This window comes from Nitratidesulfovibrio sp. D1, from assembly GCF_051133415.1.
Classification (GTDB): Bacteria; Desulfobacterota; Desulfovibrionia; order Desulfovibrionales; family Desulfovibrionaceae; genus Cupidesulfovibrio.
In genome coordinates this window covers 169,729-226,447 of the sequence record NZ_JBPGNZ010000006.1, presented here as the reverse complement: position 1 = coordinate 226,447, position 56,719 = coordinate 169,729, and the positions used below count along the sequence as shown (strand labels likewise).

48 protein-coding genes (1 of these 48 cut by a window edge) are annotated in these 56,719 nt (G+C 69.1%); 29 read left to right on the top strand and 19 right to left on the bottom strand.

From position 1 onward, the window contains the following. Window positions 1-155: 155 nt before the first annotated feature. From ACR4XJ_RS13960 to ACR4XJ_RS13905, 12 genes are all read left to right on the top strand, one after another. Window positions 156-962 carry a class I SAM-dependent methyltransferase gene (locus ACR4XJ_RS13960; RefSeq protein WP_434755768.1) on the top strand — a complete coding sequence of 269 codons (807 nt, stop codon included), beginning with the start codon at window positions 156-158 and terminating at the stop codon, window positions 960-962. A gap of 80 nt (window positions 963-1,042) precedes the next feature. Continuing rightward, the gene (locus ACR4XJ_RS13955) at window positions 1,043-1,486 is read left to right on the top strand and encodes a PadR family transcriptional regulator (protein ID WP_434755767.1); all 444 of its coding nucleotides are present in this window, start codon (window positions 1,043-1,045) and stop codon (window positions 1,484-1,486) included. Next, window positions 1,476-2,570: a radical SAM protein gene (locus ACR4XJ_RS13950; protein ID WP_434755766.1), complete on the top strand. Its 1,095-nt coding sequence runs from the start codon at window positions 1,476-1,478 to the stop codon at window positions 2,568-2,570. The genes ACR4XJ_RS13955 and ACR4XJ_RS13950 overlap by 11 nt, the downstream gene beginning before the upstream one ends. A gap of 47 nt (window positions 2,571-2,617) precedes the next feature. Continuing rightward, on the top strand, window positions 2,618-3,655 hold the full coding sequence (locus ACR4XJ_RS13945; protein WP_434755765.1) for an ABC transporter substrate-binding protein: 1,038 nt from the start codon (window positions 2,618-2,620) through the stop codon (window positions 3,653-3,655). 19 nt (window positions 3,656-3,674) lie between these two features. Continuing rightward, window positions 3,675-4,478, top strand: coding sequence for an ABC transporter permease (locus ACR4XJ_RS13940; protein ID WP_434755764.1), 804 nt, complete (start codon window positions 3,675-3,677; stop codon window positions 4,476-4,478). Next, the gene (locus ACR4XJ_RS13935) at window positions 4,475-5,278 is read left to right on the top strand and encodes an ABC transporter ATP-binding protein (protein WP_434755763.1); all 804 of its coding nucleotides are present in this window, start codon (window positions 4,475-4,477) and stop codon (window positions 5,276-5,278) included. Before ACR4XJ_RS13940 ends, ACR4XJ_RS13935 begins: the two co-directional genes overlap by 4 nt. A 150-nt stretch (window positions 5,279-5,428) precedes the next feature. Continuing rightward, window positions 5,429-6,712, top strand: coding sequence for a histidine--tRNA ligase (gene hisS, locus ACR4XJ_RS13930; RefSeq protein ID WP_434755762.1), 1,284 nt, complete (start codon window positions 5,429-5,431; stop codon window positions 6,710-6,712). 89 nt (window positions 6,713-6,801) lie between these two features. Beyond that, the gene (aspS, locus tag ACR4XJ_RS13925) at window positions 6,802-8,652 is read left to right on the top strand and encodes an aspartate--tRNA ligase (RefSeq protein ID WP_434755761.1); all 1,851 of its coding nucleotides are present in this window, start codon (window positions 6,802-6,804) and stop codon (window positions 8,650-8,652) included. Between the two features lie 150 nt (window positions 8,653-8,802). Further along, window positions 8,803-9,354, top strand: coding sequence for a peptide deformylase (gene def / locus ACR4XJ_RS13920; RefSeq protein WP_434755760.1), 552 nt, complete (start codon window positions 8,803-8,805; stop codon window positions 9,352-9,354). 37 nt (window positions 9,355-9,391) lie between these two features. Further along, on the top strand, window positions 9,392-10,423 hold the full coding sequence (gene fmt, locus ACR4XJ_RS13915; protein WP_434755777.1) for a methionyl-tRNA formyltransferase: 1,032 nt from the start codon (window positions 9,392-9,394) through the stop codon (window positions 10,421-10,423). A gap of 111 nt (window positions 10,424-10,534) precedes the next feature. Next, complete coding sequence (locus ACR4XJ_RS13910; protein WP_434755759.1) at window positions 10,535-11,476, top strand: DUF116 domain-containing protein; 942 nt, start codon at window positions 10,535-10,537, stop codon at window positions 11,474-11,476. Continuing rightward, on the top strand, window positions 11,473-12,954 hold the full coding sequence (locus ACR4XJ_RS13905; protein ID WP_434755758.1) for a transcription antitermination factor NusB: 1,482 nt from the start codon (window positions 11,473-11,475) through the stop codon (window positions 12,952-12,954). Before ACR4XJ_RS13910 ends, ACR4XJ_RS13905 begins: the two co-directional genes overlap by 4 nt. A gap of 61 nt (window positions 12,955-13,015) precedes the next feature. On the opposite strand, the gene ACR4XJ_RS13900 is transcribed toward ACR4XJ_RS13905, so the two are convergent. From ACR4XJ_RS13900 to ACR4XJ_RS13890, 3 genes are all read right to left on the bottom strand, one after another. After that, the gene (locus tag ACR4XJ_RS13900) at window positions 13,016-13,414 is read right to left on the bottom strand and encodes a DnaJ family domain-containing protein (protein ID WP_434755757.1); all 399 of its coding nucleotides are present in this window, start codon (window positions 13,412-13,414) and stop codon (window positions 13,016-13,018) included. Window positions 13,415-13,773: 359 nt separating this feature from the next. Further along, window positions 13,774-14,799, bottom strand: coding sequence for a bifunctional heptose 7-phosphate kinase/heptose 1-phosphate adenyltransferase (locus tag ACR4XJ_RS13895; protein WP_434755756.1), 1,026 nt, complete (start codon window positions 14,797-14,799; stop codon window positions 13,774-13,776). 31 nt (window positions 14,800-14,830) lie between these two features. Further along, the gene (locus tag ACR4XJ_RS13890) at window positions 14,831-15,763 is read right to left on the bottom strand and encodes a ParB/RepB/Spo0J family partition protein (protein WP_434755755.1); all 933 of its coding nucleotides are present in this window, start codon (window positions 15,761-15,763) and stop codon (window positions 14,831-14,833) included. Between the two features lie 91 nt (window positions 15,764-15,854). Between ACR4XJ_RS13890 and ACR4XJ_RS13885 the strand changes: the two genes are divergently transcribed. Next, the gene (locus ACR4XJ_RS13885; protein WP_434755754.1) at window positions 15,855-16,265 is read left to right on the top strand and encodes a hypothetical protein; all 411 of its coding nucleotides are present in this window, start codon (window positions 15,855-15,857) and stop codon (window positions 16,263-16,265) included. A gap of 43 nt (window positions 16,266-16,308) precedes the next feature. Here the strand turns inward: ACR4XJ_RS13885 and ACR4XJ_RS13880 are convergent, their stop codons facing one another. From ACR4XJ_RS13880 to ACR4XJ_RS13855, 6 genes are all read right to left on the bottom strand, one after another. Continuing rightward, window positions 16,309-17,097, bottom strand: coding sequence for a ParA family protein (locus ACR4XJ_RS13880; protein WP_333505627.1), 789 nt, complete (start codon window positions 17,095-17,097; stop codon window positions 16,309-16,311). A gap of 554 nt (window positions 17,098-17,651) precedes the next feature. Next, window positions 17,652-18,659, bottom strand: a complete 1,008-nt coding sequence (locus tag ACR4XJ_RS13875) for an NAD-dependent epimerase (RefSeq protein ID WP_434755753.1) — start codon at window positions 18,657-18,659, stop codon at window positions 17,652-17,654. A 180-nt stretch (window positions 18,660-18,839) separates the two neighbouring features. After that, on the bottom strand, window positions 18,840-19,601 hold the full coding sequence (locus tag ACR4XJ_RS13870) for a slipin family protein (RefSeq protein WP_434755752.1): 762 nt from the start codon (window positions 19,599-19,601) through the stop codon (window positions 18,840-18,842). A gap of 171 nt (window positions 19,602-19,772) precedes the next feature. After that, window positions 19,773-20,720, bottom strand: coding sequence for a hypothetical protein (locus ACR4XJ_RS13865; protein WP_434755751.1), 948 nt, complete (start codon window positions 20,718-20,720; stop codon window positions 19,773-19,775). Further along, entirely contained in the window at window positions 20,702-21,964 is a 1,263-nt protein-coding gene (coaBC, locus tag ACR4XJ_RS13860; protein WP_434755750.1) for a bifunctional phosphopantothenoylcysteine decarboxylase/phosphopantothenate--cysteine ligase CoaBC, read from the bottom strand. Before coaBC ends, ACR4XJ_RS13865 begins: the two co-directional genes overlap by 19 nt. A gap of 80 nt (window positions 21,965-22,044) precedes the next feature. Further along, on the bottom strand, window positions 22,045-22,605 hold the full coding sequence (locus ACR4XJ_RS13855) for a hypothetical protein (protein ID WP_434755749.1): 561 nt from the start codon (window positions 22,603-22,605) through the stop codon (window positions 22,045-22,047). A gap of 228 nt (window positions 22,606-22,833) precedes the next feature. Between ACR4XJ_RS13855 and queA the strand changes: the two genes are divergently transcribed. The 7 genes from queA (at window position 22,834) to ACR4XJ_RS13820 (ending at window position 29,063) form a co-directional block, all read left to right on the top strand. Further along, on the top strand, window positions 22,834-24,018 hold the full coding sequence (queA, locus tag ACR4XJ_RS13850) for a tRNA preQ1(34) S-adenosylmethionine ribosyltransferase-isomerase QueA (protein WP_434755776.1): 1,185 nt from the start codon (window positions 22,834-22,836) through the stop codon (window positions 24,016-24,018). A 194-nt stretch (window positions 24,019-24,212) separates the two neighbouring features. After that, complete coding sequence (locus ACR4XJ_RS13845) at window positions 24,213-24,452, top strand: 4Fe-4S binding protein (RefSeq protein ID WP_434755748.1); 240 nt, start codon at window positions 24,213-24,215, stop codon at window positions 24,450-24,452. A gap of 4 nt (window positions 24,453-24,456) precedes the next feature. Continuing rightward, complete coding sequence (locus ACR4XJ_RS13840) at window positions 24,457-25,551, top strand: 3-methyl-2-oxobutanoate dehydrogenase subunit VorB (RefSeq protein WP_434755747.1); 1,095 nt, start codon at window positions 24,457-24,459, stop codon at window positions 25,549-25,551. A gap of 41 nt (window positions 25,552-25,592) precedes the next feature. Next, complete coding sequence (locus ACR4XJ_RS13835; RefSeq protein WP_434755775.1) at window positions 25,593-26,342, top strand: thiamine pyrophosphate-dependent enzyme; 750 nt, start codon at window positions 25,593-25,595, stop codon at window positions 26,340-26,342. Then, the gene (locus ACR4XJ_RS13830) at window positions 26,342-26,884 is read left to right on the top strand and encodes a 2-oxoacid:acceptor oxidoreductase family protein (protein ID WP_434755746.1); all 543 of its coding nucleotides are present in this window, start codon (window positions 26,342-26,344) and stop codon (window positions 26,882-26,884) included. Before ACR4XJ_RS13835 ends, ACR4XJ_RS13830 begins: the two co-directional genes overlap by 1 nt. 388 nt (window positions 26,885-27,272) lie before the next feature. Continuing rightward, a complete protein-coding gene (locus ACR4XJ_RS13825) occupies window positions 27,273-27,563 on the top strand; it encodes a hypothetical protein (protein WP_434755745.1) in 291 nt (96 codons plus the stop codon). Between the two features lie 270 nt (window positions 27,564-27,833). Further along, on the top strand, window positions 27,834-29,063 hold the full coding sequence (locus ACR4XJ_RS13820) for a diguanylate cyclase (protein WP_434755744.1): 1,230 nt from the start codon (window positions 27,834-27,836) through the stop codon (window positions 29,061-29,063). 141 nt (window positions 29,064-29,204) lie between these two features. Here ACR4XJ_RS13820 and ACR4XJ_RS13815 read toward each other — a convergent pair whose 3' ends face one another. The 3 genes from ACR4XJ_RS13815 to ACR4XJ_RS13805 all read right to left on the bottom strand — a co-directional run bounded on the left by ACR4XJ_RS13815 (window position 29,205) and on the right by ACR4XJ_RS13805 (window position 31,683). Then, the gene (locus ACR4XJ_RS13815) at window positions 29,205-29,912 is read right to left on the bottom strand and encodes an ABC transporter ATP-binding protein (protein ID WP_434755743.1); all 708 of its coding nucleotides are present in this window, start codon (window positions 29,910-29,912) and stop codon (window positions 29,205-29,207) included. A gap of 28 nt (window positions 29,913-29,940) precedes the next feature. Continuing rightward, window positions 29,941-31,134 carry an ABC transporter permease gene (locus ACR4XJ_RS13810; protein ID WP_434755742.1) on the bottom strand — a complete coding sequence of 398 codons (1,194 nt, stop codon included), beginning with the start codon at window positions 31,132-31,134 and terminating at the stop codon, window positions 29,941-29,943. 63 nt (window positions 31,135-31,197) lie between these two features. Further along, window positions 31,198-31,683, bottom strand: a complete 486-nt coding sequence (locus ACR4XJ_RS13805; RefSeq protein WP_434755741.1) for a DUF2318 domain-containing protein — start codon at window positions 31,681-31,683, stop codon at window positions 31,198-31,200. A 236-nt stretch (window positions 31,684-31,919) separates the two neighbouring features. On the opposite strand from ACR4XJ_RS13805, the gene ybaK reads away from it, so the two are divergent. Next, window positions 31,920-32,384, top strand: a complete 465-nt coding sequence (gene ybaK, locus ACR4XJ_RS13800) for a Cys-tRNA(Pro) deacylase (RefSeq protein ID WP_434755740.1) — start codon at window positions 31,920-31,922, stop codon at window positions 32,382-32,384. A gap of 412 nt (window positions 32,385-32,796) precedes the next feature. Here the strand turns inward: ybaK and ACR4XJ_RS13795 are convergent, their stop codons facing one another. From ACR4XJ_RS13795 to ACR4XJ_RS13785, 3 genes are all read right to left on the bottom strand, one after another. Beyond that, on the bottom strand, window positions 32,797-35,193 hold the full coding sequence (locus tag ACR4XJ_RS13795) for a heavy metal translocating P-type ATPase (RefSeq protein WP_434755739.1): 2,397 nt from the start codon (window positions 35,191-35,193) through the stop codon (window positions 32,797-32,799). Window positions 35,194-35,529: 336 nt separating this feature from the next. Continuing rightward, entirely contained in the window at window positions 35,530-36,852 is a 1,323-nt protein-coding gene (locus tag ACR4XJ_RS13790; RefSeq protein WP_434755738.1) for a hypothetical protein, read from the bottom strand. A 185-nt stretch (window positions 36,853-37,037) separates the two neighbouring features. After that, entirely contained in the window at window positions 37,038-37,934 is an 897-nt protein-coding gene (locus tag ACR4XJ_RS13785; protein WP_434755737.1) for a M48 family metallopeptidase, read from the bottom strand. A 226-nt stretch (window positions 37,935-38,160) separates the two neighbouring features. Between ACR4XJ_RS13785 and topA the strand changes: the two genes are divergently transcribed. The 4 genes from topA to ACR4XJ_RS13765 all read left to right on the top strand — a co-directional run bounded on the left by topA (window position 38,161) and on the right by ACR4XJ_RS13765 (window position 44,096). After that, complete coding sequence (topA, locus tag ACR4XJ_RS13780; protein WP_434755736.1) at window positions 38,161-40,440, top strand: type I DNA topoisomerase; 2,280 nt, start codon at window positions 38,161-38,163, stop codon at window positions 40,438-40,440. 421 nt (window positions 40,441-40,861) lie between these two features. Next, window positions 40,862-42,391, top strand: coding sequence for a pesticin C-terminus-like muramidase (locus ACR4XJ_RS13775; protein WP_434755735.1), 1,530 nt, complete (start codon window positions 40,862-40,864; stop codon window positions 42,389-42,391). Between the two features lie 74 nt (window positions 42,392-42,465). Next, a complete protein-coding gene (locus ACR4XJ_RS13770; RefSeq protein WP_434755734.1) occupies window positions 42,466-43,242 on the top strand; it encodes a hypothetical protein in 777 nt (258 codons plus the stop codon). Further along, window positions 43,239-44,096: a hypothetical protein gene (locus tag ACR4XJ_RS13765; RefSeq protein WP_434755733.1), complete on the top strand. Its 858-nt coding sequence runs from the start codon at window positions 43,239-43,241 to the stop codon at window positions 44,094-44,096. The genes ACR4XJ_RS13770 and ACR4XJ_RS13765 overlap by 4 nt, the downstream gene beginning before the upstream one ends. A 129-nt stretch (window positions 44,097-44,225) precedes the next feature. Here the strand turns inward: ACR4XJ_RS13765 and ACR4XJ_RS13760 are convergent, their stop codons facing one another. After that, the gene (locus tag ACR4XJ_RS13760; protein WP_434755732.1) at window positions 44,226-45,422 is read right to left on the bottom strand and encodes a hypothetical protein; all 1,197 of its coding nucleotides are present in this window, start codon (window positions 45,420-45,422) and stop codon (window positions 44,226-44,228) included. Window positions 45,423-45,511: 89 nt separating this feature from the next. Then, window positions 45,512-46,612, bottom strand: a complete 1,101-nt coding sequence (locus ACR4XJ_RS13755; RefSeq protein ID WP_434755731.1) for a glycosyltransferase — start codon at window positions 46,610-46,612, stop codon at window positions 45,512-45,514. A gap of 537 nt (window positions 46,613-47,149) precedes the next feature. Here ACR4XJ_RS13755 and fumC point away from each other — a divergent pair. Together fumC and ACR4XJ_RS13745 are read left to right on the top strand one after the other, a co-directional pair. Further along, the gene (gene fumC / locus ACR4XJ_RS13750; protein ID WP_434755730.1) at window positions 47,150-48,670 is read left to right on the top strand and encodes a class II fumarate hydratase; all 1,521 of its coding nucleotides are present in this window, start codon (window positions 47,150-47,152) and stop codon (window positions 48,668-48,670) included. 415 nt (window positions 48,671-49,085) lie between these two features. Continuing rightward, window positions 49,086-49,637, top strand: coding sequence for an acetate uptake transporter (locus ACR4XJ_RS13745; protein WP_434755729.1), 552 nt, complete (start codon window positions 49,086-49,088; stop codon window positions 49,635-49,637). A 918-nt stretch (window positions 49,638-50,555) separates the two neighbouring features. On the opposite strand, the gene ACR4XJ_RS13740 is transcribed toward ACR4XJ_RS13745, so the two are convergent. Next, window positions 50,556-52,382, bottom strand: coding sequence for an FAD-dependent oxidoreductase (locus ACR4XJ_RS13740; RefSeq protein WP_434755728.1), 1,827 nt, complete (start codon window positions 52,380-52,382; stop codon window positions 50,556-50,558). 241 nt (window positions 52,383-52,623) lie between these two features. Between ACR4XJ_RS13740 and ACR4XJ_RS13735 the strand changes: the two genes are divergently transcribed. Continuing rightward, window positions 52,624-53,130 (top strand): peptidylprolyl isomerase, encoded by a 507-nt coding sequence (locus ACR4XJ_RS13735; protein ID WP_434755727.1) that lies wholly within the window; start codon window positions 52,624-52,626, stop codon window positions 53,128-53,130. A gap of 422 nt (window positions 53,131-53,552) precedes the next feature. On the opposite strand, the gene ACR4XJ_RS13730 is transcribed toward ACR4XJ_RS13735, so the two are convergent. Continuing rightward, window positions 53,553-54,878 carry a peptidoglycan DD-metalloendopeptidase family protein gene (locus tag ACR4XJ_RS13730; protein ID WP_434755726.1) on the bottom strand — a complete coding sequence of 442 codons (1,326 nt, stop codon included), beginning with the start codon at window positions 54,876-54,878 and terminating at the stop codon, window positions 53,553-53,555. Between the two features lie 779 nt (window positions 54,879-55,657). On the opposite strand from ACR4XJ_RS13730, the gene ACR4XJ_RS13725 reads away from it, so the two are divergent. Then, window positions 55,658-56,719, top strand: partial view of a DnaA ATPase domain-containing protein gene (locus tag ACR4XJ_RS13725; RefSeq protein ID WP_333505595.1) — the 5' portion only. The gene runs 273 nt beyond the window's last position; only the first 1,062 of its 1,335 coding nucleotides appear in the window; the start codon lies at window positions 55,658-55,660; its stop codon lies off the right edge, out of view.

The following is a 56,719-nucleotide window of genomic DNA, read 5'->3' as shown; positions in this document are numbered from 1 at the left end:
GCGGGGGGAGAAACTTTTTCCAAAAAGTTTCTCCCCCCGCCCCCGGTTCCTTCTTCCTCCCCACCGCCGCCCCCGGAACACTCCGCCCTTTTCCCGGACGGGCTCTTGGCGTATGCTGCGTGCAAACTCTGACGGCCGACGGCGCGGGGCGAAGCATGACGGAACGGTGGGATGCGGACACGGTTCGGCGCTACATCCAGTGGCTGGAGACGCCCAAGGGGGCGTTTGCCGTGCGGCACGAGCAGCGGCTGCTGCACCATCTGGTGTCGGGCTGGCCCCGGCGCGGGCACACCCTGCTGGAGGTGGGCTGCGGCCCTGGGGTGTTCCTGGAATCGTTCTGGGGGGCGGGGTTCGACGTCACGGGGCTGGACAGCAGCGAGGCCATGCTGGAGGCCGCGCGTGAGCGCATGAACTGCCGGGCGGACTTTCACCTGGGCGTGGCCGACCACCTGCCCTTCGACGACGACGCCTTCGACTACGTGGCCCTGCTGACCAGCCTGGAATTCATGCCCGACCCGGCGGCGGCCCTGGCCGAGGCGTTCCGGGTGGCCTCGCGCGGGGTGCTGGTGGGCTTCCTGAACCGGCTCTCGCCCTACTATCCCACCCACGGCCTGCCGGTGCCGGGCCTGCGCGGCTCCCTGCTGCGGCAGGCGCGCTGGTTCAGCGTGCCGTCCATGTACGGACTGGTGCGCCGCACGGGGGTGGCCTGCTCCATCACCATGCGCTCGGTGCTGCACGGCCCGGCCTGCACCTGGCGCGAATCGCGGCTGTTCGAAGCCCTGAACGGCTGGATCAGCCTGTCGCCGTTCGGGGCGTACGTGGCCATGCGCATGGACTTCGGCCGCCGCATGCCGGTCACCCCGCTGATGCTGCGCACGGGCAAGGCCGCCGTCTCGCGCATCACCCCCGGCCGCCAGACCGCCACGGACGGGTACTCCTGCCGCCAGAAGCACGCGGACTGATCCGGTCCGGTTCCACCCGCCGCATTGACAGTGGCGCGGCATTCCTCCATGGTGGGCACACTATATGAGGAGGTCTGCTAGTGGACTTCATCGATTGTCCCTGTACGGGCAAGACCCTGTCCAAGCTGGTGCGGCCCGCCATGCTGACCCTGCTGGCGCGCGAGCCCTTGCACGGCTACGAACTGCGCAAGCGCTGCGAAGGTCTGGCGCTCTTCCATGGCCAGCCGCCGGACGCGGCAGGGCTGTACCGCGCCCTGCGCGAGATGGAGGACGAGGGGCTCGTGCTGGGCGCGTGGGACACTCCCGGACGCGGACCGGCCAAGCGCAGGTACGCCATCACCCTCACCGGGCAGGCCTGCCTTTCCCGCTGGAAGGCCACCCTGACCGCCTATCGGGACGCCATCGCGCAACTGCTGGACATGGCCGGAACGGCGCGGGACCCGTCGGCGTTCACGCCTGAAGCCGGGCCATTCCGCACGGCGCCGGAACGACCCGCCATCCCGGAGCCGCACCGTGAACCCTGATGTGCGCCATGACGTGAGCCGCGACGCGCCACGCCGTCCGGACCGGCACCGCCCGCCTGCCACGCACCGCGCCCGCGCAAACCGTCGCGGCGCTTCCCTGCCGTCCCCCGCCGGAACACGCCGCGAGAATATCTCCGCCATCCTGCGCCGCACCGCGCACGGCCACTGCACGTTCGACGACGCCGTGCGCCTGCTTTCCCTGCCCCCGGACAGTCCGGATGCCCTGCGCCTGCGCCGCGCCGCCCACCGGGCGGGGTTGCGCTGGACCGGCGGCCGGGGCCACATCTGGTTCGCCATCGGCATGGACGGCGCGCCCTGCCCCAGAAGCTGCGCCTTCTGCTCGTTCGGCGAACGGTGGGGACTGGCCGGAACGCCGTGGCGGCTGGCCGGGGACGAGGCCGTGGCCGCCATCCGCGCCCACGACGTGCCCGGCGTGGGCTACATCGTGCTGCGCACCACCGACCTGTTCCCCCTGGACGACCTGGCGGAAATCGCCCGCCGGGTCATGCCGCTGCGCCATGCCCGGCTGGTGGCCAACGTTGGTGATTTCCGGGAGGACACGGCCCGGCGGCTGCACGGCGCGGGCTTTCGCATGATCTACCACGCCCTGCGCCTGCGCGAAGGCATGGACACCGGCATCGCCCCGGCCGTGCGCCTGCGCACCATGCACGCGGCCATGGCGGGCGGGCTCGCGCTGGCGGCGCTGGCCGACCCGGCGGGGCCGGAACACGATGCCCGCGAAATCGCCCGGGCGTTGTTCCTGCACAAGTGCGCCGGGGCGGACGTGCTGGGGGCCATGGCCCGCGTGCCCGTGCCCGGCACGCCCAAGCACGGGCTGGGAGCCGTCACGCCGGAACGCCACGCCCAACTCACCGCCGTGGCCCGGCTGGTGGCGGAGCCGCGCGTCCCGGCCATCTGCGCCCACCCGCCCCACGCGCTGCTGGCCGAATCCGGCGCCAACGTGCTGGTGGTGGAGCACGGGGCCATCCCCCGCGACACGCAGCGGGCGCACGCGGCATGGCGTTCCTTTTCCCTCGACGACGCGGCGGCCATGCTCCGCGCCGCCGGGTACCGCGTCGGATGACCCCCACGACGGCATACGCCGGAACGACCACCACAGGAGGACAGCACATGACGCCACACGCAACGGCACGCCGCCCCATCATGTGGCGGGGCATGCACAACGGCATGGCCCTGCGGGCGGTGCTGCTTCTGGCCGGAGCGCTCCTGTTCGGGCTGCTGGCCGCCCCCCTTGCCGTCCGCGCGGAAGGCGACGGCCCGGCGCGGGTGGGCACGTGGAAGACCGCGCAGACCATCCAGCCCTTCCTGTACGCCGGTCTTGCGGCAGAACGGCTGCCCCCACGCGGGGTGGAGGTGCTGTCCTTCACCAACCCCGGCGACCAGAAGGCCGCCCTGCTGGCGGGCAGCCTGGACATGACCGGCACCACGCTGGCCCTGGCCATCCAGGCCGCCGCGCGGGGCGAACCGGTGCGGCTGGTGGCCGCCCTGTGCGAGAAGTGCTCGGCGCTCGTGGTCCGCAAGGGCGGGGGCGTCACCTCCGTGGCCGGGCTGCGGGGCGGACGCGTGGGCTACGTGCCCGGCACCATGCACGAAATCCTGCTGCGCGAGGCCCTGACCCGCGCCGGGCTGGTCCCCGGCAGGGACGTGACCCTGATGCGCGTCGATTTCTTCGACATGGGCATCGCCCTCGCCAAGGGCGACATCGACGCCTTCCTGTCCGGCGAACCGCTGCCCACGCAGGCCGTGTTGCAGGGCTACGGCGAAATCCTGGCCTACCCGTACTTCGACGACGCCATCGGCCCCATCAACGCGGGGCTCATCGTCCGGACGGACACGGCGGAGCAGCGGCCCGACCTGGTGACCGCGCTGGTGGCGGCCCATGCCCGCGCCACCGAACGGCTGCGGGCGGACAAGAACCTGTGGCTGACGGAGGCCGCCACGCGCTTCGGCACCGACAGGGCCGTGCTGGACGCCGCCGCGCCGAACATGGAACTGGCCTGGGACATGGACGACGCCTTTGTCCGCAGGCTGGCCGTACTGGGCGCGCGGATGAAGGAACTGGGCATGATCGACAGGGAGCCGGACTATGCCGCGCTGGTGGACCGGCGGTTCGTGGACGCCGTGCGCGCCGGGCTGGCCCGGCCCTAGCGCCACGGGAGGACGCACCGTGCCCGCACAGCGACATGCCGCCCATGCGGCGGCCTTCCGGGTGTTGCCCCTGCTCGTGCCGTCCGCAATGCTGTTGCTGTGGTGGTCGGCGTCGGCCACGGGCATGGTCGCCGCCTATCTGCTGCCCTCGCCCGGCGATGTGCTGGCCGCGCTGCACGGCTACGTGCTGGGTCCCGCCGACGGCAGCCCCTACAGAGGAAGATTCGCGGGGGACGTGACCGCCAGCCTGTTCCGGGTGGGCTGCGGCTTCGCGCTGGCCGTGGCCGCCGGGCTGCCCCTGGGCGTGGCCTCGGGCCGCCTGCCCCTGCTGCGGCGCGCCGTGGCCCCGGCCATCGACGGACTGCGCGCGGTGCCGGGAATCTGCTGGCTGCCCCTGGTGCTGGTATGGTTCGGCATCGGCCTGCGCGCCACGGTGTTCCTGGTGGCGCTGGCCGCGTTCTTTCCCGTCTACCTCAACACGGCGGCGGGCACGGCGGGCGTGCCGCCCGTGCTGGTGCGCGCCGGGGCCATGCTGGGGCTTTCCCCGGCGGGCATCTTCCTGCGGGTGGTCATGCCAGCGGCCATGCCGCACATCCGCACCGGGTTGCGGCTGGGGCTGGGGCTGGGCTTCGCCTATCTGGTGCTGGGCGAACTGACGGGCGTGCCCGACGGCGTCGGGGCCATGGTCATGGACGCCCGGCTGGCGGGCCGGGTGGACATGATCATGGCGGGCATCCTCATCCTTTCCGCGCTGGGCGTGCTGTGCGACGCGCTGCTGGCGCAGGTTCTGCGGCTTGCCTTCAAAAGCGCGCGCCTGCCGTGACGTCCCCCCTGTTCATGGCGGAAGGCGTCGCCAAGTCCTTCCCCGACGAGCGCGGCGCACCCCGCGCCGTGCTTTCCGGCGTCGGCCTGTCGCTGCGCCGGGGCGAAGTGCTGGCCCTGCTGGGTCCCAGCGGATGCGGCAAGAGCACGTTGCTGAACATCCTTGCCGGGTTCGTGCCGCCCGACGCGGGGCGGGTGCTGCTGGAGGGCAGGCCATGCGCCGCGCCCGGCCCTGAACGGGCCGTGGTGTTCCAGGAGGACGCCCTGTTTCCGTGGCTGACCGCGCGGGAAAACGTCGAACTCGGGCTGCGCGCCGCGGGAACGGGCGCGGCCGAAGCCCGCCGGACCGCCGACGGCATGCTGGACATGGTGGGCCTTGCGGGGTGCGGGGGGCAACTGCCCGCCGCGCTTTCCGGCGGCATGCGCCAGCGGGTGGCGCTGGTCCGCGCGCTGGCGGTGCGGCCCAAGGTGCTGCTGATGGACGAACCCTTCGCCGCGCTGGACGCCATGACCCGCGACCAGATGCACGACGTGTTGGTGGACTTGCACGCGGCCACCGGCGTCACCATCGTCTTCGTCACCCACGACGTGGCCGAGGCCGCGTTTCTCGCCGACACCGTGGCGGTGATGGGCCGGCCCGGAAACGCGGGGGACACGGGCGGCGGTGACGCCCCCGTCCACCGGGGCGGCGCGGGCATCGTGGCCCGCGTGCATCCGCCGTCCCCGCGCGTGCGGGGGCCGGAAGCGCGCCGCAGCGAAACCTGCGACGCCCTGCGGGACATCCTGCGCCGGCATGCCTGACGGACGCCCCGCGCCTTCCCTCGCGCGTGATATTCTACGATTTTGACAATACCCGCCCATTGGACTATCCATGGCTGTTTCCGCACCGGCGGGGCGCGGCGTGAAGTCCGCACGCCCCCTGCCGCGCACGCCTGCATCCGGAAGCGAGCCATGAGCACCAACAATTCCGACAAGACCGCCGCCCCCAAGATCACGGGCGACAAGGTGAGCACCATCAAGGGGTTCGCCGATATGTTCAGCCCTGACAGCGACGTGTTCACCTTCATGGAGAACACCGCGCGCGAGGTGTTCAGCCGCTACGGCTACACCGAACTGCGCACCCCGCTGCTGGAGCGCACCGAACTGTTCTGCCGTTCCATCGGCACCGAGACCGACGTGGTGCAGAAGGAAATGTACACCTTCCCGGACCGCAAGGGCCGCTCGCTGACCCTGCGCCCCGAGGCCACGGCGGGCGTCATGCGCGCCTTCATCGAAGCGGGCCGCCACGCCCAGGAGCCGGTGTCCAAGCTGTTCACCACCGGCCCCATGTTCCGCTACGAGCGCCCGCAAAAGGGCCGCATGCGCCAGTTCCACCAGATCAACTGCGAATGCCTTGGCCCGCAGGAGCCGCAGGCCGACGCCGAACTGGTGCTGATGCTCATGACCTTTCTGCGCGAACTGGGGCTGACCGACCTTTCGTTGCAGGTGAACTCGCTGGGCTGCCGTGAATGCCGCCCGGTGTACCGGGCCGCGCTGCGCGACTTTCTGGATTCCATCGACCGCGAATCCCTGTGCGAGGACTGCCGCCGCCGCATCGACACCAACCCGCTGCGGGTGCTGGACTGCAAGGTGCCCACCTGCCGCGAGCTGACCGCCGACGCGCCGCGCATCATCGACCACAACTGCCCGGAATGCCGCACCCACTTCGATACGGTGCTCCGCGTGTTCGACGCCGCGCGCCTGGACTACGTGCTCACCCCGCGCCTGGTGCGCGGGCTGGACTACTACAACCGCACCACCTTCGAGGTGGTGTCCGGCTCCATCGGCGCGCAGTCGTCGGTGGCGGGCGGCGGGCGGTATGACGGCCTTGTCGCCCAACTGGGCGGCCCGGACGTGCCCGGCGTGGGCTTTGCCTGCGGCATGGAGCGCCTTGCGCTGATGATGCCCGCGCTGGAGAAGAAGCGGCCCGACTTCTACATCGCCGTGCTGGACCCGGCGGCTGCGGACGCGGCCATGCTGCTGGCCCAGGAACTGCGCGCGGCGGGCAAGGCGGGCGAGGTGTCCTTTGCGGCGCGCGGCATCAAGGGCCAGATGCGCCAGGCCGGGCGCACCGGCGCGCGCGTGGCCCTGCTGCTGGGCGGCGACGAACTGGCCGCTGGCACCGTGGTCGTCAAGGACATGGACAGCGGCGAGCAGCGCAGCGTGCCGCAGGGTGAGGCCGTGGCTGCCGTGTAGCCACCGGCCGACGGCGCCCCCGATACCCTTTCCGCCCTTTTTGCCCTTTCCGACTTGTCATCCTCGGGAAACATCCAAAGGAACCGTTCATGAGCGACCAGAAACTTGACGTCCAACAGGAACACCAGCAGTACATCGAACCCCTGGGCGACTGGGTGCGCAGCCACGACTGCGCCTCCCTCACCGCCGCCGACACCGGGGCCGACGTCTGCCTGATGGGCTGGGTGCAGTACCGCCGCGACCACGGCGGCCTCATTTTCGTGGACCTGCGCGACCGCCAGGGCCTTACCCAGATCGTGTTCAGTCCCGACGTCAATCCCGCGGCGCACGAGCGCGCGCACATCATCCGCTCGGAATACGTGCTGGCCATTCGCGGCACGGTGCGTCCCCGGCCCGAGGGCATGACCAACCCCGGCATGAAGACCGGCGAGATCGAGGTGTACGTTTCCGAGTGGAAGCTGCTGAACACCTCCAAAACGCCCGCCTTCGTCATCGAGGACCGCACCGAGGCCAGCGAAAACCTGCGCCTGCAGTACCGCTACCTGGACCTGCGCCGCCCGCGCATGGCCAACAACTTCATCGTGCGCCACAAGGCCGCGCAGGCCACCCGCCGCTACCTGGACGAGTTGGGCTTTCTCGAAATCGAGACGCCCTACCTCACCAAGTCCACGCCGGAAGGGGCGCGCGACTTCCTGGTGCCCAGCCGCCTGAACCAGGGCCAGTTCTACGCCCTGCCGCAGTCGCCGCAGCTGTTCAAACAGCTGCTGATGATGTCGGGCATGGAGCGCTACTACCAGATCGTGCGCTGCTTCCGCGACGAGGACATGCGCGCCGACCGCCAGTTGGAGTTCACCCAGATCGACATCGAGATGAGCTTCGTGGACGAGGAGCAGGTGATGGCCATGGCCGAGGGCCTCATGGCCCGCGTGTTCCGCGACGCGCTGGGGCGCGAGGTCGCCACCCCCTTCCCGCGCATGAGCTATGACGACGCCATGGCCCGCTACGGCGTGGACAAGCCGGACACCCGCTTCGGCCTGGAACTGCTGGACGTCACGCACATCGTGCGCGGCTCCAACTTCAAGCTGTTCGCCACGGCGGAACTGGTCAAGGCCATGCGCGTGCCCGGCGGCGAAACCATGACCCGCAAGGAGATCGACGAATTCACCGAGTTCGTGAAGATCTACGGCGCGCAGGGCCTGGCCTGGATCAAGATCCGCCCCGACGAATGGCAGTCGCCCATCGCCAAGTTCCTGTCCGACGCGGAACGCGCCGGGCTGAAGGACGCCCTGGGCCTTGAAACGGGCGACATCGTGTTCTTCCAGGCGGGCGCGCCGGGCATGGTCAACGCGGCGTTGGGCAACCTGCGCGTGCGCCTTGGCGAGCACCTCGGCCTCATCGACGAGAACGCCTTCAACTTCCTGTGGGTGACCGACTTCCCGTTGTTCGAATACGACGAGGAAGAAAAGCGCTACGTGGCCTGCCACCACCCGTTCACCTCGCCCAGGGACGGCCACATGGACGTCATGGTCGAGAACCCGGCGGCGGCCCGCGCCCGCGCCTACGACATGGTGCTGAACGGCTACGAGTTGGGCGGCGGGTCCATCCGCAACCACACGGCGGAAAAACAGCGCCGCATGTTCGCGGCTCTCGGCTTCTCGCCGGAAGAGGCCGAGGCGCAGTTCGGGTTCCTGATCCAGGCGCTGGAAATGGGCGCGCCGCCGCACGGCGGCATCGCCTTCGGCATGGACCGTCTGGCCATGCTGCTGACCGGGTCGTCGTCCATCCGCGACGTCATCGCCTTCCCCAAGACGCAGAAGGCCACCTGCCTGCTCACCCAGGCCCCGGACACCGTCTCCGCCCGCCAGTTGCGCGACCTGGGCCTGCGCCTGCGCGAAACGGGCAAGGACGCCACGCCCACCAAGGACACTCCGCAGGACTAGGCCCCACACATCGACTGCTCCGCACGGGGGAGGAAGGCCGCGCGCCTTCCTCCCCCGTCGCTTCGCCCCCTGTTTCCCGCCCTTTCCTTGCCCGCGCGGCGTGCTTACCGTAGGGTGACCGTAGCAACCGCCCACATCACAGGACCGCACATGATCCGAGAAGTGCTGCAATATCCCGATCCGCGCCTTGCCGTCGAATGCGAGGACATCACCGAGATCACCGACGAAATCCGCCAGCTTGCCGCGGACATGGCCGAGACCATGTACCGGCAGGACGGCATCGGCCTTGCCGCGCCCCAGGTGGGCGAGCACTGCCGCCTCATCGTGGTGGACGTGTCCGGCCCGGAAAAGCGCGAGGCGCTCATGACCTTCGTGAACCCCCGGCTGGAACTGACCGGCGAGAAGATCGAGTCGGAGGAAGGCTGCCTGTCCGTGCCCGGCGGCTACCGCGCCACGGTCACCCGCAGCGACACGGTGCGCCTGACCGCGCGCGACCTGGACGGCAACGAGGTGTGCATGGACGCCGACGGCCTGCTGGCCGTGTGCCTGCAACACGAGGTGGACCACCTGAAGGGCACCCTGTTCATCGACCACATCAGCAGGCTGAAGCGCACCCTGTACGATTCGCGGGTGAAGAAGATGCAGAAGCGCTCGCCCCAGCCCATGCCCACGGCGGCCAGATCGCAGGCCGGGGGGCGCTGACATGAGCGGGGAAGACGCCATGCACGGCCATGCGGAGATGCCGCGCCCGCCCCTGCGCGTGGTGTTCATGGGCACGCCGGGCTTTGCCGCCGTGATCCTGCGCCACCTGCTGGAGTGGGACGGCTGCGAGGTGGTGGCCGCGTACACCCAGCCGGACCGCCCCTGCGGGCGCGGCCAGCAGTGCCGCCCGCCCGAGGTGAAGCTGCTGGCGCTGGAACACGGCGTGCCGGTGTACCAGCCCCTGAATTTCAAGACCGAAGAAGCCGTTGCGGAATTGCGGTCGCTGCGGCCCGACGTGCTGGTGGTGGCCGCCTACGGGCTGATATTGCCGCAGTCGGTGCTGGACATTCCCCGCCTTGGCCCCGTCAACGTGCACGCTTCGCTCCTGCCGCGCCTGCGCGGGGCCGCGCCCATCCAGCGGGCCGTCATGGCCGGGGATGCCGTGACCGGGGTGACCATCATGCGCATGGAGGCCAGCCTGGATACCGGCCCCATGCTGCTGCAGAAGGCCATGGGCATCGGCATCGACGACACCGCCGGAGACCTGCACGACCAGTTGGCCGAGCTTGGCGGCAGGCTGCTCGTCGAGGCGCTGGGCAAGCTGGCGGCGGGCACGGCCGTGACCATTCCGCAGGACCACGAGCGGGCCACCTACGCGGCCAAGCTGACCAAGGCCGACGGGCTCATCGACTGGAACCGCCCGGCCGCGCAGGTGCACGCGCACATTCGCGGGGTGACCCCGTGGCCCGGCGCGTACTGCACCATCCTGCGGGAAGGCCAGAAGGACCTGCGCGTCTCCCTCGGCCCCGGCCGCATCGGCCCGGCGCTGTCCGGTGACGGGGCTGCCCCGGATTGCGTGGACCACGCGGCCGCGGCACCCGGCGCCCCCGGTACCCCTGGCACCATAGTCGGGCTGGTGGACGAACGACTGGCCATCGCCTGCGCCGACCGGCTGTACCTGGTGGACTCCATCCGCCCGGCGGACCGCAAGCCCATGGACGCCCGCGCCTTTCTGTGCGGGTACCTGAACGCCTGCGAATGCGACGGCGGCCTGGCCGTGTGCGAATAGCACGGACGGAAGGCGGACCCTCTGGCCCCCCCCGGCTCCCCCTGGCTCCCCCTGTCGCTTTGACCGGCGGCCCTCCCCAACCCTTTCCGCCATTCCGCAAGCACCGAACCCATGTCCATGCCCATCCGCAAGAACCCGGATTCCCTCCCGCGAGAGGACTACCACGGCGCCCGCAAGCGGCTGTTCATCGGGCTCGTCAGCCTGACGTCCGCCGCCCTGTGCCTGGTGCTGCTGGTGGGGTGGATCATCCCGTACATCGGGCTGGGCAACATCCACCCGCTGGTGCCGGACATCACCGGCGCGCTGCTGGTGGCGTGCATCGCGCTCATCGTGTGGGCGACGCTGGGGCTGGTGCTGCACATCTACACCGGGCGGCCGTGGTTCGGCTCGCAGCGGGTGCGCGGCGTGGCGGTGAAGCTGTTCCTGCCGCTCATGGAACTGCTGGGGCGGTTGCTCGGCATCTCGCGCGAAGAGGTGCGCCACTCGTTCATCAAGGTCAACAACGAACTGGTGCGCGGCGAAACGGGCGGCTTCGCCCCGTCCGACGTGCTGATCCTGCTGCCCCACTGCCTGCAATCCAGCAGTTGCGCGGTGCGCCTGACCTATGGCGTGGACCACTGCAAGCGCTGCGGCCAGTGCCCCATCGAACGGCTGCTGGCCCTGCGGGACCGCTATGGCGTGAAGCTGGCCATCGCCACGGGCGGCACCATCGCCCGGCGCATCGTGGTCAAGGAGCGGCCCCGGCTGATCATCGCCGTGGCCTGCGAGCGCGACCTCGCCAGCGGCATCCAGGACACCCACCCCATTCCGGTGTACGGCGTGCTCAACGAGCGGCCCAACGGCCCCTGCCTGGACACCCTGGTCAGCCTGACCAACGTGGAAAAGGCCCTGCGGCACTTCCTGAACGTGCTGCCGCCCGATAGCGAAGACGAGCCTGCCGCCACGCCCGGTGCGGTGGCGGGGGCGGTCTTCGGGCCGCGTGACGGCAAGGATGCGGCGGCATCGGCTTCTGCCCCTGCCGCATCGCCCGCCACCCCTTCGGAACCGCAATGAGCGCCCGCCGCCCCGATCAACCCGGACGGAAGAGCGCCCACCTGCCCCCCGCCCGCGCGGCCGCCCTTGCCGCATTGGACAAGGTGCTGCGCAAGGGGCAGGAAGTGCAGGCCGCCCTGGACGGGGTGCTTGCGGAGGCCACCGGCCCTGCGGAGGCACACACACCCGCAACAAGGGGTGACGCAGCCTCGTCCGCAAGCGCCGCTCACGTACAAAAGCCCCTCCCCGCCACGCCTGACGGCACCGCATTGCGGCATGGCCGAATTTCGCGCCAGGACGCCGCCCTGGCCACGGAACTCGTCTACGGGTACCTGCGGACGGAAATCCGCATTTCGTGGCTCTTGCGGCGCTTCCTGAAGGCACCGGAAAAGCTCCCGCCGGAAGCGTTGTTGACCCTTGGCGTGGCCGCGCACGAAATCCTGCATCTGGACCGCATCCCCGACTACGCGGCGGTGGACTGGGCCGTCACCCACATCCGCCTGCGCTTCGGTCCCGGCCTCGGCAAGCTGGCCAACGCCGTGCTGCGCAACGTGGCCCGGTTGGGCGGCGGCACCCGCAACGCGGACCTGTACCGCGCCGACCTGCCGGACCAACGCGATTTCCTCGGGGTGTACCATGCCGCGCCGCGCTGGCTGGTGGACCTGTGGTGCGATGCGTACGGCATGGACCGCGCCGCTGCCCTGCTGGCGGCCAGTGCGCAGGCTCCGGCTCCGGCGGTGCGCGTCAACGCCACGCGGCCTGAATGGGAAGCGTTGCGCGGCCGCCTGGTTGCGGAGCATGGCGGCGCGCGCTGCGGCCATGCCGGGGTGGTCTTTCCCCCCGGCGGCTTTCCGGCCGAGGTGGCCGCGCTGGAGCGCGAAGGCTTGCTGTCGCGCCAGGGCGCGGCATCGCAGGAAGTGCTGGACGCGCTGCGCCCGGACACCTGGGAAGGCCCGGTGTGGGACGCCTGCTGCGGGCGGGGCGGCAAGGCGCTGGCCCTGCTGGAACGCGGGGTGGACGTGCGCCTGTGCAGCGATCCCAATGCGGCCCGTCTGCGCGGCCTACGCACGGATGCCGAACGGCTGGGGCTGGCCGTGCCCGCGCTGGCCCGCGCCTCGGCCACACAGCCGCCCTGCGCGACGTATGCGCCGGGCGCGTTCCGCACCATTCTCATCGATGCGCCCTGTTCCGGGCTGGGCACCCTGTCGCGGCGTCCGGACATCAAGCTGCGCCGTACCCCGGCCGATCTCGACACCCTGGCGGCGTTGCAGGCGCGCATCCTCGACGCCGCCGTGGCCGCGCTGCCGCCCGGCGGACGCGTCGCCTACATCACCTGCACCCTGAACCCCACGGAGAACGAGGCGCAGATCGACCGGCTGCTGGCCGGGACGTCCGACACCGGAACATCCGCCCTGCTCACCGTGGAGACACAGCACGTCACCCCGGTTGATCCCCCGGCCCGTGAGTTCTTTTTTGGGGTGCTGTTGCGCAAGGGCTAGCCTGCTGTCAGGACCGGCCTCGTTGCCGTTTGCCCCGCACCACTGCCGGACGCCGCCGCCCCTAGCCTTCCCCGCCGTTTTCCCCTCGGCCCGCTACGCGCATGCGGCTGACCATGCTCTGGTAATACGCCTCGTATTCCTCGAAGTTCAGCGGCCGGTTCCGGCTGGCCCCCACCTTGCGCAGCAGCAGATTCAGTTTCTGCATCTGGCGGTACTTCTCGCGCTCGTCCGCGCAGTTTTCCAGCAGGTCCATCACCGTCTGGATCTCGCGGGCCGTGTCCAGTTGCGGCGGCAGGTACCCCGCGTTGCGCAGCACCTTGTAGGCCATGCGCAGGTCTTCGGGCACCATGGAGTCGTCTTCCAGTTCCAGCGGGCGGCCCGCGCCCGGCAGGTTGTCGAACGCGCCCTCTTCCTGCGCTTCGGCGATGCGCCGCTCGGCGATGAGCGTCATGGCGTCCATGGGGCCTCCCGCAAGGGGGCCGGGGCGCGTTGCGCGCGCCCCGGAAAAGCGTGAAATGCCGGCCGGCCGGGCAGCGCCCGATTCGGCCCGATTCGGCCCGATTCGGCATGACCCGGCACGGGCCGCGCCTGTCCGCCACATACGCCCATGCCGCGCGCCCGGCAATGCCCGGCATGGCAGGCGCGACGGCCGCCGGGTCTGCCCCACGCATGTGGTTGCCGCCGCCGAAACAATGCCGAATCGTATTACGTTTCCATCGGCGTTTACGATTCGTGTTTCACGTGAAATCGCATTCCGTCCCTGAAAAACGAACAAGGCTCCCTCGCGGGAGCCTTGGCGAAAACGCAGGAAAAAACCGGTCAGGCCCAGCGGTCCACGTGCGGCACCGGCAGGGCGGCGATGGCCTCGCGCAGTTCGTCCGGCAGTACGGAAGCCGCCCCCACCTGCCCCACCACGATACCCGCCGCGTAGTTGGCCAGCACGCAGCTTTCCAGCAGGTTCACCCCGGCCGCCAGGGCCAGGGCCACGGTGGCGATGACCGTATCCCCGGCGCCAGTCACGTCGAACACGCTGCGCGCCGTGGTGGGGATGTGCCAGACCTTGTCCGGCCCCTCGAACAGGGCCATGCCCTTGGGACCAAGGGTGGTCAGCAGGTGCCGGCAGTGCAGCTTTTCGAAGATGGCCCGCCCGGCCGCCAGGATTTCCTCGCGGGTGTTGGTGGGCAGGTGCGCCCCTTCGCTGGTTTCCTTGGCGTTGGGGGTGGGCATGAACACGTTGCGGTACAGGTGGAAGTTGGGCGTCTTGGGGTCCACCAGCACGGCGGGGCGCGTGCCGCGCCGTTGCCACAGCGCTTCCAGTCCGTCCATGAACTCGCCGGTCACCACTCCCTTGCCGTAGTCGGACACGATGACCACGTCGCAATCCGCGCTGGCCGCATCCACCAGCCGCAGCAAGGCGGCAAGATGCTCGCCGCCGATGGGGCTGGTTTCCTCGCGGTCGATGCGCAGCATCTGCTGCTGCCGGGCGATGACGCGGGTCTTCAGGGTGGTGGGCCGACCGGGGATTTCCACGAAGCAGGCGGCGACCCCCTGCTCTTCCAGCACGCGGCGCAGCAGCGCGGAGCGCGGGCCGTTGCCGCACACGCTGACCAGGCGCGGCACGCCGCCCAGGGTGCGGATGTTCCTGGCCACGTTGCCCGCGCCGCCCACCAGGTGGCGGTCCTCGGTCACGCTGATGACGGGCACGGGCGCTTCCGGCGAAATGCGCTGGGCGTCGCCCACCAGATATTCGTCGATCATCACGTCGCCCACCACGCACACGCGGGCTCCCGCCAGGCGGTCCACCTGCATGCCCAGGGCGACGCCATCGATGCTGTAGCTGACCATCAATACATCCTGCAAAGCGTAATACGCCGCGTTATCGCTGTTCCAGGCCAAGCCGCGCCAAAAGCTGCGCCAACTGCTCGGACGACTCGAAATTCAGGGTGATCTTGCCCTTTTCCTCCGTGCCGCTCACGGACACCCGCAGGCTCAAGGCCTCGTGCAGGCGGCCCTGCAAGGAACGCATGGACGGCGCCACACGGTGCGGCGGCCGGGCGGGGCGCGCCTCCTCGCGCTTGGGGGGGGCGGCCAAAGGCTCCGGCAGGGCTCCACGGTCGCGCCAGTGGGCGGCGGCTGCTTCCGCCTCGCGCACGGACAGCCGGTCCGACAGGATGCGGCGGCGCAGGGTATCCTGCGGCTCCGGGTCGGTCACCGTCAGCAGGGCGCGGGCATGCCCGGCGGAAAGCCGCGCCTCGCGCAGGTCTTCGCGGGCGGCCTCGGGCAGGTGCAGCAAGCGCAGGGTGTTGGCCACGGCCGGGCGGCTCTTGCCCAGCTTCTGGGCCAGGTCTTCCTGGCTCAGGCCGAACTGCTCGCGCAGTTCCTGCATGGCGAGGGCCTCTTCCATGGGGTTCAGGTCTTCGCGTTGCAGGTTTTCGATAAGCGCGACGGCCAGCGTTTCCTGGTCGGTAAGTTCGCGGATGAGCACGGGCACTTCGCGCAGCCCGGCCATCTGGCTGGCGCGCCAGCGGCGCTCGCCCGCCACGATTTCATAGGCCTGGCGGGCCTCGTCACCCTGCCCGTCCGTGCCCGGAATGGGGCGCACCAGCAGGGGCTGCAACACGCCCTGGCTGCGGATGGAGGCGGCAAGTTCCTCCAGCGCCGCTTCGGTGAACATCTTGCGGGGCTGGTTGGGATTGGGGCGCAGCGCGCGCAGGGGCAGCGTGCGGATGTCCGAGGGCTTGGGCTGTTCCTGATAGCCCTTGAACAGGGCGTCGAGTCCCCTGCCTAATCCGCGCGAAGGTCCTGCCATCGTGTTCTCCTTGACTTTGGGCCGCGTAGACCTGAATCTTTACCTAAATCTGTGGACTGACGAACAAACACCCTCATGGAGTGCCAACCGGATGAACGAACGCGAAGCGCACGTGGTGCACCTGCACGACCGCCACGGACAGCTCTACGGCGTGCTGCTGAGCCCGCAGGTGTGGGCCGCCGTGCAGCACAAGGTGGCGCCGCTGCTGGAACAGGCCCTGGAAAAAATGTACCCCACTGCCCGGCCGGAGCCCATGGACGACTGGCAGATGTTCAAGGACTACTGGGACTTCAAGTACCCCTTCTGCGCCGACGTGCACTGCGACTGCTGCGGCGCCGCCACCGACGACTGGGAGCACGACCCCCTGCATCCCTTTCTGCTGCGCAACGCCACCCTCAGCGGGATGCTGGTCTTCGACTGCGTGAAGTGTGGCGCCTCGGTGCGCAAGAAGCACTTCAAAGACCACATCTGCTTCGAATTCACGCCCGCCAGCCCCAAATGAACACGGTTCGCCGCGCACCAGCGCGGCGAACCGCCTTCCCTACCTATCCGCCCTGCCCTTCGCGCCGCTGCGGCCTGCGCAGCACCACTTCCTTGGCCAGCGCCAGGTACGATTCCGCACCCTTGGACTTGATGTCGTAGTGGATGATGGACTTGCCGTGGCTTGGGGCCTCGGACAGGCGCACGTTGCGCGGGATCACCGTTTCGAACAGGTGGTCGGGGAAGCACTTGCGCACTTCGTTCTTCACCTGCCGCGACAGCTTGTTGCGCACGTCGTACATGGTCAGCACCACTCCCAGCAGCGCCAGGCCGGGGTTCAGGCGCTTCTTCACCTGCTCGAAGGTTTGCAGCAGCTTCACGATGCCTTCCAGCGCGAAGAACTCGCACTGGAGGGGGATAAGCAGTTCACGCGCGGCGCACAGGGCGTTCAGGGTGATCAGCCCCAGCGACGGCGGGCAGTCCAGGATGATGTAATCGAACCTGGCGTCCAGCGGCTTCAGCAGGTCGGCCAGAAAGTACTCCCGGGCCATCTTGTCCACCAGTTCCAGTTCCAGGGCCACCAGGTCGGTGGTGGACGGCAGGATGGACAGGTACGGCGTCTGGGTGGGGTAGATGGCCTCCACCACCTCTTCGGGCTGGAAGAACACCGAATAGAGGTTGTGGCGCACTTCCTCCTGGTCGATGCCGAGCCCGCTGGTGGAGTTGGCCTGCGGGTCGCAGTCGACCAGCAAGACCTTTTTTTCCATGATGGCGAGGGATGCGGCAAGGTTGAGCGAAGAGGTGGTCTTGCCCACGCCGCCCTTCTGGTTGGCGACTGCGATGATTCGTGCCACGGCTGCCTATCCTGTTGGGGTAAGAGGCAAAATTCATGTTTCACATGAAACGTATGCGCGCCGGAGGGGAGAAAACGGCGGTGAACAGGTCCGCCGGGCTCGCCAAGCACAGGGTTATAGCTATGTGAGGCACGACACCCTGTCAACACGCAAAACATTGATGCGCCGGTTGAACAACGTGCCCCCACAGCGGCAAAAAAGCAGCCATGTTGTGGAATTACGCCATGATGAACGCACGCGAGAAGCACGGTCGCCCGTGTCCTGAGCGCGTGGGTTTCCGGCGGCAACGGAGACGACGCAAATCAAACCCCTGCCCGGAGCGGGCGGACCAACCCCGGACAGGACGGCATTGCGGAAGAAATGCCGCTGTGCCCACCGTCCGGAAGCAACCCGCATCCATTTCAAACAGATATGACGTTTCACATGAAACAACGGGCGCTCCCCTTGCGGGAAGCGCCCGTTGATCATTCATGGCAATGCGGCTTGATGAAGGAAAAAACCGGTCAACCCGCCCGTCCTGGCCGATGCGGGGCGGGGCCTGCGGCCAGCGTCGGCTACATCTTGTAGTAGTCGCGGAACCAGCGCACGAATTCGCCTATGCCCTGTTCCAGCGGGGTGTGCGGCTTGAACCCGGTGTCGCGGATCAGGTCGTCCACGTCGGCGTAGGTAGCCTCCACGTCGCCGGGCTGCATGGGCATCAGGTTGCGCACCGCCTTGCGGCCAAGGGTGTCTTCCAGAATTTCGATGAACCGGCCAAGCTCCACGGCATTGTTGTTGCCGATGTTGTAGATGCGATAGGGGGCCGGGCTGGTGGACGGGTCCGGCGCGTCGCCCCGCCATTCCGGGTTGGGCTGCGGGGTGCGTTCCGTCACGCGCACCACCCCTTCCACGATGTCGTCGATGTAGGTGAAGTCGCGCCGCATGCGCCCTTCGTTGAAGACGTTGATGGGCTGGCCTTCCAGAATGGCCTTGGTGAACAGGTACAGGGCCATGTCCGGCCTGCCCCACGGCCCGTACACGGTGAAGAAGCGCAGGCCGGTGGTGGGCAGCCGGTACAGATGGCTGTAAGTGTGGGCCATCAGCTCGTTGGCTTTCTTGGAAGCGGCGTACAGGCTGATGGGGTGGTCCACGTTGTGGTGCACGCTGAACGGCATGGCCGTGTTCAGCCCGTAGACGGAACTGGACGAGGCATAGACCAGGTGCCGCACCCCGTTGTGGCGGCAGCCTTCCAGAATGTTGCCGAAGCCCACCAGGTTGGACTGCACGTACGAGCGGGGATTCTTGAGCGAGTAGCGCACCCCGGCCTGGGCGGCCAGGTTGACCACGTGGGTGAACTTCTGTTCGGCGAACAGGGCGTCCATGGCCGCGTCGTCGGCCATGTCCAGATGGGCGAAGGTGAAGCCGGGGTACGGTTCCAGCTGTTTCAGGCGGTCCTTCTTCAGCTGCACGTCGTAGTAGTCGTTCAGGCAGTCCAGACCCACGACGGTGTGCCCGGCCTCCAGAAAGCGGCGCGAAAGGTGGTAGCCGATGAACCCGGCCGCGCCGGTGACGAGAATATGCATGGTGGCGTCCTGTGGTGGCTGTTGCTTGCAAGGGCACGCGCGGTGCCGTGCCCGGATACGGGGATGCAGGGGGCTGCAACCGCAAGGTCTCCGGCGGCATGACGTGGGGACAGTAGCGGAAGACGGCCGCAAGGGAAAGCCGCGGCCGGTTCGGACCCCGTTTCCGCGCCGGGTCCTGCCCTACCCCTTGCCGGACTCCCTGGGCAGCAGCCCGCGCAGCAGGTCCAGCGGAATGGGCAACACCGTGGACGAGCTTTCCGCCGCCATCTCGCGGATGGTCTGGAGGTAGCGCAGTTGCAGCGCCTGCGGGTGCTCCGCGATGATGGACGCCGCCTGGGCCAGCTTGTCCGCCGCCTGGAATTCGCCTTCCGCGCTGATGACCTTGGCCCGGCGCTCGCGTTCCGCCTCGGCCTGCTTGGCCATGGCGCGCTGCATCTCCTGCGGCAGGTCGATGTGCTTCAGTTCCACCGACTGCACGGCAATGCCCCATTCCTCGGTCTGGGTGTCCAGCAGGGCCTTGATGTCCTGATTGACCTTGTCGCGGTGGGCCAGCAGGTCGTCCAGTTCCACGCCGCCGCACACACTGCGCAGGGTGGTCTGGGCCAGTTGCGAGGTGGCGTACAGGTAGTCCTCCACCTCGTTGATGGCCTTCACCGGATCCACCACCCGGAAGTAGACCACGGCGTTGACCTGGATGGACACGTTGTCGCGGGTGATGACGTCCTGGTCGGGCACGTCCATGGTCAGCACGCGCATGCCCACCCGGACAATGCGGTCGATGACCGGGATGACGATGATCAGGCCGGGGCCCTTGGGCCGGATGATGCGGCCCAGGCGAAAGATGACGGCCCGCTCGTACTCGTTGAGCACCTTGAGCGAGGCCACCAGCAGCAGGACGCCAAGGGCGGCGGCCGGGCCAAAGATGGAGGCGAAGTCGAACATGGGAACCTCCCGCACGGCCGGGACGGGCTGCAAGCGTTGCGGGGCATCCGCGTTGCCGAGCCCGTGGCGGGCCATGCGCCGGAACATACCATAGTGCCGACGGAAAGGCACGGTGGCGCACGGAAAGAAAGCCGGGACGCGAGGGGGGCGGGTGACGGGGGCGGTTGGCCGTTACAGCGTGGCGGGCTTCAGGGCCGTGCGCAGGTAGGCGATGACCGCCTCCACCGTGGCCGGGGCGGCGATGAGGTTGTCCATGTCGGGCAACACGATGAGCAGCCTGCCCCTCCACGGAATCTGCTGGTACGGACGGGCCCGCAGGTCCGGCGCGAAGGCGCGCAGGGCCTTGGAGCCCATGACCACCACCAGGCGGGGGGCAATGCGCTCCATCCCGGCCAGAAACAGGGCAGGGTCGGCGCCGGGCTCGGGGGACGATTCGGAGGCGTCCGCCGCTCCGGCATCGGGCATGGACACCGGCCAGAACGCATTGCTGCCCTTGGGCTGCCGCAGCGCGCCCAGGATACGGCGCAGGGTGTCGCGCCGGGCGGCGTCGGCGCAGCCGGAAAGATCCAGCCCCAGCGCCCAGTAGGTCCACAGCACGGGGGCTGGCTGCGGCGTCCTGGCGAACAGCTCGCGCCACGGGCCGGGCCAGCGTTCCGGCGGCAGGGGGCTGGCCGAGGGGCCGGACGCAACGGGCGGCGCAGTCGCCGCCAGACCGGAGCCTGATGAAGTCTGGGCGGGCCGTTGCGGGGGTTGCGGCCGCCCACCGCCGTGGGACACGTGGCTGCCGAAGGCCGGTCCGGACGTCGTGCCGTGGCCCATGCCCGCCAAACTATCGTCGGCCATGGGATCGGGCGGAATGTCGTAGGCGTCCGGGTCGAAGGAAGGATCGTCACCGTGCCCTTCGCCGGACCGGACCGACACGCCGCGCATGCTCGCGGGCGCGTCGCAGACCGCCGGAAACGCGCCCATATCCGGCACGTCGGCACCGGGCACGTCACCGCCTGCGGCGACCGCATCGGCGGAGGGCGCAGCCTCCCCTTCGGGCAGCAGCACGTGCAGCAGCCCGGCCCCGTGCCACGGGCGCAGGGTTTCCAGCAGACCTAGAGGCGGACGAGCCAATCCACGATCCTCCATGCCACGTCGGGTTTGGGCAGCACCGGCCATTCCTCGGGCTCGCCGCCCCGCGCCAGCACGGTGACCCGGTTGGTGGCCGTGCCGAACCCGGCATCCGCGCCGCCCACCAGGTTGCCCACGATCATGTCCGCGTTCTTGGCGGACAGCTTGCGGGCCATGCTTTCCGCAAGGCCGGACGTCTCTGCGGCAAAGCCCACCACCTTCTGCCCGTCCCGCTTGCGGTCGCCCAGGGTGGCCAGGATGTCCGGGTTGGGGGTGAAGGCCACGCTGAACCCGTCCCGCGCGTCCGCCTTCTTGAATTTTTCCGCGCCCAGCGGCACGGGGCTGAAATCGGCCACGGCGGCGGTGAACACCCCCGCGTCCATGCCATCCCACAGGCCGTCCGCTGCCTTGAACATCTGCCGGGCGCTGGTGACGTCATGGCGGGTGATTCCGGCAGGCAGCCACGGCGTGCCGGGGCCGCACACGGCGTGCACCTCCGCCCCGCGCAGCCACAGGGCCACGGCCACGGCCGCGCCCATGACCCCGCTGGAGGGGTTGGTCCAGTAGCGCACGCCGTCCCACTGTTCGCGCGTGGGGCCGAGGGTGACCAGCACCCGGCGGCCCTGCATGTCCTGCGGGGATGCGGCGCGCAGGCCGTACAGGAAGACCTCGCGCGGGTCGGCCAGCCTGCCCTGCCCTTCCTCCATGCACGCGGTGCGCCCGCAGGCGGGCTCCACCACCACGTGGCCACGGCGGCGCAGGGTTGCCACGTTGTCCTGCGCGGCCGCGTTGGACCACATCTTGGGGTTCATGGCCGGGGCGATGACCAGCGGGCCGGGAAAGGCCAGGGCCTGGGCGGACAGCATGTCGTCGGCCAGGCCGTGGGCCAGCCGGGCCATGGTGGTCGCGCTGGCCGGGGCGATGACGAAGGCGTGCGCGGCCTGGCCGGGCATGAGGTGCCCGAACACGTCGTCGTCAGGTGAAGCAGGGGACGCGCCGTCCCCACCCGGCTGACCGGCAGGGCCGCCCGCGAACATGGTGGTGAACACCGGCGACGCGCCCAGCGCCGCGAAGGTCAGCGGCGCGATGAACCGCCGGGCTGCGTCGGTCATGGTGACGCCCACGTCCATGCCTGCGTCGCGCCACATGCGCACGAAGTCCGGGGCCTTGTAGGCCGCGATGGAGCCGCAGACCCCAAGGTGGAGCCTGCGGCCGGTGAAGCGGGTGAAGGCGAGATGCGCGTCCATGTTCCCCCTGGGCACGATCCGGGTCGAGGCCCGTTGCGGGCAGGCCACGGCGGGCCACTGGACAGCGGCCGCCGGACGGACTACTGCGAAAGCCCCTGTTCCTTGACGCCGCCGCCGGAGGGCGCCGGCGCGTTGGGCGCGACGGAGAAATTGCCGGTGGGGTACGTGCCTTCCGACGCCGTGCCCGCGCCCGTCGAAACGCCCGCGCCTTCGGGCAGGCGCTGGGCCACCCACACTTCCAGGGTGGAGTAGGCTTGGCCGTCGGTGATGCCGATGATGGCGTTGCGGTCGCCCTTCTCGAACAGCAGCACGCTACGCTGGCCCCGGAACACCGAACGCAGAGCCCAGCCCTGGCGGGTCATGTTGTGGATCATGGCGTTGACCAGCGACTGGCGGTCGATGCGCCCCTCGAACACCTGGGTGCCGGTCTTGGACCCGTCGGAGTTCTGGGAGACGGCCGTGTACTTGGTCTGTTCGCTCATGTCGCTGGGGATGGGCACGTCGCGGAACTCGCCGTAGTACACCTCGTTCACGCTGGCGGGCGGGGCGGGCTCGAACGGGTTCGGAATGGACGTGGAGGAGCAGCCCTGCACGGTGAGCAGAGTGGCGGACAGGGCGGCGGCTATGACGAGCTTGCGCATGGGGTTCTCCTGTGCTGATGGTGCGGCCGGACGGCCCGCGTCCTGTGGCGGCCGGGGGTCCGGTACGGCCCGCGCGCGGGCCTTGCGGGGGCGTGCGCCCACCGCGAAAACTGCGCCGACACTAGCGGATGTCGTGCCGGACTGCAAACGGCGCGCGCCACGCGGGGCGCACCCCGCGAGGAATATATGCGTATGGATGACACGATGGGCAACACCGGCAACGGCCTGATGCGCGCCGCCACGGAATCCGGGACCGGGACCGGCGGCGTCCCCGAAGACGACCGGCTGGAATCGTACCGCTTCCACCTGCCGGAAGACCGCATCGCCCAGCACCCCGCGCCGCAGCGGGGCGGCTCGCGCCTGCTGGTGCTGGATCGGCGCGCCGGGGGTGCGGGGCTGTCCCACGCCCGCTTCGCGGACCTGTGCGATTACCTGCCGGAAGGCTGCCTGCTGGTGGCCAACAATTCCAAGGTGCTGCCCGCGCGCCTGCTGGGCGTGCGGCCCACCGGCGGCAAGGTGGAATTTTTGCTGCTGACCCCCCTGCCCCTGCTGGAGGAGATGGCCGAAGCCGACGGCACGCGCGACGGCCTGCGCGATGAAGGCGGGGGCTGGCGCTCCGTGCCCGCCGAAGGGCTGCTGCGCGCCTCCAAGAAGATCCGCCCCGGCGACGTCATGTCCTTCGGCCCGGACCTGGGCGTGGAGGTGACCGAACCCGGCGACTTCGGCCGCAGCGCGGTGCGCCTGCACTGGCGGGGCGATCTGCGCCGCCTGTTCCTGGAACAGGGCCACCTGCCCCTGCCCCCGTACATCCGGCGCGAGACGACGGCGGACAGCCCCCATGTGCAGGACGCGCCGGAAGACCGCGAGCGCTACCAGACCGTGTACGCCGACGACAGCCGCCTCGGCTCCGTGGCCGCGCCCACGGCCGGGCTGCACTTCACCGACGGCCTGCGCGCCCGCCTTGCCGCCACGGACCGCCAATGGGCGGAGGTCACCCTGTACGTGGGCTACGGCACCTTCAGCCCGGTGCGCTGCGCGGACATCCGCCAGCACGCCATGCACCGCGAGTACATCGAGGTGGGCGAGGCCACCGCCGCCGCCATCCGCACGGCCAAGGCGGAAGGCAGGCCGGTGGTCACCGTGGGCACCACCTCCACCCGCACGCTGGAAGGCACGGTGCGCGCCTGCGGCGAGGTGCGCGCCTTCACCGGGTGGACGGACATCTTCATCAGGCCCGGCTACCGCTTCACGGTGGCGGACCACATCATCACCAATTTCCACCTGCCGGAATCCTCGCTGCTGATGCTGGTCTCCGCCTTTGCCGGACGCAGGCGGGTGCTGGCCGCCTACGCAGAGGCCGTGGCGCGGGGGTACCGGTTCTTCTCCTACGGCGACGCCATGCTGTTGTTGTGACGGGCGGTTGCGGGCGCGCTCTCCCTAGAGATAGGGGTGGGGCATGCCCGTTCGCCGGGCGCCGCACCATGCTTTGAAAAGCTGCAGAACTTGTCCTATAGGTAGAAGCCGCCGCGCGGCATGCAGGTCCGGCTGCGGCCGGGTTCGCATTTCATCCACCAGCCTTTCGAACCTCCATCCCAAAGGACGGTTTCATGTCACGGGTCGTATTCCTGGACGAGCGCTGCAAGGGGTGCCTGTTGTGCACCACGGTGTGCCCAAAGGGCATCATCGCGCAGTCCTCGCGCTTCAACAGACAGGGCTACAAGGTCGCCGAGGTTCCGGCGGATGCCATGAAGGACTGTACGGGCTGCGCCTCGTGCGCGCTGATCTGCCCGGACGTCGCCATCCGCGTCATCAAGTCGCGCAAGGCCAGGAAGGCCGGGAAGGAGTAGCCCCATGCCGCACAACACACCCGACACGGGCACGCCGGAACGCATCTTCATAAAGGGCAACGAGGCCATAGCGCACGGCGCGCTGGCCGCGGGCTGCCGCTGCTATTTCGGCTACCCCATCACCCCCCAGAACGACATTCCGGAAATGATGTCCTTCGCCCTGCCCGACGCGGGCGGCGAATTCGTGCAGGCGGAAAGCGAGGTGGCCTCGGCCAACATGCTGCTGGGCGCGGCCGCCGCGGGCATCCGCGCGCTGACCTCGTCGTCCAGCCCCGGCATCTCGCTGATGCAGGAAGCCATCTCGTACATGGCGGGCAGCGAACTGCCCGGCGTCATCGTGAACATGAACCGGGGCGGCCCCGGCCTCGGCGACATCGGCCCCTCGCAGGGCGACTACTTCCAGTCGGTGAAGGGCGGCGGCCACGGCGACTACAAGCTGCTGGTGCTGGCCCCGGCCACCTGCCAGGAATGCTACGACATGATGGTGGAAGCCTTCGACCTGGCCTTCAAATACCGCAACCCGGTCATGGTGCTGGGCGACGCCATCGTGGGCCAGATGAAGGAGCCGGTCACCCCGTGGAAGCCCGCCGCCGCTGAAGGCCCCGGCTCTGCGGAAGCCGCCGACTGGCGGCTGGAAGGGGCCAGGGGACGCAAGCCGCGCCTCTTGAAGTCGCTGTTCCTGGAAGACGGCGCGCTGGCGGGCCAGAACCGGCATCTCCAGGCCAAGTACGCCTCCATGCAGGCCGAGGCCAGGGCGGAATGCTTCCTGACCGACGACGCCGAACTCATCGTGGTGGCCTACGGGTCCATCGGGCGCATCGCCAAGTCCGCCATCCGCAAGCTGCGCGCCCAGAGCCACAAGGTGGGCCTGGTGCGGCCGCAGACCCTGTTCCCCTTCCCCGGCCCGCTGCTGCGCGGCCTGGCGGAGCAGGGAAAGCGCTTCCTGACCATCGAGCACAACTGCGGCCAGATGGTGGAGGACGTGCGGCTTTCCATTCGCGGCATCGTGGATTCGGCCTTCTACGGGCACATGCCGGGCGAGATGCCCGGCTCGGACGATTTCCTCGCGCCCATTCTGGACGCCATGGGGGGCAAGTGATGCAGGCTGACGCACAACTGGCGCTCGCCGATGACGAGCAGATGGCCTTCGAGGTTCCCGGCGTGCTGGTGGACCGCGCCACCCACTACTGCCCCGGCTGCCACCACGGCATCGCCCACCGCCTGGTGGCCGAAGTGCTGGAGGAAATGGGCGTGGTGGAGGACACCATCTGCGTGGCCTCCATCGGCTGTTCGGTGTTCATCTACAACTACCTGGCCGTGGATTCGGTGGAGGCCCCGCACGGGCGCGCCCCGGCCGTGGCCACCGGCGTCAAGCGCGCCCGCATGGACAAGATCGTGTTTACCTACCAGGGCGACGGCGACCTTGCCTCCATCGGCCTTGCGGAAGTGATGCACGCCGCCAACCGGGGCGAGCGCATCACCATCGTGTTCGTGAACAACACGGTGTACGGCATGACCGGCGGCCAGATGGCCCCCACCACCCTCATCGGCCAGAAGACCACCACCTGCCCCGGCGGCCGCTGCCGCGACCGCGAGGGCATGCCCATCCGCATGGCCGAGATCATCGCGGGCCTCGGCGGGGTGGCCTATTCCGCCCGCGCCTCGCTGGACAGCGTCAAGAACATCCGCGCCGCCAAGAAGGCCGTGCGCAAGGCCTTCGACGTGCAGCAGCAGGGCCTGGGCTTCGGCTTCGTGGAACTGCTGTCCGGCTGCCCCACCAACTGGCGCATGGACGCGGTGAAGGCCAATACCCGCATCCGCGAGGAGATGATCCCCTACTTCCCGCTGGGGGTGTACAAGGACGTGACCGAAGGCGAGGGGGTGTGCTGATGGCGCTCTACCAGGACGTGATCATGGCCGGATTCGGCGGCCAGGGCGTGATGCTCATCGGCAACCTGCTGGCCTACGCGGGCATGAACGCGGGGCTCAACGTCACCTATATTCCGGTCTACGGGCCGGAAATGCGCGGCGGCACCGCCAACTGCACGGTGGTGGTATCGGACGAGGACATCGGCTCGCCCATCATCCAGCGGCCCAGGAGCCTCATCGTCATGAACCAGCCCTCGCTGGACAAGTTCCAGCCCCGGCTGGAGGACGGCGGGGTGCAGGTGCTGAACTCCTCGCTGGTGGACGTGAAGCAGGCCGAGGCGCGCGTGCGCACCGTGGCCGTGCCCGCCAACGAAATCGCGGACACGCTGGGCAACACCAAGATGGCCAACATGGTGGCGCTGGGGGCCTACGTGCGGGCCACGGGCGTGGTGGACCTGGACATCGTGAAGAAGAGCCTGACCAGCGTCATTTCCGCCCACTACAGCCATCTGATTCCCAAGAACGCGGATGCGTTGCAGGCGGGGTACGACCACGCTGGATAACCTGCCGGAACGGCGGGAGAATACCTGCCGGTAGCGGCAAACCGCATCGCGCTGCCCCGCCCCGCCCGCAACCGGAGCGCAACGGCAACGCGGGGCGTGAGCCGCGCCAAACCCCATGTCCCGCAAGGGCTGCGGGGAACATGACGGAAAAATCGGCCGCCCGCCGCGAACCTTCGCAGCGGGCGGTTTCGTTTCCGTGCGCCAGCGCCCCGCATATCCCCAGCCATGACAGGGTGATGCGGAAGGAACATTCCGGCCATCTTCCCGCCCCGGTCTGGACGCGGCCCGCGCCGATGCCTACCTGTACGGGTGAAGGCGCGGCACGGGGCCGCGCGGATGCCGGACATTCCGGCCCGTTGACACAACCCCAGCCACGGGAGTGCAGACCATGCCCAACACCAGGGAAGAGTACATCCGCACCCTTCGCGACAAGCTCGAACTGTGGAAGGCCCAGCTCGAAAAGCTGGAAGTGCAGGCCGCGCTGGCCAAGGCGGAAGCCCGGGTGGAATACCACGAGCAGATCGCCGACCTGCGCCGCAAGCGCGAAGAGGCCAAGCGCAAGCTGGATGAATTGCAGCATGCGGGCGAGCATGCCTGGAAGGACATGAAGGCCGGTCTTGAGCTGGCGTGGGACGCCGTGGAGGCGGCCTTCGCATCGGCACGGGCGCGCTTCAAGTAGCCTTCGCACCCTTTCGCACCCGGCCCCATCGGCCGCCCGTGCCGTCCGTCCCCCGCCTTCACACAGTTCCGACACTTCGCCACAACGCCAGCGGCCCGTGTTTCCTGCAATGGACACGGGCCGCCATGCGTTTTCGCATGTCCAACGTCATGCCCTGGCGGTTGCCCCCTGCCGCCCGGTCCCGCCACGTCAACGGAAATCCGATATTATCATGTCTCCGGCCCACCGCCAGTGGTAGCTCGCTGACAAGGCCCCAAGCCGGAGGAGAACATGAAACACACGGAACTGACCCTCTGCGAACAGATGCACATCGGCGTGCAGGCCGTGGAGCGCCGGTTGCGCCTGGTGGGCGTGACCAGAGAGGACTGCGCCACCCTGAAGCGCTTCAAGGCAGTCATCACCGCCAACGTCGAGGAATTGCTGGACGAATTCTACGACGTGCTGGCCAACGTGGACGAGGTGGCCCGGCTCATCGGCGACAAGGAAGGCCTGATGCGGCTCAAACGCTCGCTGCGCAACTACGTGCTCACCCTGTTCGAGGGCGAGTACGGGCTCGACTACGTGCAGAGCCGGCTGCGCGTGGGGCTGGTGCACAAGCGCATCGGCGTCACGCCCAAGCTGTTCATGACCGCGGTGCTGCACCTGACCCGGATGCTGCGCCAGCGCATCCGCAGCGAGGTGCCCGGCATGGAACAGCAGATGGAGGTGATGCACGCCCTGGAAAGGGTGGTGTTCTTCGACCTTGCGCTCATCTTCGACACCTACATCCAGAGCCTGATGGACGAGATATTGTACCGCAGCGAGGAACTGACCACCTACGCCAAGGAACTGGAGCAGATGGTGGCCGAGCGCACGCGGGAACTGGAGGACCTCGCCCGCCTCGACGGGCTCACCGGCATCCCCAACCAGCGCCACTTCCATGCCGAACTGCGGCGCGAATTCCTGCGCGCCCAGCGCATGGGCTCGCACTTCTCCCTCGTTTACATGGACCTCGACAACTTCAAGATCGCCAACGACACGTGGGGACACAAGGTCGGCGACCAGTTGCTGAAAAACGTTGCGGAATGCCTGAAGGGGTGCTGCCGCGAGGGCGACGTGACGGCCCGGTGCGGCGGCGACGAGTTCTGCGCCATCCTGATGGATACCGGCATCCACGGCGCGCAGCAGTGGGCGCACAGGCTCATCGAGGCGTTCGACGCCAGCGAGGAGCGCTACGGCGTGACCCTGAGCATCGGCATCGCCCAGTTCGAGCCCATCCTGGACCATGAGCCGGAACAGCTGCTGAAACGGGCGGACGAAGCCATGTACCGGGCCAAGCTGGCGGAGGGGCACGCCGTGGTGTCCGCGGAGTGCGACGAAGATGCGCTGCTGTGCGAGGGACGGCCCCCGCCGCGCGACGCCAAGAGACGCGGGGGACGCGAGCTTCGGCCCCCCCGCGCGAAACGGGAACCCGACGCCGCCGCGGAACAGGCGGGCATGGCGGAAGCGTCCGGGGCGTGACCGGAACGGATTCGCCGGCACGACATCAACGGGAAGGGGAACACGACGGGGGGCGGCAACGCCCCCCTGCGCATTGCGGAACGGCGGGACAGGCCTGCGGGAACGGTCAGGCAGAGGGCAAGGCGGCCATGCGGCCTGCCCCTACCCGTCCACCATCAGGCCGTCGCGCATGACCAGGGTGCGGTGGGCTCGGCGGGCGTAGTCCGGGTTGTGGGTGACCATCACCGTGGTCAGCCCGTCGCGGCCCAGTTCGGCCAACAGTTCCATGATGGCCTCGCCGGTGGCCGTGTCCAGGCTGCCGGTGGGCTCGTCCGCGAACAGCACCCGCGCGTCGCGCACCAGGGCGCGGGCGATGGCCACGCGCTGCTGCTCCCCGCCGGAAAGCGCGCCGGGCAGCGAGCCCGCCTTGCCGGAAAGCCCCACCCGGTCCAGCACGCGGCGGCCCTTTTCGGCCATGGCGGCGGGCACCGGGGCAAGGCCGTTCATGAACGGCAGCAGCACGTTTTCCAGCGCGGTCAGGTAGGGCATCAGGTGGTGGGCCTGGAAGATCACGGCAAAGTCGCTGTGGCGCAGGCGGTTGCGCCGGGCCTCGGACACGCGGGTGATGTCCTCGCCGTCGAACAGCACCGCGCCCGCGTCGGGCAGGGTCAGCGAGGCCAGCACGTTGAGCAGGGTGGACTTGCCCGAGCCGGAACGGCCCGCCACGGCCACGAATTCGCCGGGGGCCACGCGCAGTGAAACGCCGCGCAGCACGGGCGCGGGCGCGCCGCCGTCGGTGGCCGGGTAGCTCTTGCAAAGGTCGCGCGCCTCGATGATGGCCGGGGCGCTGGCGGTGTGGTCTGTGGTCATGCGGTGCCCTTTGGGACTGCTTGGAAAGCTAGAGAGAAACGAGGGCGGCGGCAGGCTCCACGCGCGACGCCTTCCACGCCGGGAAGGCGGCCGCCAGCACGGACACGGCGGCGATGCCGCAGGTGGTCAGGGCCAGCGCGGCGGGGCTGAACGCAGGAGCGGCCACGTCGGCCATGTGCAAAAGTTCCAGCACCTTCAGGGCCAGGCCGTGCCCGGCCAGGTGCCCCGTCAGCCCGGCGGCCACGCCCACCAGCAGCGCCTCGGACGCGAACACGGTGAACACCCCGAAGCGCGAAAAGCCCACCGAACGCAGGATGCCGATCTCGCGCCGCCGCTCGTTGACGGCGGAGAGCATGGACATGACCACCATGGCGCAGGCCGTGAGCAGGATGACCAGGCTGACCACCAGGGCCAGGTGCTGGGCGAAGTGCACGGAATACATGCGCTGCTCCACCACGTGGCGCAGGGCCTTGATGTCCTGCCCCGGCAGCGCGCCCCGCAGCTGGGCCACGATGTCGTCGATGGGGCAGCCCGCGCACAGGGCCGCCACTTCCACGAAGCTGGCCTTGTCCGGCAGGCCGAAGGCCCGCTGCACGAAGCCGATGTCCGCCAGCAGCACGTTGTCGTCGTCGCTGCCGGTGGACCCGATGACCCCGGTGACGGTCACCGCATGGCCGTTGACGTCCACCACGCTGCCGGGCGCAAGGCCCAGCCGCGCCGCCACGGCGTGGCCCGCCAGCGCCCCTTCCGGGATTTTGGGCGTTGCGCCGTCGATGGCCCAGTAGCCCTTCAGCGAAAGTTCCTCGGGCCAGTCCACGCCCACCACGGCCACGGGCAGCGGGGCCACGGGGGTGGCCGCACCCACGGGCGAACCGATGCGGGCCATGGTCACCAGCTTGGGGGCCACGGCGGCGATGTTGGCGTTGAATTCGATGGACCGGATGCGCCGGACGGTGTCGGCGTGGGGCAGCTGCCCCTCGTCCAGCAGCAGGTCGCCCAAGGGCAGGCCGCCGTAGCTGACGGTGAGCGTCTCGCGCGCCGGGGAGACCATGATGTTGGCCCCGAAGCTGGTGAGCTTGCGCTCCAGGCTTTCGCCCACCACGGCGGACACCTCGCGCAGGGCCACGATGGAGGCCACCCCCAGGGTAAAGATGCAGAACAGCGAGAGGGTGCGCAGCCACTTCTTGCGGGCGCAGCGCAGCGGAATGGTCAGGATGTTCATGGCGTGCTCGCGGGCGGGGCCGGGCAGATCTCCCCCCCAAGGCGTTGATTCCGGCGGAGCGGATTATTTCCTGGCGGTGGCGAAATACCTGGCCCCTGCCTTCAGTTCGGCCACGCGCAGCAGCAGGTCGCCGTTGGCGTCCATGGCGCGCTCCAGCGGATGCGGGTTGCAGCCGCCGCGCACCTCGTTGATGCGCGCGGTGTTGAAGGCCATGCCGCAGTTCTCGCAGATCATGTTCGGCCCCTGCTGCCGGTACCCCTTGCCCTCGCGCCAGCACACGTCGCAGGCGTCCAGGGCCGCGCGGGCCGCGCCGTCGGGGCCCTTCACCACGAAGAAGCGGATCTCGACGCCGCCGTCCTTGAAGGCGTAGAACCGGGCCGTATCGGAGATGTCGGCGGCCTTGATGCGGACCGTCTCGCCCTGGGGCTGCACGGTTTCGTACTTGCCGCCAAAGCCGAAAAAGGCGTGGGCGGCGCTGGATATCGCCAGCGGGGCAAGCAGGGCCAGCACCATGAGCGCGGCCGGAAGGACAAGACGGAAAAATTTCATGCACTGCTCCTGAAAAGAACCACACGGACGTACCGCACCACATAGGCATGGCCGTCAGGGGAAGCAACCGCTGACCGGGCGGAATGCCGCCCCGCACCCGTTGCGCGCCCGTTGCGCGCCGGACCCGACCGGGGTACTTCGGGGTACGTCGCGGCGTCGGCACCCGTTCGTCCCCCTCCAGCCCCCCGCCCCGGCCAGCCTGTCCGACCTTGCGGCCGCATCCACAGGGAGAAGCCATGACCCCGGCCATCGACCGCGCCAAAAAGGCCGGAATCGCCTACACCATCCACGAATACGCGCACGACCCGGCGGCGGAATCCTACGGCCGCGAGGCGGCGGACAAGCTGGGCGTGGACCCGGCCCGCGTGTTCAAGACCCTGGTGGTGGCCGCCGGAGACGCCTTGGTGGTGGCCGTGGTGCCCGTGCTGCACCAGCTGGACCTGAAGCGGCTGGCCCGCGTGGCGGGGGCCAAGAAGGCCGCCATGGCCGACGTGGCCGTGGCCGAGCGCGTCACCGGCTACGTGGTGGGCGGCGTGAGCCCGCTGGGCCAGAAGAAGCGCCTGCCCACGGTCATCGACGCCTCGGCGCAGGGGTACCCCACCATCTACGTCAGCGCGGGCCGCCGGGGCGTGGAGATAGAACTTTCGCCCGCCGACCTGGCCGCGCTGACCGGGGCTGCCTTCGCTGACGTGGCGGCCTGAACCGCCCTTCCCCGCCATACTGCCCGCAACGGAAACGCAACGCGGGGCGGTCATCCGCCCCGCATTCTGGTTATTAACAACGGCTGCTTTTTGGACGCCTCCGGCGGCCAAGGACGGCAGCCGTTAGGCGAGCTTGCGAGCCTTACGGATGGCGATCGCAACGCGGCCGAGCCCCTTGGAACCCCGTATTTTGTGCTTCCATAATGTGCAGGAAACACAAATGAAAGTTTTGGGGGGAGCTTTAGCCGTTATGCGAGTCTTCGAGCATTACGGATAAAGACAGCAGAGCGGGGTACGGGGGAGGAGACCCTTTTCACGCTTTGCGGACGCCATCCGTACGGCTCGGGGCTCGCCTACGGCTGCCGCAAAAGGGTCCCTCCCCCGCAAGGCTTGAAACGTAAAACAACCACCCCTACGCCTTGGGGCGCAGCAGGCGCAGGCCGTTCATGATCACCAGGAACGAGCCGCCGATGTCGGCCACGATGGCCATCCACAGGCTGGCCACCTGGAACACCGCCAAGCCCAGGAACAGCGCCTTGAGGCCCAGGGCGAAGCCGATGTTCTGGCGGATGACGCCCAGGGTGCGGCGAGAATGACGCACCAGCCAGGGCAGCTTGCCCAGGTCGTCGGACATCAGGGTGATGTCGGCGGTCTCGATGGCCGCGTCGCTGCCGATGCCGCCCATGGCGATGCCCAGGTGCGCGGTGGCCAGCGCGGGCGCGTCGTTGACGCCGTCGCCCACCATGGCCACCCGCTCGCCCGCTTCCACCAGCGCGGCCACGGCGGCGGTCTTGTCGGCGGGCAGCAGGTCGGCCCGGATGTCGGCCTCGTCCACGCCGCAGGCGGCGGCCACGCGGGCGGCGCTGGCCGCGTTGTCGCCGGTCAGCATGACCACCCGGCGCAGCCCGGCGGCGCGCAGGCCGTCCAGCACGCTGCGGGCGTCGGGGCGCAGGTCGTCCTCCAGTTCCATGACGGCGGCAAGGCCCGCGTCGTTCCACAGCAGCACCGAGGACCCGGCCTCCGCGCCCTCGCCCTCTCCGCCCGCCCCGGCAGGCGGTTCCACCCCTCCGGCAGCACCGGACGGACCGTCCTGCGCGAAGAAGCGGCGGTTGCCGATGCGCCAGCGCGCACCGTCCACCACGCCTTCGGCCCCCAGGCCGGGCAGGGTGCGGTGGTCACCGGCGGTGGCGGCCGCATCCGGCCCGGCCCCGGTCACCTGCCGGGCGTGCTGCACGATGGCCCGGGCAAGGGGGTGGCTGCTGGGGGCTTCCAGCGCGGCGGCGATGCGCAATGCGGACGCCTCGTCCCGCACCTGCGGATGCCCGGCCACGGGCAGCACGCGGGCCACGCGCGGGCGGCCGTGGGTGAGGGTGCCGGTCTTGTCGAAGGCGATGGCGGTGAGGCTGGCGGGCAGTTCGAGGAACGAGCCGCCCTTGACCAGCACGCCGTTGCGGGCCGCGCTGGTCAGCCCGGCCACAATGGACACCGGCGTGGAGATGACCAGCGCGCACGGGCAGGCGATGACCAGCACCACCAGCGCCTCGTACACCCAGGCCGACCACGCCCCGCCGAAGAACAGCGGCGGCACCACGGCCACCAGCGCGGCCACGGCCAGCATGGCCGGGGTGTACACGGCGGCGAAGCGGTCCACCCACTGCACGGCGCGGGCGCGGCGCGACTGGGCCGCCTCCACCATGTGCAGGATACGCGCGAGGGTGGTGTCCGACGCGGCGCGGGTGGTCAGCACCTCCAGCACGCCGCCGCCGTTGATGGTGCCCGCGTACACCGGCTCTCCGGGCCGCTTGGGCACGGGCATGGATTCGCCGGTGATGGGCGACTGGTCGATGTCCGAACTGCCCGCCGCCACCGTGCCGTCCAGGGGCACGCGGTCGCCCGCGCGCACCAGGATGCGCGAGCCCACGGGCACGTTTTCCACGGCTGTTTCCACGGGGGTGCCGGGCAGGTCGTGGGGCAGCGACAACAGCAAGGCCCGCGAGGGCGAAATGTCCAGCAGCGCGGCAATGGCCGAGCGCGCCCGGTCCACGCTCCACGATTCCAGTTGGTTGGCCACGGCGAACAGGAAGGCCACCGAGGCCCCCTCGAAAAACTGGCCGATGGCCGCCGCGCCGACGACCGCCAGCAGCATGAGCAGGTTCATGTCCGGGCGCAGGGTGCGCACCGCGTGCACCGCGCGGGGCAGCACCCGCCAGGCGCCCGCCACCGCCGCCGCCAGCCACAGGGCCAGGGTGGCCGGATGGGGCACGCCCGTTTCGGAAAACACTTCCAGCAGCGACCCGGTGTGCGTCCATTCCACGCCGATGCCCGCCACAAGGGCCATGCCGCTCAACGCGCAGAGCAGCAGCGAGGACTGGCGCTGCCACAGTTCGGCCAGCCCGCGCGGCAGCAGGGACGCGAAGCCGCCCGATGCGCCGCCGGGCTCGGGCACGGCGCACGCGCCGCCGCAGCACGAGCATCCGGCCAGGGCCGGAAGCTGGGCGGGCCGGGGGGCGATGCCGTGGTCATGTTCGTGGTCATGCATGTGACCATGGGCCTGACCGGACGGCGGGGCCGGGCGCGGCACCGCGCCGCCGCGTCTGGCGGCCTCGGGCGCGGCGCGCATGCCGGTGCGGGCCACGGCGGCCACCACGTCGTCGGCATGCAGGTCCAGACCGGCCATATCCACGCGCATGCGGCGGGAGAGCACGTCGAATTCCAGCCGGTCGGGGCTGCCCACCAGCGGGGTCAGCGCGCGCCGCAGGATGTTCACCTCGCTGGCGCAGTCCATTTCCTCGATGCGAAAGGCGGTCATGGGCGAGTCTCCGTGGGAAAACGGCGGGGCGCGTTCCTGCGCCGCCCGGCCGTGGGTTCAGCCTGCACATATGAACACGTGTTCATATGTGCAGAGTATGCGGCAGGCTCCCCGGTGTCAACCGCCCGGCGAGGCCGGAGCGGCGGAAAACATGGCGACCCCCCCGCCCACAGGGCATGGAGACGCGGAAAACGCGGAAATCCCGGCCTGTTCCTGATGCGGACAAGCCGGGAAATGGTGCGGACATGGATGCGGAAACGACGACGCCGGGCGCGCCAAAAGACCGACGCGCCCGCCGGGCAATCCCTGTCGTCCGGCGAACCGGAAGGGGCGCGCCTACGCGCGGGTCTTGCCGTCGGTCATGGCCAGGGCCAGCTTCATCTCGCGGTCCAGGCGGTTCTGCACGGCGGCCTGCACCCGCTCGGACGAGGAGCCGAACTGGCCGGAGCGCACCGCGTACACCTCGCGGATGAGCTGCTTCTCGAAGTTGCGGCCCGCTTTGGCGGTGCCCGCCTGCACGGCGGCCCCTGCTTGCCCGTCAGTCTGAACCTCGGGCTGACCATTGGGCTGACCATTGGGCTGAGCCTCGGGCTGCCCGGCGATGTTGTCCAGCGCGCGGGCGAAGATGCGGGTGGCCCCTGCCGGGCCGTGCTGCACGGCGGTGCTCCACAGCACCTCGCGCAGCGCGGGCGACAGCGCCCCCTTGTCCAGCCCCGCCGCCCGGCTCACGGCCTGCAACGCGGGCGCGTAGTGGCTTTCATGGATGAACCGTTCCTGCAACGCCTCGAACCGGGCCGGGTCTTCCTGGGCGATTTCGCGCCACACCCGGGGCATTTCGCCGCCCTTGCCGCCCGTGTTGGCGGGTCCGGCCGCCTCCAGGCGCGAGGCGATGTCCGGCGCGGCCTGCCGCGCGAAGTCGAGGAAGCGGTCCATGGTCCCGGCCCGCGACGAAATCTGGTACTTGCCGTACGAGGTGCCGCCGTGCCGGTCGTAGCCGATGGCGGCGATGCCCTCCTCGCCCGACTCGAACTGCGCGGAAAGGCCGCCCAGGTCGTCACCGGATGCGCCTGCCGCGTCGCGGCGGCCGGATTTGTCCGGTCGCTCCCGCCGCGCGGCCTTGCCCGCGCCCGGCTGCCCGCCGCCGCGTCCCGGCCCGCCTGCGGCGGCGACCGTGGGCGCTCCGCGCCCCATGCCGCCGCCCATGGCCGAAGCCGCCATGTCCAGGTTGCCGGAAAGGGCCATCAGGTTGCGCGAGGTCATGGCCCCGCGCAGCGAATCGAGCCCGCCCGCGCCCCCTTCCATGACCTTGGCCAGGGTGGCCAGCGCCCGGGAATTGACGATGTCCATGGCCGCGCGCGAGGCGCGCTCGTCGGCGGCCAGGGCGCTTTCGGCGTCGCCGCCGGCTGCCGTCAGTCCGGGCAGCGCGGCCAGTTGCGGCGAGGAACCGGCCCCGCCGCCCGCGCCGCCGGTGAGGATGCCCGCAAGGGGCGATGTGCCCGCCCCCGCGCCGCCCTTGGCGAGCAGCGCGGCGAAACGCGGATCGGCGGCGGCCCGCTGGCCCGCCCTGGGGGCGGCTCCGGCGCGCCGGGCTCCTTCGGTGGGCCGCCCTTCGACCAGCGTTTGCAGGGCGTCCATGGACATGCTTTTACCGTAGGCCATGCGCAATCCTCCTCGCCGCCGTAAAAACGGAGTGGCGGCGGGAAGGGCAAAGCAAGGGGAATGCCAGCGTGTGCACTCTGCGTTGCATGACGGCAGGTTGCGGGTGGGGCGGATGACGCGGGACCGGGCGGGGCGGGGGCCGCGTCAAGCGGCCGACGGGCGGGACAGCGGCCGCCGGCGGCGGGCTACTTTCCGGCCGGGACCGCGCCGCCCGATACGCCGCCCGATGCGCCGCCGGACCCGGAGGTCTTGCCTCCCCCGTCGTCGCGCGGGCGGTAGTAGCGCAGGGCTTCGGGCAGCATGGCCTTCAGCGCGTCGATGCGCTTGGCCTCGGTGGGGTGGGTGGACGTGAAGTCCGACTTGCGGCCGCCGCCCGCCTGCTTGAGCATCTTCTGCCAGAAGGTGATGGCCGCGTGCGGGTCGTACCCGGCCTTGGCCATGAGCAGCAGGCCGATGTGGTCGGCCTCGTATTCCATCTCGCGGCTGTTGGGCAGCATGACGGCCATGTTCATGGCCCCGGCGTAGCTGTCGCCCACGGCCTGGGCCGCCTGCGACGAACCGCTGGCCGCGGCCACGCCCACCATGGTCGCCAACTGGCCCACCTGCACCATGCGCGCCCGGCTCATCTTCTCGTTGCTGTGCCGGGCCAGGGCGTGGGCCACCTCGTGCCCCATGACGGCGGCCAGTTCGGCGTCGGTGTCGGCGATGTCCAAGAGGCCAGTGTACACGGCCACCTTGCCGCCGGGCAGGCAGAAGGCGTTCACCACGTCCTTCTCTATGGTGTGGAATTCCCAGCGGTACTGGGGGCGCTCGGCCACGGCGGCGATGCGGCGGCCCACCCGCTCCACGCGGGCGGATTCGGGCGTGCCGGTGACCTCCTTCTCCTTCTTCAGCACCTGCTGCATGGCGGCAAGGCCCATTTTGGCCTCGTCCGCCTCGGAATACATGATCAACTGGCTGCGCCCGGTGTAGGGGGCCTTGGCGCATCCGGCCAGGCCCAGCAGCAGCGCGCACAGCACGAGGACCAGCAGCCGGGCCGCCCCGCGCGTGCGGCGCGCCGCCGCGCCCGCGACCCCGTTCATTGCGGTTCCGTTCATCGCATCACCATTGACCAACGATTGCATGTGGTTCCACCCCGTGGACCCGCCGTCCGCCGCCGCGGCGCCATGCCGCGCGGCTTGACGGAATCGTCGTTTGCCGTATTTTCCCCTACCTGACGGGGCCGAACGCGGCCTCCTTCCGGCGGGGCATCCGGCTCCCTGCCGGAAACGCGCCCCCAATAGCGTATTTTCCCGGAAAGGAACAGTCATGGGCAAGGACCTGATTATCGTCGAATCCCCCGCCAAGGTGAAGACCATCAAGAAATTTCTTGGCGGCAACTACGCCGTGCATGCCAGCGTGGGCCACGTGCGCGACCTGCCCACCAGCGAACTGGGCGTCGACGAGGCCAACGGCTTTGCCCCCCGCTACCAGGTCATCGACGGCAAGCAGAAGGTGGTGTCCGCCCTCAAGGAAGCCGCCGCCAAGGCCGACAACGTGTACCTGGCGCCCGACCCCGACCGCGAGGGAGAGGCCATCGCCTGGCACGTGGCGGAACTGATCCGTGACAAGAACACCAACATCCGGCGCATCCAGTTCAACGAGATCACCGCCCGCGCGGTGAAGGAAGCGCTGGAAAACCCGCGCGAACTGAACCGCAACCTGTTCGACGCCCAGCAGGCCCGCCGCGTGCTCGACCGGCTGGTGGGCTACAAGCTCTCGCCCCTGCTGTGGAAGAAGGTGAAGCGCGGCATCTCCGCCGGGCGCGTGCAGTCCGTGGCCCTGCGCCTGATCGTGGACCGCGAGAACGAGCGCCGCGCCTTCAACCCCGAGGAATACTGGCTGTTCCGCGCCCGCCTGGCCGGGGCCACCCCGCCCCCGTTCCGGGCCGACCTGCACAAGCTGCACGGCAAGAAGCCCGCCATCGGCAGCGCGGAAGACGCCGCCGCCGTGGAAGCGGCCATGCAGGGCCAGCCCTTCGTGGTCACCGGCATCGACGAAAAGGAACGCCAGCGCCAGCCACAGCCGCCGTTCATCACCTCCACGCTCCAGCAGTCCGCCAGCCAGCGGCTGGGGTATTCGGCCAAGCGCACCATGAACATCGCCCAGCGCCTGTACGAAGGCGTGGAACTGGGCGAGGCGGGCACCGTGGCCCTGATCACCTACATGCGTACCGACTCCGTGCGCATCGCGGACGAGGCGCGCGACGCGGCGCGCGAGTTCATCGCCGCCACCTGGGGGGGCGACCACCTGCCCGCCAAGGCCCGCCAGTTCAAGACCAAGGGCGGCGCGCAGGACGCGCACGAAGCCATCCGGCCCGTGGACGTGGGCGTGACGCCCGATTCCGTGCGCCACCTGCTGCCGCCGGACCAGTACCAGTTGTACCGGCTGGTGTGGCAGCGCTTCGTGGCCTCGCAGATGGCGGCGGCGCGCTTCCACGACACCACGGTGACCATCGCCTGTGGCCCCGTCGAGTGGCGCGCCAAGGGCGAACGGCTGTTGTTCCCCGGCTTTCTGGCCGCATCGCCCCAGAAGGACGCGGCGGCCGAAGGGGAAGAGACGGCCGGGGGCGACCTGCCCAAACTTTCCGTGGGCGAGGAACTGCAAGCCCTGTCCGTGGAAAAGGAACAGAAGTTCACCCAGCCCCCGGCGCGCTACACCGAAGCCTCGCTGGTGCGCGAACTGGAAGAGCGCGGCATCGGCCGCCCGTCCACCTACGCAGCCATCATCTCCACCCTGCTCGACCGCGACTACGCCCGGCTGGAGGAAAAGCACTTCGCCCCCACCGACCTTGGGGCCGTGGTCTGCGACCTGCTGACCGGCCACTTCACCACCCTGATGGACGTGGACTTCACCGCGCAGATGGAAGGTTCGCTGGACAAGGTGGCCGAAGGCGACCTGGACTGGGTGAAGCTGCTGGAAGACTTCACCGGCGGGTTCAACCCGGTGCTGGAACGCGCCGCCCAGGCCATGGACACCGTGAAAGGCGGCCTGCCCAGCGGCATAGACTGCGAACTGTGCGGCAAGCCCATGGTCATCAAGTTCGGCAAGGCGGGCACCTTCCTGGCCTGCTCCGGCTACCCGGCCTGCCGCAACACCAAGAACTTCACCCGCGACGAGAAGGGCAACATCCAGGTCGAGCAGAAGCTGCGCGAGGAACCGGAAAAGGTGGGCACCTGTCCGCAATGCGGCAGCGACCTGGTGCTGAAGAAGGCGCGCACCGGCAGCCGGTTCATCGCCTGCACCAAGTACCCGGACTGCACGTACACCGCGCCGTTCTCCACCGGCGTGCCCTGCCCGCGCGAAGGCTGCGACGGCGTGCTGGTGGAAAAAAGCTCCAAGCGCGGCAAGATCTTCTACTCGTGCAGCACCTACCCCAAGTGCGACTACGCCCTGTGGGACTGGCCCGTGCCCGGCCCCTGCCCGGACTGCCATTCGCCCCTGCTGGTGATCAAGAACACCCGCGCCCGGGGCCGACACATCGCCTGCCCGGAAAAGAACTGCAAGTACTCCCGCGACCTGGATGAGGACGGCGGCGGCGAGGAATAGCCCGCCGGTGCGATTTCGGGAAGGAGCGGGGCGCTGCCCCGCGCCCCCTTGACCCCTTTATGGGGCAAGCCGTCCGAACATGCCGTCAGCCCAAGCCCCCGCCGCATTCCGTGGCGGGGGCTTTCGCGTTTCCGGGCAGGGTGGGGAAGGCGGACGGACGGACCGGGGGCGGACGGCGGACACATGTCATCATCACGTCACGAGCATGTCAGGCGCACGTTGGGCGCACGTCATGGCCACGCACCCTTCGGACGGCCTTCCCACCCCCTTCCCACCCCCTTGCGAGCCGCGCCACGAAAAAAACGTGCGCTATGCCTGCCGGTGCACAGGCGCGCGCCGCCGCCCGGATTGGCCGGGCGTACCCGCCGTCTCCCGGCCGGAGCGGACGTGCCGCGTTGACACCCACTAGAGGGGAATGCATATGTGGAACAACAGGTTGCAGGGCGGCGGCGAATCCTACGACGACAAGCGGAGCGGACTGTACCGGCAGGTTCGGGACACGTCGCGCCAGGCCATGGGCGCCACCACCATGCAGGAATGGTATCGCCTGTTCGATGGCGGGTTGCGCTCCATCCGGGGTTTCGAACACAAGGGCAGCAGGCTGCCGGACAACGAATCCGACGCGCTGCGGCAGGGCTTTCTACGCGACATGTTCGAGGAGGCCCGGCCAGACCGCTTCGACGATTTCTGGCGCTTTCCCCGGCAGGAAGGCGACAGCGGGCTGGAACTGGACGCCAGGCGGCTCGGCATGTCCGTGTACGGCAAACCGCTGGGACCGACGCTGGAAGGCCGCAACGCCCGCCCCGCGAACCCGGAGCCGCTCGACGACAGGTACGACGGTATCGCGGGGCGCGGGTCTGACATCCCCGGCTGGCCCGACGCGTCGAACCGGACGGGCGGAACGGAACCCCTCGACCCGGACAAGAAGGAAGGGCGCGAGCTTGCGGTCGTGCGCTGGAAGGACGGAAAGCCGCCCCGGCTGGAGGATAGTATCGAGCTGATGTCCGCCAACGGCACAGCGGACGGCGCGCCCGGCAACGCGCCTGCGGGGACGGGTGGCGGAGCCTCCGGCGGTGCGGGGGCTGCGGAACAACCGGGCAGGCCCACCCGGCCCGGCGCGAGCGGCGCGCAGGAAGGCCCCCTGCAACGCGCCGCGCGCACCTTTCTGGAAGGGGCTGGCCCCGGCCCGCTCACCGTCCCCGCTGCGCCGGAACAACCCCGGCCCGCCGCACCGGCTCCCGCGCCCACGGATGGCGGCAAAACGGCTTCACCCGGCGCGGCAGCGCCCGGCAAAATCCGGGGCACCCTGGCCGCGCCCGACAAGCCCGAAGATATCTACCGGGTAACGGCGGACACCCTGCACAAACTGGAGGGCAACGTCCTGCACGCCTACATCCCCGAGAAGGACGGCAAACCCATGGACAACAGCAGCGCCACCATCGGGGCGGGTATCGACCTGGGGCAGTGGAGAGCGGAAAAATTGCAGGAGATCGGTGTGCGTGACGACGTGGTCAAGGCTGTTAGCCCGCTGCTTGGCAAGAATGCCACGGAGGCAAGACAGGAAATGGAAAATCTTAAAAAAAAGGGACAGGCTGTTTCGCTCACCCCCGAGCAGGCCCGCCACCTCAACGAAAAGATGTTCGTCCATTTCAACGGGCAGGCGCGGCAGCAGTACAACAGCGCACCAGGCAACGTAGACGCCCAGGGCAAGACCATCCGCCGGTTCGAAGAACTGCCCAAGGAAATGCAGGCTGTCGTCACCTCCGTGCTCTATCAGCATGGCAGCACGAGCCAGTTCAAAAACTTCTGGGGATATTCCACAACGGGCGACTGGGACGGGGCCATCAAGGAACTGCGCAACTTCAGCCCCAAGCCGGACTACAAGTACCACCCCCGCCGCAACAAGGAGGCCGACCTCATGCAACAGGGCCTGGACAGGCTGCGCCAATGACGCGCCCCGCAATCTTCCAGCACAACATCTTCCGGGGGGCCACACGGCCCCCCCGTTCCCACCGCGTGCCGGCCATGCTGCTGGCTTTCGCCCTGTGGCTGGCCTGCCTTGGGGCATGGTTTCCGCTGCATGCCGAGCCGTTGCCCGCCATGCAGCGGATTCCAGTGGTGGCACCGGAACCGCATATTTTCAAAGGATTCGTGCAGGAAAATCTGCATTGGCTGCAACGCCCCGGCATCATCGATGCGCAAGGCGGTTACCCCATGGCCGACGCAATACCTGCCGGTGAGTATGCACCGCAGTCCTTTGCCCGCGAATTGTTTGAACGCGCCGACCTCACGGCCTTTCCGTCCATGATTCTTCCGACAGATGGCAAATCGACCTACAGCACATGGGGCGTTCGCTACCAGGCCGTAGAACCCTACACATTGTTCGTTGAAGACAAACCGTGGGATCAGAATCTTCAAATAGGTCTGACCATCCCCCTCATGGCCTCACTCGACTGGGACGGCAACGGAACACGCGACTGGCTCTTCGGGTGCCGCACCCTGCTGTACAAACAAAACGTGGATCTGGGTTCCTTCCTGTTGGTGCTCAACCCGCAACCGACCGGGCCGCTCGATGTCCGGCTCCTGCGTGTCACCTACTGGCCGTCCAACGATTCTTCAAAATACATCAACTATTTTGGCACCGCCGCGCGGGACTATCTGTTCACCATCATGCGGGACAAACTGCCGGCCATCTACCTCGGCTGGACCCCGCCCGCACGGGCCGAAGACCTGCCCTGGCGCGACGCGCCCGGCATGGAAGGCGTGGGCTACGTCGAGCACGTGGACGAGGGCAAAAAATGACGCGCCCCGCAATCTTCCAGCACAACATCTTCCGGGGGGCCGCACGGCCCCCCCGTTCCCACCGCGTGCCGCCCATGCTGCTGGCTTTCGCCCTGTGGCTGGCCTGCCTTGGGGCATGGTTTCCGGTGCATGCCGAACCGCTGCCCGCCATGCGGCGGGTGCCTGTGGTGGCTCCGGAGCCGGATATTTTCAGGGGGTTCGTGCGGGACAACCTGCAATGGCTGCAACGTCCCGGCATCGTCGATGCGCAAGGCCGTTATCCCATGGCCGACGCAATTCCTGCCGGGGAATACTCTCCGCTGTCCTTTGTCCGCGAACTGTACGAACGCGCCGACCTCACGGTCTTTCCGTCCGCATTTCTGCCTGTGGCGACGGGCAAGCCCACCTTTGCCGCCCTGGGCATTCGTTACGAGGCCGAAGAACCCGATGTCTTGCTCGTGGAGGACAAGCCATTGGGTCACAACCCGCAAGTTAGTCTGACCATCCCCCTCATGGCCTCGCTGGACTGGGACGGCAACGGCATCCGTGACTGGTTGTTCAGTTGCCGCATCCTGCTTCACAATCGCAATGTGGACCTCGGCTCCTTTCTGCTGGTGCTCAACCCGCAACCCACGGGACCGCTCGACATCCGGCTCCTGCGTGTCACCTACTGGCCGTCTGACGACTCCTCAAAATATACGACCTACTTCGGCACCGCCGCGCGGGACTACCTGTTCACCATCATGCGGGACAAACTGCCCGCCATCTATCCCGGCTGGACCCCGCCCGCGCGGGCCGAAGACCTGCCCTGGCGCGACGCCCCCGGCATGGAAGGCGTGGGCTACGTCGAGCACGTGGACGAGGGCAAAAAATGACCCGCGCATAACGAAACGGGGCGGCAGGTAGTGCGCCTCCGTCCCGTGAGCAGCATTGGTCAGGACCGGCCGGCAGGCCGCCCCCGCGTCTTCGCCATCATTCCCCCCCTCGTCGTCCCCTTGCCCCCCCTATTCCCCCTTGACGACGATGGACTCGCCCGTGGCCAACACCACCGAGCGCACTGTGGATTGCCCGGTCAACCGTTCCGCGTTCAGCAGGGGGACATCGTTCGGTTCCGCCTCGTCCAGGTCGATGACCCATGATTCGGCAAACGCCTCGCCGGGCCGCAACTGCGTGTTGCGCACCAGCTTCAGGGTGCGCAGCACCCGCCCGGCCTCGTCCCGCACCACGCAGTCCACCACCACCCGGCCCACGGTCTGGTCGCTCTGGTTGACCCCGGCCACCTGCACCACCAGCATCTTGAAGTTGCCGCCGCCGGACAGGGTGTCGGTGCCCACCAGGGTGCGGTCCAGACGCACCAGCCCGGCCAGCCGTTCGGCGATACGGGCGTCTTCCTCGGCGGCGGCGGCGCGCTCGCGGGCGCGGATGCGCTCCAGCGCGGCGGCATGCGCGGCCAGTTGGCCGTCCGGGTCCACCAGGCCGGACACCTTCCAGCCGCCCTTGCCGTCGGTCATCTCCACCCGCATCTCGAAGGTGGTTTCAAACGCCTCGTTCTTCACGGGCACCACCACCATGGCCTTGTCGCCCGTGCGTTCCGCCACGGCCGGAACAAACGCCCCCGCCTGCTCGCGGAAGTCGGGCGGCAGCAGGTCTTCGCGCTGGTGTTCGCCCGCCGCGCCCACGGGCAGGGCCAGCAGGGACTGACGCAGCATGTCGCGCAACTGCGCCGTTTCGCGCGCGTCCGGGGCGGACGCCCCCTGCACGCCGGAAGCCCGCAACTGCACCGCCAGCAACTGATCCACCACCTTGTCCACGTCCACGCGGCGCTCGAAGGCTGCCGCGTCGCCGTTGCGGAAGGCCAGCACCAGTTGTTCCACGGCATATTCCGGGCGGCTGGTCTTGTACCACCACCAGCCGCCGCCACCGGCGCTCCCCAGCACCACCAGCCCGGCCACCGCGAACAGCACGAGGCGCAGGGTGCGTTTGGACAAGCCCATCTTCCTGCCGGGCGCGGAACCGCCGCCGTCACCGGAGGGGCCTGCGGACGCCGGGGAAGCCGGGCCGGGCCGGGACGCGGACTTCGCCTTGGGCGACCCCGCAGGCGCGGACGCGCCGTCCAGCGATTCCGGGGCGGCGATAAGCAGATCGCCCCCGGCGGGCTTCTTCTTGCGGGAAAGGAACGACAGCTTGAACGGGAATCCCATGGATCTCTCCGGTTGCGGCATTGCGGGATTGCGGGATTACGAGGCCGGGAGACCCGGCGGGAAGCGGGGCCGCGCGGGGGCGGAACGGATCAGCCCAGCACCTCGCCCAGGCCGCCGCATACCGCCGCCAGTTCGTCGGCGCCCACGGCAAAGGACAGCGCGGCGGCAAGGTCGAAGGGGGGCGCGGCGGCAAGGTCGGTGGGCAGCGGGGCGTGCCCCAGTTCCGCCAGGTCGGCGCACAGGGCCGCGCACAGTTGCGGCCAGGGCGCCAGAAAGGCCGCCGCCGCATGGCGCAGGGTGGCGCGCGCGCCGTCCCCGCCCGTTTGCCCCGCTTGCCCCTCCGTTCGCGCGGACGCGTGGGCCACGGTGTCCAGCAGGGCGTGCAGGGCGTAGAGCAGGTCGAAATAGAGCAGGCGCGGGTCTGCCGCGCGCGAGCGCAGCATGCGTTCGCGCATGGAATACAGCACCACGTTCAGCACTTCGTCCAGCGGGCGGCCCTCGTCCAGGGCGGCCTTCATGTGGTGGCCCTGCCAGCGCCAGCCCCGGCGCACCATCTGCAACCGCCCGATGCGCCGCACCTCGAAGGCCTCCACCCCGTCCACGGCCCACAGCAGGTAGCCGTTCTCGCGCAGGCGGCGCGAAAGATAGGCGTCCTGGCCGTAGCGTTCCTCGTAGCCGGAAAAGCCGCCCACGGCCTCGAAGGCGTCGCGCCGGGCCAGCCACGCCCCGCCGGGCAGGAACGGCACGGAACCGGACGCCCCCCGGTTGAGGGTGTAGGTCAGTTCCAGGTAGCGCGAGAGCAGGTCGTCGCCGGTGCGGGGGCGGATGGCCGTGCCCGCCATGCCCACCCCGGGCCGGGCCGCGGCGGGCAGGCACACCGCCAGCCAGTGCGCGGGAAAGCGGATGTCCGCATCCACCGAAAGGATGAACCGGGTGGCGGCGCGGGCCGCCCCCAGCGCGCGGGCGTGGGTGTTGCCCCGGTTTTCCGGCACGCGCACCACCTCGATGGGGGGCAGGCGTTCGGCCACCTCTTCCGGCAGGTCGGGCGTGAACGGTTCCGCCGAGCCGTCGTCGATGACCACGATGGCGGAGGGCATGGCTGTCCACCCGGTGGCGGACGACAGCAGGCCCCGGACCAGTTCGTGGTCGTCGTAGGTGTAGGTGACCAGGGTGACGGAAACCGTGCGCATGGATGCCTCGTTCCGGAATCTCCGCGTGGCCGGGGTGGCGCGGGACCACCGGCGGCCGGTATTGCCGATGCCGCCCATGCCCCCGTGCCCCCGTGCCGTGGACAGGCCCGGCGCCGCTGACGACAGGCCCGGCGTCCGCGCGGGGCCGGGCCGGGCCGAGCAGCCGTACCGCGACGCCCTGCGGGCCTCCGGGGCGCGCCGGGGCACGCCAGCGCACCCCGGCTGTGGTACGGTGCAACTGTATGTATTGAAGCAAATGCGGCCCTTTCCGCAAGGGGAAACCTCGCGGATGGAGGAAAATACGCACTCCGGCGGGTGTACCGCACGCACGGGGGGCGGGAACCCGCCCCGGACGGCGAACCGCAATGCGCATGCGGCGGGATGCGCGGGAAGCCGGGACACGCCCGCTGCATCTCCGCAGCCGCCACATCCCCACAGACGCTGGACAGGCGCGCGCGCGCGGCGCTAGGATGGACGATACGGGGCGCCGCACCTGCCGCCGTCCCGTGTCCGTCCCCGCATGCCCAGGAGGCCGCCATGCCCCGCACGCCAGACCAGCCAGACCAGCCCGCGCCCCGCCCCGGCCATCGCCTGGAGCGGGACAGCATGGGCCTTGTGGAAGTGGAGCAGGACCGCCTGTGGGGCGCGCAGACCCAGCGTTCACTGGACAATTTCCGCATCGGGACTGACCGCATGCCCCTGGCCGTGGTCCACGCGCTGGCGCGCATCAAGAAGGCCGCCGCGCTGGTCAACCGCGATCTGGGCCTGCTGCCGCCGCCCCCGCCCGGCCAGCCGGGCCTGCCGCATATGGCCGAGACCATCGCCCGCGCCGCCGACGAGGTGTTGGCGGGCCTGCATGACGGCCATTTTCCGCTTTCGGTCTGGCAGACCGGCAGCGGCACCCAGACCAACATGAACGTCAACGAGGTATTGGCCAACCGGGCCACGCAACTGCTGGCGGAAGCGGCGGACACCGGCGCCGCCCCCGAGGGCCATCCCCCCTTCCGGATTCATCCCCCCGTTCATCCGCCCGTTCATCCCAATGACCACGTGAACCGCTGCCAGTCATCCAACGACGCCTTTCCGGCGGCCATGCACCTGGCCGCCGCGCTGGCCCTGCGCGACGACCTGCTGCCCGCCGTGCGCCACCTGCGCGACGCGCTGCGGGCCAAGGCCGCCGCGTGCGCGGACATCGTGAAGATCGGCCGCACCCATTTGCAGGACGCCGTGCCCCTGACCCTGGGCGACGAGATGTCCGGCTGGGCGGCGCAACTGGACACCTGCCTGGAAGGGCTGGACGCGGCCATGCCCCACCTGTGCCGCCTGGCCCTTGGCGGCACCGCCGTGGGCACGGGGTTGAACGCTCACCCCGCCTTCGCGCCGCGCGCCATCGCCCTGCTGGCCGACATGACCGGCCTGCCGCTGGCGCCCGCGCCCAACCCCTTCGCCGCGCTGGCCGCCCACGACGGGCTGGTGCTGACCAGCGGCGCGCTGCGTACGTTGGCGGGCGCACTCATGAAGATAGCCAATGACGTGCGCTGGCTGGCCTCCGGCCCGCGCTGCGGCATCGGTGAGTTGCGCCTGCCCGAGAACGAGCCCGGCTCGTCCATCATGCCCGGCAAGGTCAATCCCACCCAGTGCGAAGCCCTGACCATGGTGGCCGTGCAGGTCATGGGGTTGGACGCGGCCGTGGGCATGGCCGGATCGCAGGGCAACTTCGAACTGAACGTGTTCAAGCCGCTGATCATCCACGACGTGCTCACATCCATGCGCCTGCTGGCCGACGGGTGCCGCTCGTTCGCGGATCACGCCGTGGCGGGCATGCAGCCCGACCGGGCGGGCATCGCCGCGCACGTGGGCCGCTCGCTGATGCTGGTCACCGCCCTTGCGCCCGTCGTCGGTTACGACCGGGCGGCGCAGGCGGCGCACCTGGCCCATGCGCGGGGCATCACCCTGCGCGAGGCCTGCCTGGAACTGGGCCTGCTGGACGGCGCGGCCTTCGACGCGGCCGTGGATCCCCTGCGCATGGCCCGGCCGCACGGTGCGGAGGACGCGTAGCGGACGCGGGGAAGAGAATCCTCACCCCGACCCGTGAAAGCGCACACTCCAGCGCATCTTGCGCGCTTGTCCGCATCCGGGCATAAGCGCGCCATAGCCCCTCGCAGGGTCCGGCCCGGCAGCCGGACCACGCGGCCCCTCAGGGGGCGGACCGCCAACCCGCCATCCCCGGCCGCGCCACGCCACATCGCATCGCCGTTCCACCGGTACAGGTTCGCCGCCCGCACCGCCGCGCCCATTCCGTATCCATCCGGTACCCATCCGGTATCCATCGGGGCAGGCGGGCATCCATCGCGTCGGCGTGCCGTCATGGCTCGCGCCCGTCAGCCGGTCCTCATCCCCGGAACCCGGCACGCGGCGCGCCCCGCTGGTCCGCACGACGCGCCCACCCCCAGCCGCAGCAACGAGGAAGACAATGGAGACCAAACTGGCCAACCCGGCCCCGCTCGGGCTCATGGGCTTCGGGATGACCACCATCCTGCTCAACATCCACAACGCGGGCTTCTTTCCCATCAGCTCGATGATCCTTGCCATGGGCATCTTCTACGGCGGCATCGCGCAGGTCATCGCGGGCATCATGGAATTCAGGAAGGGCAACACGTTCGGCACCACGGCGTTCACGTCGTACGGATTCTTCTGGCTGACGCTGGTGGGGCTGATCGTCATGCCCAAACTGGGCTGGGCCGAACCCACCCCGCACGCCTACATGGGCTGTTACCTCGCCATGTGGGGGCTGTTCACCTTCTTCATGTTCCTGGGCACGCTGAAGGGCAAGACCACGCTGAAGTTCATCTTCCTGTCGCTGACCGTGCTGTTTGCCCTGCTGGCCATCCGCGACTTCACCGGCAGTGAGCTGATCGGCGTCATCGCCGGGTGGGAAGGGATCGTGTGCGGCGCCAGCGCGTGTTATCTGGCCATGGCCGAAGTGCTGCACGAGCAGTACGGGAAGGTTGTGTTGCCGTATTAGGTGGGATTGGAGGGGAAGGGAGGGGGAGGGGTTGTGCCCTGTTGGGTACGGCCTCTACGAAGACAGTTCTGCCCTGTTGACCACGCCCGATTTAGTTATGCCTCCGGCGGGGAGGAATGGGGTCGTGCGCGGTTGCACCCGGCCTCTACGAAGACAGTCCTGCCCTGTTGATTACCCTTGATTTCGTTATGCCCCCGGCGGGCAAGGGGCCATTAAGCGATGGCCCCTTGCATCCCCGCGCTCCAGGGGGGCTTCGCCGCCCCTGGACCCCCAACGCATCCTGCACCGCATTCCTACGCCGCCAGCTTCCCTCGGCCAAAGGGCCTTCGGGTGATCTGGCGGCGGGAATGCGATGTGCGCCAATCTCCCGCCGACGCCATCGCACTTAGGGTTACCCTTACCCCCGCCCCCGTTGCGACGCATGTGCCGCCGTCAAAGCCCGGCGGCACACGCTTTTTCGCACGCCGCTTTTCCGTTGAACGGCCTGAACTCCGGAAGTGCTGTTGGTATTGAAACCAATTGGCGTGGGCAACCTTCGTGCGGCGATACGCAGCCGCAGCCGAAGATCACCGCCGAGGCTTTGCGAGGCGGAAGCTTCGACGTCGCGGATGCGCGCCGCAAACAACATGGGGATAGAGGCAAGCTTGCCCCGGCCAAGCCGGCGAGAGCCCCGCGCACATCGCATTCCGCCGGGCAGATCGCCCGAAGGCGCTTTGGCCGAGGGAAGCTGCCCGGCGAGGAATGCGGTGCAGGATGCGTTGGGGGTCCAGGGGCGGCGAAGCCCCCCTGGAACGCGGGGGTGCAGGGGGTGTTCGTTACAACACCCCCTGCTCGCCGAAGGCATAACGAAATCGGGCGTGGTCAACAGGGCAGAACTGTCTACGTAGAAGCCGTACCTAACAGGTCACGCCGTCCCTCCTACTCCCCCTTCTTCCTCCAGTACGGATTCTGGGTATCCTCGAACGCGGCCAGCGCGGCAGTGGCCCCGCTGCCCACGGCGGTGACGATCTGGCGCACCCCGCCGGTCACGTCGCCCGCCGCGTAGATGCGCGGGATGTTGGTGCGCATGTGGCGGTCCACCTTGATGGAGCCGTCCTTTTCCAGCACCACGCCAAGCTCCGCGGCCTGTTCGGAATTGGGAATGTGCCCGATGGCCACGAACACCCCGTCGAACGGAATCTCGCTGACTGCATCGGTCTTCACGTTGCGCGCGCGGATGCCCCGCACCACGCCGGTGTCCGCCTGGGCCGGGGCGGTTCCGGGGGCCGCGCCCTTCCCGTCCTTTCCTTCCTTCCCACCCTGCCCCTCGCCACCATCCACCGGGGCCACGGTGTCGCCCAGAATCTCCTCCACCACGGTATCCCAGATCACCGGAATACCCTCGCGTTCCAGCGAATCCTGCAGGGCCTTCTCGGCCCTGAAGCCGTCGCGGCGGTGGATGACGGTCACGTCCGCGCCCAGGTTCTTCAGGTGCAGTGCGTCGGTGAGGGCGGAATTTCCCCCACCGATCATGGCCACCCGCTTGCCCCGGTACATGAACCCGTCGCACGAGGCGCAGTACGACACCCCCCGGCCGTAAAAGCGGCCCTCGCCGGGCGCGTCCAGCTTGCGCCATTGCGCCCCGGTGGCGAACACCAGCGCCTTGCACAGGTACACGGCCCGGCTGGTGTACACCTCGATGAGCTTGCCGATCTTGATTTCGTGCACGGCCTCGTTCTCGCGCACGGTGGCGTACTGGCGGGCGTGGGCGGAAAGCACCTCCACCAGCTTCAGCCCGGCGATGTCGGTGAAGCCGGGGTAGTTCTCCACCACCGGGGTGACGGTCACCTGCCCGCCCACCACGGCCTTGTCCAGCACCACGGTCTTCATGCCGCTGCGCTCGGCGTAGATGGCGGCGGAAAGGCCCGCCGGACCGGCGCCCAGCACCACCAGGTCGGCCTCCACCACGTCCAGTCCATCGGGGTCGATGCCCAGCGCGCCATGCTCGTGGCCGGGTTCCATGCCGTGCTCGCGCATCAGTTCTTCCGCGCTCTTCAGGGTAACCATTTCCAGGACGAAGCGCTCCTCGGGCAACAGCCCGATGGCCTTGTGCGTGTCGTCGTACTGGGTGTGCGGCACCGAGCCGACGCCGTACTTCCGGGACAGGTCGGGGAACTCGTCGGAATTGACGCACTCCGCCTCCACCAGGCCGGGCCGCTCGATGGCGCACTTGGCCGCGTGCATGAACTGGCCGGGGCAGTACGGGCACCCCGGCGAGGTGAACACCCGAGGCCTGCGCGGCTCCTTCAGTTCGGACAGGATGCGCCGCGAGGTTTCCGTCAGGCCCGACTGGCGCAGCGAAACCAGAAAGATGGATTCCACCAGCGCCCGGCCTTCCTCGCCCAGCGGCGCGCCGGTGAAGCGGATGCGGTAGTCCAGCGCCGGGGCCGCTTCGCCAGTGCCCACGAACATGGTGGGCGACAGGGTGACGTCCAGCCGCCTGGCCTCTTCGGAATCCAGCGCGTGGTGGCGCATGGAAATCTTGTCGATGATCAGCGAAAGGTCTTCGGCGAAGCGGCGGGTGTAGTCGTTGAAGGCGTTCTTTGCGTCGCCGTCGGTGAACACGTCGAGCACCACGGGATTCGGCAGCTTGGCGAACAGCTGGGTCAGCTGCGTGCGCCCGTCCTCGGGGATGAACCAGTCGCGGTCGGCGATATCCTTGCCGGAGGCGTTCGATACGGAGGAGTTCGATACGTCGGGCTTCATGGGGGACTCCTTTGGGTGCTGCGTTGTGGGGCGCGGGCTGTCCGGAAGGCGCGCGGACGCGGTACGCCGGATGCTGCCGGAACCATAGCATGGTGTAGCCATGCGGAACAACACAGGCAAGGGATAAGGCCACGGCCGCGCGCCCCCGCGGCATGCCCCACGCTCCCCCCCGCCGCCCGGCCCTTGCGTTTCGCGCGGCTTCCCGGCAAAGAGGGGGAACATTTCCCGTCAGGAGACACCCATGAGCAACCCCGTCATTCTGCTGGAGACCTCTTCCGGCGATATCCTCATCGAACTCGACGCCGAAAAGGCCCCGGCCACCGTAGCCAACTTTCTGGGCTACGTGGATTCGGGCTTCTACAAGAACACCATCTTCCACCGGGTCATCAAGGACTTCATGATTCAGGGCGGCGGCCTTTCCGTGCGCATGGAAGAAAAGCCAACCAACACCCCGGTGCGCAACGAGGCCAACAACGGCCTCAAGAACCTGCGCGGCGCCATCGCCATGGCCCGCACGGCCGACCCGCACAGTGCCGCGGCCCAGTTCTTCATCAACACCGTGGACAACCCCGACCTGGACCACACCGAAGAAACCGCCGAAGGCTGGGGCTACTGCGTGTTCGGCCAGGTCATCGAGGGCATGGACACCGTGGACAAGATCCAGAAGCTGAAGACCAAGCCCCAGGGCATCCACACCGACGCCCCGGCGGACATGGTGGTCATCACCGGCGTGAGCCGCTTCGAATAGCCGCGCCGCAACGTACCGCTCCCGAGAGGGGAGGGGACACCGTCGGGTGTCCCCTCCCCTTTTCCGTTGGCGCACCCCTCACCCGTGCGGATGTTCGTAATCATATCCAGTCATTTCAGCATGGTTACATGCTTGCGCACACCAGATGTCACCTTCCGGACCTGCCCCCTCCGCGCGCGTGAAAGGCACATGCCATCGGCGGTGACGGTCGCACCGGGTCTACGTTCATAATATATCATTTTATTTCACCATGTTTCACGCGAAACGCACACAGCGAACAGCCATTCCGGCTGGCCCCACATCCCCCTGACCGCACCGGCACCCATCGGTGGCTTGCCGACGGCTTGCCCGTCGCACGCACGCAAAAGCGCACCGCCCCCCTTGGGGAACGGCGCGCCATATCGAAATTATTATTGTGATTTCTAGATGTTGGGCAGGTTCTGCACATCCAGCGTGGCCAAGTCGCCGTCACCGTCCAGATAGGGGCGGATGGCGTCCATCTGGCGGCGGAAGTCGGGCAGCAGCTTGCGGGCCACGGGTTCCGCGCGGGGGCTGATGTTCTTGGTGGGGTTGATGAACTTGCCGTCCTTCTTCAGGCGGAAGTCCAGGTGCGGGCCGGTGGCCCAGCCCGTGGCGCCCACGTAGCCGATGACGTCGCCCTGCTTCACCGTGGCGCCCTTGCGCACCCCCCGCGCGAAGCCGGAAAGGTGCCCGTAGTAGCTTTCGTAGCCGTTGGCGTGGCGCAGGATGATCAGGTTGCCGTACCCGTTGCCCCACCCGGCGGAGGACACCACCCCGTTGCCCACGGCCTTGACCGGGGTGCCGGTGGGCGCGGCGTAGTCCACGCCCTGGTGCGGCCGCACGTCGCGGAAGATGGGGTGCTTGCGGGTCATGGTGTACCCGCTGGAGATGCGGGTGAACGACAGCGGGGCCTTCAGGAAGGAACGGCGCATGGAAGCGCCCTCCGGATTGTAGTACTGCGGAAAGCCCAGGTCGTCGTGGAACAGGTAGGCGCGGTGGGTCTGGTCCTGATTGGTGAAGATGGCGGCCAGCACCCGCCCGTAGCCCTTGAATTCGCCCTCGCGGAAGCGCTTTTCCACCAGCACGGTGAAGCTGTCGCCCTCGCGGATGTCGCGGATGAAGTCCACCTCCCAACCGAAGATATCCGCCAGGCGGATGGCCAGGGTGGGCGATTCGCCCGCGTCGGCCACGGACTGGAACAGGTTGGACTCGATGACGCCCTCGACGCGGACCACGTCCACGTCGTACGTGATGGGCTCCACCCTGGCGGCGAAGGAATCGTCGGTCTTGCTGACGATGAGCTTTTGCGAGTTGTCGATCTCGTACTCGAAACGCTCGATGCCGCCCACGCTGGCGTTGGCCACCACGGTGTACGGCTGCCCGGCGCGCAGCTTGGCCAGCGAATAGACCTTCTCGCACGCGGTGACCATGGTGTGCACGTCCACCGAGGACAGCCATTCTTGCAATATCTTGGCCGCCGTGTCCCCGGAGGAGACAACCCCCTGCACCACCTCGGGCTGCCCGTCGGCCTGCCCGTCCGGGCCGCCGTCCGCGCGCAGTTCCGGGGGCAGCTGCCCGCCCGGCATGGTGGCGTTGCAGTCCGCCGCCGTGGTTTCGGCGGATGTTTCGGTGGCCTGCTGCCCGCGCCGCAACACGAATGGCGCGGCGACCAGCAACAGAATGACCAGCAGGACGATTCCGGAACGCTTGGCGGAAGGCAACTGCATGAAACCTCGTGCGATGGGGCAGACCCGGGAGCCGACCGGAACCAATCGAAACTGGCGGCCACGGCGCGTGGATGGGGTCGGGCGGTCTGCGCTTCGGTGATGGGGTGGCCCCGCGCCGTGCGGGTCCGGTCCACCGGATTGCCCCTTCGACACGGGGAACCGGGGTGGCCGGTGATGGGTGGCGCGCGCCGGGGATGCCGGGGCGGCCACTGGGGCGCCCAAGGGGCGCCTTGCCGCGCGCACGGCACGGAAGGCAATGGGGGCGCGCCCTCAGGGGACGGGCGGGTCCAGCCGCAAGGGACCGGCCAACCCTAGCCGCGCCGTGGGGAATTGTCCAGACGGCCGACGGATTCTGCACATGGTTGCACAAACGGCGCCTGCGGTGCGAAACCGGACCAACCCGGACCGGGATGCGAAACCGAGCACAACGGGCTTCTGCGGGGGCGTGGCGCGGCAAATCCGGCATGCCCCGAGTCGGTTCTGCTCCGGTTCGCGCCGATCCCGCGCGAAAGCGCACGGCGTCCGTCCCTCGCGCAAGGCCCCTCGCCCCGCGCCGGGCGTGCGCCTCCACGGCCCCGCCGCGTCCGGTGAAGCGCCCGGCCTTGTTCCGGTTCGATGAATATGATAATGATGCGCACTTGGGCCACGGCAATCCGCCGTCATCCATCGCTCCCGCGCACACGGGCATGCGAGGGGGACGGCACGCGCCGCCGGCGGCCCGCATTCCCGTACCCGCAAGCCCGGTCCGCCGGGTTCCACACAGGACCGATCCACCGCCCGTGCTGAAGAAAGCCCTGCGCCAACACCTCCAGCAGACCTGCCAGGAGCAGGATCTGCGCCAGTGGTACGACCCGCTGGCCATCACCCTGAGCAAGGACGACAAGCGGCTGGCCGTCCAGTTTCCGCACCCGTTCTTCGCCCAGTGGTTTTCGGCCACGGCGCAGGTGACCTTCGAATCACGGCTGCGCGAGTTCCTGGGCGACGGCTACGTGCTGCACTACACCTCGGGCAACGGCGGTTCGGCCCAGGCGGCCCCGGCCGTCCGGGCGGCGCGCCAGCTGGACTATCCCTTCGGCCCCCGGTTCACCTTCGACAGCTTCCTGAACAACCGCAAGAACCAGTTTCCCGTGGCCTCGGCCAAGGAAGTGGCCCGCGACGGCCGCGATTCCAGCGACCGGGTGTACAACCCCTTCGTGGTCTGCGGCGGCAGCGGCAACGGCAAGACGCACCTTCTTCGCGCCATCGCCAACGAACTGAGCCGGTCGCGCGACGAAAACGCCATCTTCTGCGGCGCAGTGGACGAACTGGGCACCCGCTTTCCCGGCCTTTCCGCGTCCGGCCCGGCCGCAGCGCAGGAACGCCAGCAGGCCCGCAGCCGCCTGTGCGCCCACGAAGTGCTGGTGGTGGACGACCTGCAACGGCTGCGCGACCTGCCCTTTCTGCAGGACGAGCTGACCTTCGCCTTCGACCACTTTCACGACAAGGGCAAGCAGATGGTCTTCGCCTGTTCCGGCAAGCTGACCGACCTGGACTTTCTGGCACCCAAGCTGCGCTCCCGGCTGGAATGGGGGCTGATCGTGGAACTGCGCGAACCGGACCTGGACGTGCGGCTGAAGTTCATCCAGCAGCAGAGCCGCTCGCGCAACATCCAGCTTTCCAAGGAACACTCCCTGACCCTGGCCCAGCGGTTCCGCGAGTTCCGCCACCTCCAGGGCATCCTGATCAAGGTCGGCGCCTACCGCCAGCTGATCAACCGCGACATCCAGGACCGCGAACTGGAGCAGATCCTGCGGCACACCGACGGCGGCAAGGGCACCAGCCTCACGCCCCAGGCGGTCATC

Excerpts from the sequence above, each read along its gene's own strand:
- ACR4XJ_RS13960 (WP_434755768.1), top strand. The coding sequence starts at position 156 with ATGACGGAACGGTGGGATGCGGACACGGTTCGGCGCTACATCCAGTGG.
- ACR4XJ_RS13810 (WP_434755742.1), bottom strand. The coding sequence starts at position 31,134 with ATGAACATCCTGACCATTCCGCTGCGCTGCGCCCGCAAGAAGTGGCTG.
- ACR4XJ_RS13870 (WP_434755752.1), bottom strand. The coding sequence starts at position 19,601 with ATGTTCGACTTCGCCTCCATCTTTGGCCCGGCCGCCGCCCTTGGCGTC.
- ACR4XJ_RS13830 (WP_434755746.1), top strand. The coding sequence starts at position 26,342 with ATGGCGCTCTACCAGGACGTGATCATGGCCGGATTCGGCGGCCAGGGC.
- ACR4XJ_RS13820 (WP_434755744.1), top strand. The coding sequence starts at position 27,834 with ATGAAACACACGGAACTGACCCTCTGCGAACAGATGCACATCGGCGTG.
- ACR4XJ_RS13885 (WP_434755754.1), top strand. The coding sequence starts at position 15,855 with ATGAACGAACGCGAAGCGCACGTGGTGCACCTGCACGACCGCCACGGA.
- ACR4XJ_RS13755 (WP_434755731.1), bottom strand. The coding sequence starts at position 46,612 with ATGCGCACGGTTTCCGTCACCCTGGTCACCTACACCTACGACGACCAC.
- ACR4XJ_RS13815 (WP_434755743.1), bottom strand. The coding sequence starts at position 29,912 with ATGACCACAGACCACACCGCCAGCGCCCCGGCCATCATCGAGGCGCGC.
- ACR4XJ_RS13730 (WP_434755726.1), bottom strand. The coding sequence starts at position 54,878 with ATGCAGTTGCCTTCCGCCAAGCGTTCCGGAATCGTCCTGCTGGTCATT.
- ACR4XJ_RS13760 (WP_434755732.1), bottom strand. The coding sequence starts at position 45,422 with ATGGGATTCCCGTTCAAGCTGTCGTTCCTTTCCCGCAAGAAGAAGCCC.
- ybaK (WP_434755740.1), top strand. The coding sequence starts at position 31,920 with ATGACCCCGGCCATCGACCGCGCCAAAAAGGCCGGAATCGCCTACACC.
- aspS (WP_434755761.1), top strand. The coding sequence starts at position 6,802 with ATGAGCGACCAGAAACTTGACGTCCAACAGGAACACCAGCAGTACATC.
- ACR4XJ_RS13835 (WP_434755775.1), top strand. The coding sequence starts at position 25,593 with ATGGCCTTCGAGGTTCCCGGCGTGCTGGTGGACCGCGCCACCCACTAC.
- fmt (WP_434755777.1), top strand. The coding sequence starts at position 9,392 with ATGCCGCGCCCGCCCCTGCGCGTGGTGTTCATGGGCACGCCGGGCTTT.
- def (WP_434755760.1), top strand. The coding sequence starts at position 8,803 with ATGATCCGAGAAGTGCTGCAATATCCCGATCCGCGCCTTGCCGTCGAA.
- ACR4XJ_RS13795 (WP_434755739.1), bottom strand. The coding sequence starts at position 35,193 with ATGACCGCCTTTCGCATCGAGGAAATGGACTGCGCCAGCGAGGTGAAC.
- ACR4XJ_RS13825 (WP_434755745.1), top strand. The coding sequence starts at position 27,273 with ATGCCCAACACCAGGGAAGAGTACATCCGCACCCTTCGCGACAAGCTC.
- queA (WP_434755776.1), top strand. The coding sequence starts at position 22,834 with ATGCGCGCCGCCACGGAATCCGGGACCGGGACCGGCGGCGTCCCCGAA.
- ACR4XJ_RS13740 (WP_434755728.1), bottom strand. The coding sequence starts at position 52,382 with ATGAAGCCCGACGTATCGAACTCCTCCGTATCGAACGCCTCCGGCAAG.
- ACR4XJ_RS13790 (WP_434755738.1), bottom strand. The coding sequence starts at position 36,852 with ATGGCCTACGGTAAAAGCATGTCCATGGACGCCCTGCAAACGCTGGTC.
- ACR4XJ_RS13745 (WP_434755729.1), top strand. The coding sequence starts at position 49,086 with ATGGAGACCAAACTGGCCAACCCGGCCCCGCTCGGGCTCATGGGCTTC.
- ACR4XJ_RS13840 (WP_434755747.1), top strand. The coding sequence starts at position 24,457 with ATGCCGCACAACACACCCGACACGGGCACGCCGGAACGCATCTTCATA.
- ACR4XJ_RS13845 (WP_434755748.1), top strand. The coding sequence starts at position 24,213 with ATGTCACGGGTCGTATTCCTGGACGAGCGCTGCAAGGGGTGCCTGTTG.
- hisS (WP_434755762.1), top strand. The coding sequence starts at position 5,429 with ATGAGCACCAACAATTCCGACAAGACCGCCGCCCCCAAGATCACGGGC.
- ACR4XJ_RS13765 (WP_434755733.1), top strand. The coding sequence starts at position 43,239 with ATGACGCGCCCCGCAATCTTCCAGCACAACATCTTCCGGGGGGCCGCA.
- coaBC (WP_434755750.1), bottom strand. The coding sequence starts at position 21,964 with ATGGACGCGCATCTCGCCTTCACCCGCTTCACCGGCCGCAGGCTCCAC.
- ACR4XJ_RS13735 (WP_434755727.1), top strand. The coding sequence starts at position 52,624 with ATGAGCAACCCCGTCATTCTGCTGGAGACCTCTTCCGGCGATATCCTC.
- ACR4XJ_RS13855 (WP_434755749.1), bottom strand. The coding sequence starts at position 22,605 with ATGCGCAAGCTCGTCATAGCCGCCGCCCTGTCCGCCACTCTGCTCACC.
- ACR4XJ_RS13770 (WP_434755734.1), top strand. The coding sequence starts at position 42,466 with ATGCTGCTGGCTTTCGCCCTGTGGCTGGCCTGCCTTGGGGCATGGTTT.
- ACR4XJ_RS13910 (WP_434755759.1), top strand. The coding sequence starts at position 10,535 with ATGTCCATGCCCATCCGCAAGAACCCGGATTCCCTCCCGCGAGAGGAC.
- ACR4XJ_RS13900 (WP_434755757.1), bottom strand. The coding sequence starts at position 13,414 with ATGGACGCCATGACGCTCATCGCCGAGCGGCGCATCGCCGAAGCGCAG.
- ACR4XJ_RS13905 (WP_434755758.1), top strand. The coding sequence starts at position 11,473 with ATGAGCGCCCGCCGCCCCGATCAACCCGGACGGAAGAGCGCCCACCTG.
- ACR4XJ_RS13945 (WP_434755765.1), top strand. The coding sequence starts at position 2,618 with ATGACGCCACACGCAACGGCACGCCGCCCCATCATGTGGCGGGGCATG.
- ACR4XJ_RS13875 (WP_434755753.1), bottom strand. The coding sequence starts at position 18,659 with ATGCATATTCTCGTCACCGGCGCGGCCGGGTTCATCGGCTACCACCTT.
- ACR4XJ_RS13775 (WP_434755735.1), top strand. The coding sequence starts at position 40,862 with ATGTGGAACAACAGGTTGCAGGGCGGCGGCGAATCCTACGACGACAAG.
- ACR4XJ_RS13895 (WP_434755756.1), bottom strand. The coding sequence starts at position 14,799 with ATGGTCAGCTACAGCATCGATGGCGTCGCCCTGGGCATGCAGGTGGAC.
- ACR4XJ_RS13805 (WP_434755741.1), bottom strand. The coding sequence starts at position 31,683 with ATGAAATTTTTCCGTCTTGTCCTTCCGGCCGCGCTCATGGTGCTGGCC.
- fumC (WP_434755730.1), top strand. The coding sequence starts at position 47,150 with ATGCCCCGCACGCCAGACCAGCCAGACCAGCCCGCGCCCCGCCCCGGC.
- ACR4XJ_RS13785 (WP_434755737.1), bottom strand. The coding sequence starts at position 37,934 with ATGAACGGGGTCGCGGGCGCGGCGGCGCGCCGCACGCGCGGGGCGGCC.
- topA (WP_434755736.1), top strand. The coding sequence starts at position 38,161 with ATGGGCAAGGACCTGATTATCGTCGAATCCCCCGCCAAGGTGAAGACC.
- ACR4XJ_RS13890 (WP_434755755.1), bottom strand. The coding sequence starts at position 15,763 with ATGGCAGGACCTTCGCGCGGATTAGGCAGGGGACTCGACGCCCTGTTC.